53 protein-coding genes (1 of these 53 running past the window's edge) are annotated in these 57,142 nt (G+C 64.8%); 27 read left to right on the top strand and 26 right to left on the bottom strand.

All coding sequences use genetic code 11. The features are described 5' to 3' along the window. The first annotated feature begins 56 nt into the window (after nt 1-56). Complete coding sequence (locus PCK14_RS07155) at nt 57-1,367, top strand: uracil-xanthine permease family protein (protein ID WP_269937771.1); 1,311 nt, start codon at nt 57-59, stop codon at nt 1,365-1,367. On the opposite strand, the gene PCK14_RS07150 is transcribed toward PCK14_RS07155, so the two are convergent. From PCK14_RS07150 to PCK14_RS07130, 5 genes are all read right to left on the bottom strand, one after another. Continuing rightward, nucleotides 1,364-2,479 (bottom strand): glycerate kinase, encoded by a 1,116-nt coding sequence (locus tag PCK14_RS07150; RefSeq protein WP_269937770.1) that lies wholly within the window; start codon nt 2,477-2,479, stop codon nt 1,364-1,366. The two genes, PCK14_RS07155 and PCK14_RS07150, sit on opposite strands and share 4 nt — an antisense overlap. Nucleotides 2,480-2,518: 39 nt before the next feature. Then, nucleotides 2,519-3,298 carry a glycerophosphodiester phosphodiesterase gene (locus tag PCK14_RS07145; RefSeq protein WP_269937769.1) on the bottom strand — a complete coding sequence of 260 codons (780 nt, stop codon included), beginning with the start codon at nt 3,296-3,298 and terminating at the stop codon, nt 2,519-2,521. A gap of 19 nt (nt 3,299-3,317) precedes the next feature. Then, complete coding sequence (locus tag PCK14_RS07140) at nt 3,318-4,124, bottom strand: HAD-IIB family hydrolase (RefSeq protein WP_269937768.1); 807 nt, start codon at nt 4,122-4,124, stop codon at nt 3,318-3,320. A gap of 93 nt (nt 4,125-4,217) precedes the next feature. Continuing rightward, nucleotides 4,218-4,748, bottom strand: coding sequence for a YbhB/YbcL family Raf kinase inhibitor-like protein (locus PCK14_RS07135; RefSeq protein ID WP_269937767.1), 531 nt, complete (start codon nt 4,746-4,748; stop codon nt 4,218-4,220). Between the two features lie 45 nt (nt 4,749-4,793). Beyond that, nucleotides 4,794-5,732 (bottom strand): carbohydrate kinase family protein, encoded by a 939-nt coding sequence (locus PCK14_RS07130; protein ID WP_269937766.1) that lies wholly within the window; start codon nt 5,730-5,732, stop codon nt 4,794-4,796. Nucleotides 5,733-5,853: 121 nt separating this feature from the next. On the opposite strand from PCK14_RS07130, the gene PCK14_RS07125 reads away from it, so the two are divergent. Together PCK14_RS07125 and PCK14_RS07120 are read left to right on the top strand one after the other, a co-directional pair. Next, nucleotides 5,854-6,873 (top strand): LacI family DNA-binding transcriptional regulator, encoded by a 1,020-nt coding sequence (locus tag PCK14_RS07125; protein ID WP_333474349.1) that lies wholly within the window; start codon nt 5,854-5,856, stop codon nt 6,871-6,873. Nucleotides 6,874-6,958: 85 nt separating this feature from the next. After that, complete coding sequence (locus PCK14_RS07120; protein ID WP_269937765.1) at nt 6,959-8,062, top strand: GTP pyrophosphokinase; 1,104 nt, start codon at nt 6,959-6,961, stop codon at nt 8,060-8,062. 9 nt (nt 8,063-8,071) lie between these two features. Here the strand turns inward: PCK14_RS07120 and PCK14_RS07115 are convergent, their stop codons facing one another. The 10 genes from PCK14_RS07115 to PCK14_RS07070 all read right to left on the bottom strand — a co-directional run bounded on the left by PCK14_RS07115 (nt 8,072) and on the right by PCK14_RS07070 (nt 20,296). Further along, complete coding sequence (locus PCK14_RS07115) at nt 8,072-8,785, bottom strand: M48 family metallopeptidase (RefSeq protein ID WP_269937764.1); 714 nt, start codon at nt 8,783-8,785, stop codon at nt 8,072-8,074. Then, a complete protein-coding gene (locus PCK14_RS07110; RefSeq protein ID WP_269937864.1) occupies nt 8,782-12,024 on the bottom strand; it encodes a type I restriction endonuclease subunit R in 3,243 nt (1,080 codons plus the stop codon). Before PCK14_RS07110 ends, PCK14_RS07115 begins: the two co-directional genes overlap by 4 nt. Before the next feature lie 4 nt (nt 12,025-12,028). Continuing rightward, on the bottom strand, nt 12,029-13,264 hold the full coding sequence (locus PCK14_RS07105; RefSeq protein WP_269937763.1) for a restriction endonuclease subunit S: 1,236 nt from the start codon (nt 13,262-13,264) through the stop codon (nt 12,029-12,031). Continuing rightward, complete coding sequence (locus PCK14_RS07100) at nt 13,261-14,283, bottom strand: virulence RhuM family protein (RefSeq protein WP_269937762.1); 1,023 nt, start codon at nt 14,281-14,283, stop codon at nt 13,261-13,263. Before PCK14_RS07100 ends, PCK14_RS07105 begins: the two co-directional genes overlap by 4 nt. After that, on the bottom strand, nt 14,276-15,793 hold the full coding sequence (locus tag PCK14_RS07095) for a type I restriction-modification system subunit M (RefSeq protein WP_269937761.1): 1,518 nt from the start codon (nt 15,791-15,793) through the stop codon (nt 14,276-14,278). The genes PCK14_RS07100 and PCK14_RS07095 overlap by 8 nt, the downstream gene beginning before the upstream one ends. Nucleotides 15,794-15,808: 15 nt before the next feature. Continuing rightward, entirely contained in the window at nt 15,809-16,387 is a 579-nt protein-coding gene (locus PCK14_RS07090; RefSeq protein ID WP_269937760.1) for a restriction endonuclease subunit S, read from the bottom strand. A 149-nt stretch (nt 16,388-16,536) separates the two neighbouring features. Further along, a complete protein-coding gene (locus PCK14_RS07085; RefSeq protein WP_269937759.1) occupies nt 16,537-16,788 on the bottom strand; it encodes a hypothetical protein in 252 nt (83 codons plus the stop codon). 127 nt (nt 16,789-16,915) lie between these two features. Beyond that, nucleotides 16,916-17,581 carry a response regulator gene (locus PCK14_RS07080; RefSeq protein WP_269937758.1) on the bottom strand — a complete coding sequence of 222 codons (666 nt, stop codon included), beginning with the start codon at nt 17,579-17,581 and terminating at the stop codon, nt 16,916-16,918. 407 nt (nt 17,582-17,988) lie between these two features. Then, a complete protein-coding gene (locus tag PCK14_RS07075) occupies nt 17,989-19,233 on the bottom strand; it encodes a sensor histidine kinase (protein ID WP_269937757.1) in 1,245 nt (414 codons plus the stop codon). A gap of 43 nt (nt 19,234-19,276) precedes the next feature. Beyond that, entirely contained in the window at nt 19,277-20,296 is a 1,020-nt protein-coding gene (locus PCK14_RS07070; protein ID WP_269937756.1) for a proline racemase family protein, read from the bottom strand. 254 nt (nt 20,297-20,550) lie between these two features. Between PCK14_RS07070 and PCK14_RS07065 the strand changes: the two genes are divergently transcribed. Next, nucleotides 20,551-20,817: a WXG100 family type VII secretion target gene (locus tag PCK14_RS07065; protein ID WP_269937755.1), complete on the top strand. Its 267-nt coding sequence runs from the start codon at nt 20,551-20,553 to the stop codon at nt 20,815-20,817. Between the two features lie 89 nt (nt 20,818-20,906). Here PCK14_RS07065 and PCK14_RS07060 read toward each other — a convergent pair whose 3' ends face one another. Beyond that, nucleotides 20,907-21,710: a substrate-binding domain-containing protein gene (locus tag PCK14_RS07060; protein WP_269937754.1), complete on the bottom strand. Its 804-nt coding sequence runs from the start codon at nt 21,708-21,710 to the stop codon at nt 20,907-20,909. A gap of 89 nt (nt 21,711-21,799) precedes the next feature. Between PCK14_RS07060 and PCK14_RS07055 the strand changes: the two genes are divergently transcribed. Beyond that, on the top strand, nt 21,800-22,162 hold the full coding sequence (locus PCK14_RS07055; protein WP_269937863.1) for a DUF5997 family protein: 363 nt from the start codon (nt 21,800-21,802) through the stop codon (nt 22,160-22,162). A 110-nt stretch (nt 22,163-22,272) separates the two neighbouring features. Here PCK14_RS07055 and PCK14_RS07050 read toward each other — a convergent pair whose 3' ends face one another. The 3 genes from PCK14_RS07050 to PCK14_RS07040 all read right to left on the bottom strand — a co-directional run bounded on the left by PCK14_RS07050 (nt 22,273) and on the right by PCK14_RS07040 (nt 26,301). Then, the gene (locus PCK14_RS07050) at nt 22,273-23,790 is read right to left on the bottom strand and encodes an APC family permease (RefSeq protein ID WP_269937753.1); all 1,518 of its coding nucleotides are present in this window, start codon (nt 23,788-23,790) and stop codon (nt 22,273-22,275) included. After that, nucleotides 23,787-24,716: a universal stress protein gene (locus tag PCK14_RS07045; protein WP_269937752.1), complete on the bottom strand. Its 930-nt coding sequence runs from the start codon at nt 24,714-24,716 to the stop codon at nt 23,787-23,789. The genes PCK14_RS07050 and PCK14_RS07045 overlap by 4 nt, the downstream gene beginning before the upstream one ends. 202 nt (nt 24,717-24,918) lie before the next feature. Then, nucleotides 24,919-26,301, bottom strand: a complete 1,383-nt coding sequence (locus tag PCK14_RS07040) for a flavin monoamine oxidase family protein (protein WP_269937751.1) — start codon at nt 26,299-26,301, stop codon at nt 24,919-24,921. 142 nt (nt 26,302-26,443) lie between these two features. On the opposite strand from PCK14_RS07040, the gene PCK14_RS07035 reads away from it, so the two are divergent. Then, the gene (locus PCK14_RS07035) at nt 26,444-27,154 is read left to right on the top strand and encodes a TetR/AcrR family transcriptional regulator (RefSeq protein ID WP_269937750.1); all 711 of its coding nucleotides are present in this window, start codon (nt 26,444-26,446) and stop codon (nt 27,152-27,154) included. Nucleotides 27,155-27,237: 83 nt separating this feature from the next. Here the strand turns inward: PCK14_RS07035 and PCK14_RS07030 are convergent, their stop codons facing one another. Beyond that, the gene (locus PCK14_RS07030) at nt 27,238-28,773 is read right to left on the bottom strand and encodes a M28 family metallopeptidase (RefSeq protein ID WP_269937749.1); all 1,536 of its coding nucleotides are present in this window, start codon (nt 28,771-28,773) and stop codon (nt 27,238-27,240) included. Between the two features lie 252 nt (nt 28,774-29,025). Here PCK14_RS07030 and PCK14_RS07025 point away from each other — a divergent pair, with 252 nt between their 5' ends. The 3 genes from PCK14_RS07025 to PCK14_RS07015 all read left to right on the top strand — a co-directional run bounded on the left by PCK14_RS07025 (nt 29,026) and on the right by PCK14_RS07015 (nt 32,595). Next, nucleotides 29,026-29,448: a hypothetical protein gene (locus PCK14_RS07025; RefSeq protein WP_269937748.1), complete on the top strand. Its 423-nt coding sequence runs from the start codon at nt 29,026-29,028 to the stop codon at nt 29,446-29,448. A 137-nt stretch (nt 29,449-29,585) separates the two neighbouring features. Beyond that, a complete protein-coding gene (locus PCK14_RS07020; RefSeq protein ID WP_269937747.1) occupies nt 29,586-30,989 on the top strand; it encodes an FAD-binding oxidoreductase in 1,404 nt (467 codons plus the stop codon). Nucleotides 30,990-31,107: 118 nt separating this feature from the next. Beyond that, nucleotides 31,108-32,595 (top strand): stealth family protein, encoded by a 1,488-nt coding sequence (locus PCK14_RS07015; protein ID WP_269937862.1) that lies wholly within the window; start codon nt 31,108-31,110, stop codon nt 32,593-32,595. Between the two features lie 13 nt (nt 32,596-32,608). On the opposite strand, the gene PCK14_RS07010 is transcribed toward PCK14_RS07015, so the two are convergent. The 4 genes from PCK14_RS07010 to PCK14_RS06995 form a co-directional block, all read right to left on the bottom strand. Beyond that, entirely contained in the window at nt 32,609-33,118 is a 510-nt protein-coding gene (locus PCK14_RS07010) for a mycothiol transferase (protein ID WP_269937746.1), read from the bottom strand. A gap of 71 nt (nt 33,119-33,189) precedes the next feature. Then, nucleotides 33,190-33,825, bottom strand: coding sequence for a LutC/YkgG family protein (locus PCK14_RS07005; RefSeq protein ID WP_269937745.1), 636 nt, complete (start codon nt 33,823-33,825; stop codon nt 33,190-33,192). Beyond that, nucleotides 33,822-35,351 (bottom strand): LutB/LldF family L-lactate oxidation iron-sulfur protein, encoded by a 1,530-nt coding sequence (locus tag PCK14_RS07000; protein WP_269937744.1) that lies wholly within the window; start codon nt 35,349-35,351, stop codon nt 33,822-33,824. The genes PCK14_RS07005 and PCK14_RS07000 overlap by 4 nt, the downstream gene beginning before the upstream one ends. Next, the gene (locus PCK14_RS06995; RefSeq protein ID WP_269937743.1) at nt 35,348-36,145 is read right to left on the bottom strand and encodes a (Fe-S)-binding protein; all 798 of its coding nucleotides are present in this window, start codon (nt 36,143-36,145) and stop codon (nt 35,348-35,350) included. The genes PCK14_RS07000 and PCK14_RS06995 overlap by 4 nt, the downstream gene beginning before the upstream one ends. A 160-nt stretch (nt 36,146-36,305) precedes the next feature. Between PCK14_RS06995 and PCK14_RS06990 the strand changes: the two genes are divergently transcribed. The 6 genes from PCK14_RS06990 (at nt 36,306) to PCK14_RS06965 (ending at nt 44,191) form a co-directional block, all read left to right on the top strand. Beyond that, entirely contained in the window at nt 36,306-37,361 is a 1,056-nt protein-coding gene (locus tag PCK14_RS06990; protein WP_269937742.1) for a substrate-binding domain-containing protein, read from the top strand. Between the two features lie 116 nt (nt 37,362-37,477). Continuing rightward, nucleotides 37,478-38,773, top strand: a complete 1,296-nt coding sequence (locus PCK14_RS06985) for an ABC transporter substrate-binding protein (RefSeq protein ID WP_269937741.1) — start codon at nt 37,478-37,480, stop codon at nt 38,771-38,773. Between the two features lie 88 nt (nt 38,774-38,861). Continuing rightward, on the top strand, nt 38,862-39,788 hold the full coding sequence (locus PCK14_RS06980) for a carbohydrate ABC transporter permease (protein ID WP_269937740.1): 927 nt from the start codon (nt 38,862-38,864) through the stop codon (nt 39,786-39,788). Beyond that, entirely contained in the window at nt 39,785-40,702 is a 918-nt protein-coding gene (locus tag PCK14_RS06975) for a carbohydrate ABC transporter permease (protein WP_269937739.1), read from the top strand. Before PCK14_RS06980 ends, PCK14_RS06975 begins: the two co-directional genes overlap by 4 nt. Further along, entirely contained in the window at nt 40,703-41,707 is a 1,005-nt protein-coding gene (locus PCK14_RS06970) for a hydroxyacid dehydrogenase (RefSeq protein WP_269937738.1), read from the top strand. A 39-nt stretch (nt 41,708-41,746) separates the two neighbouring features. Next, entirely contained in the window at nt 41,747-44,191 is a 2,445-nt protein-coding gene (locus tag PCK14_RS06965) for a polysaccharide lyase 8 family protein (RefSeq protein ID WP_269937737.1), read from the top strand. Nucleotides 44,192-44,268: 77 nt separating this feature from the next. Here the strand turns inward: PCK14_RS06965 and PCK14_RS06960 are convergent, their stop codons facing one another. Next, nucleotides 44,269-44,724, bottom strand: coding sequence for an Lrp/AsnC family transcriptional regulator (locus tag PCK14_RS06960; RefSeq protein ID WP_269937736.1), 456 nt, complete (start codon nt 44,722-44,724; stop codon nt 44,269-44,271). A gap of 117 nt (nt 44,725-44,841) precedes the next feature. Here PCK14_RS06960 and PCK14_RS06955 point away from each other — a divergent pair, with 117 nt between their 5' ends. Further along, nucleotides 44,842-45,552, top strand: coding sequence for a LysE family translocator (locus tag PCK14_RS06955; RefSeq protein ID WP_269937735.1), 711 nt, complete (start codon nt 44,842-44,844; stop codon nt 45,550-45,552). Nucleotides 45,553-45,572: 20 nt separating this feature from the next. Here PCK14_RS06955 and PCK14_RS06950 read toward each other — a convergent pair whose 3' ends face one another. Further along, on the bottom strand, nt 45,573-46,721 hold the full coding sequence (locus tag PCK14_RS06950; RefSeq protein ID WP_269937734.1) for a type I restriction enzyme HsdR N-terminal domain-containing protein: 1,149 nt from the start codon (nt 46,719-46,721) through the stop codon (nt 45,573-45,575). A 389-nt stretch (nt 46,722-47,110) separates the two neighbouring features. Between PCK14_RS06950 and PCK14_RS06945 the strand changes: the two genes are divergently transcribed. From PCK14_RS06945 to PCK14_RS06895, 11 genes are all read left to right on the top strand, one after another. Beyond that, nucleotides 47,111-48,193 (top strand): DUF475 domain-containing protein, encoded by a 1,083-nt coding sequence (locus PCK14_RS06945; protein WP_333474351.1) that lies wholly within the window; start codon nt 47,111-47,113, stop codon nt 48,191-48,193. Nucleotides 48,194-48,236: 43 nt separating this feature from the next. Further along, on the top strand, nt 48,237-48,830 hold the full coding sequence (locus PCK14_RS06940; protein ID WP_269937732.1) for a TerD family protein: 594 nt from the start codon (nt 48,237-48,239) through the stop codon (nt 48,828-48,830). Between the two features lie 66 nt (nt 48,831-48,896). Then, nucleotides 48,897-49,478, top strand: a complete 582-nt coding sequence (locus PCK14_RS06935; RefSeq protein ID WP_269937731.1) for a TerD family protein — start codon at nt 48,897-48,899, stop codon at nt 49,476-49,478. Nucleotides 49,479-49,559: 81 nt separating this feature from the next. Beyond that, nucleotides 49,560-50,141 carry a TerD family protein gene (locus PCK14_RS06930; RefSeq protein ID WP_269937730.1) on the top strand — a complete coding sequence of 194 codons (582 nt, stop codon included), beginning with the start codon at nt 49,560-49,562 and terminating at the stop codon, nt 50,139-50,141. 56 nt (nt 50,142-50,197) lie between these two features. Beyond that, nucleotides 50,198-51,391 carry a toxic anion resistance protein gene (locus tag PCK14_RS06925; protein WP_269937729.1) on the top strand — a complete coding sequence of 398 codons (1,194 nt, stop codon included), beginning with the start codon at nt 50,198-50,200 and terminating at the stop codon, nt 51,389-51,391. A gap of 36 nt (nt 51,392-51,427) precedes the next feature. Further along, nucleotides 51,428-51,985 (top strand): hypothetical protein, encoded by a 558-nt coding sequence (locus PCK14_RS06920; RefSeq protein ID WP_269937728.1) that lies wholly within the window; start codon nt 51,428-51,430, stop codon nt 51,983-51,985. Further along, complete coding sequence (locus PCK14_RS06915) at nt 51,973-52,524, top strand: TerD family protein (protein ID WP_269937727.1); 552 nt, start codon at nt 51,973-51,975, stop codon at nt 52,522-52,524. The genes PCK14_RS06920 and PCK14_RS06915 overlap by 13 nt, the downstream gene beginning before the upstream one ends. 7 nt (nt 52,525-52,531) lie before the next feature. Continuing rightward, a complete protein-coding gene (locus PCK14_RS06910) occupies nt 52,532-53,428 on the top strand; it encodes a hypothetical protein (RefSeq protein ID WP_269937726.1) in 897 nt (298 codons plus the stop codon). A gap of 45 nt (nt 53,429-53,473) precedes the next feature. After that, complete coding sequence (locus PCK14_RS06905) at nt 53,474-54,655, top strand: HpcH/HpaI aldolase/citrate lyase family protein (RefSeq protein WP_269937725.1); 1,182 nt, start codon at nt 53,474-53,476, stop codon at nt 54,653-54,655. Further along, nucleotides 54,652-56,094 (top strand): phosphoribosyltransferase domain-containing protein, encoded by a 1,443-nt coding sequence (locus PCK14_RS06900; protein ID WP_269937724.1) that lies wholly within the window; start codon nt 54,652-54,654, stop codon nt 56,092-56,094. Before PCK14_RS06905 ends, PCK14_RS06900 begins: the two co-directional genes overlap by 4 nt. Continuing rightward, a protein-coding gene (locus tag PCK14_RS06895) for a cysteine protease StiP family protein (protein WP_269937723.1) crosses the window boundary here: on the top strand, nt 56,091-57,142 show its 5' portion. It continues 118 nt past the right edge of the window; the window shows 1,052 of its 1,170 coding nt (coding positions 1-1,052); the start codon lies at nt 56,091-56,093; its stop codon lies off the right edge, out of view. Before PCK14_RS06900 ends, PCK14_RS06895 begins: the two co-directional genes overlap by 4 nt.

Genomic DNA, 57,142 nt, shown 5'->3' with positions numbered 1-57,142 from the left:
GCGATATTCTGGTCTGCGGACTGCGCACAGGCGCGGGAAGAATATGGGAGACGCGGATGAACTTGCTGGGCACAAAATGGAGCGTTCACGGTGATGGCAGGACCATCGCACCGGGGCAGGTTGTCACCCCCGACGAGCGGCTGAGCTGGCCCCGGACCATCGGCATCGGCCTGCAGCACGTGGTGGCCATGTTCGGCGCCACGTTCCTGGTCCCCCTCATCACCGGCATGCCGCCAGCCACCACCTTGTTCTTCTCCGGCATCGGCACCCTGCTGTTCCTGGTCATGACGCGCGGTCGCGTGCCCAGCTACCTGGGCTCCAGCTTTGCCTTCATTGCCCCGATCATGGCCTCGCAGCAGCAGTTCGGCGTGGGCGGCGCGCTGGGCGGCGTGGTGGTTGCCGGTGTGACACTGGCCGTCCTGGGCCTGCTGGTGCAGAAGTTCGGCGCCTCCTGGATCAACCGGCTCATGCCGGCGCCTGTCACGGGCACCATTGTGGCCCTGATTGGCCTGAACCTGGCCCCCTCGGCCAAGGCAAACTTTGAAAAGGCGCCCATCACGGCCCTTGTCACGCTGCTGGTCATCATCCTGGTCAGCGTGCTCTTCCGCGGCATCCTGGGCCGCCTGGCCATCCTGGTCGGCGTGATTGTGGGCTACCTCGTGGCCGTGCTGCGCGACGAGGTTGACTTCTCCAAGATCAACGAGGCCGCCTGGCTGGGTCTGCCGCACTTCCAGACCCCCACATTCCACTTTGCCGTGCTGGGCCTGTTCATCCCCGTGGTGCTGGTCCTGGTGGCCGAGAACATTGGCCATGTGAAGTCCGTGGCACTCATGACCGGCGAAGACCTGGACCCCTACGCGGGCCGTGCCATCATTGCCGACGGCGTCGCCACCACCCTGGCCGGCCTCGGCGGCGGCTCCGGCACCACCACGTACGCGGAAAACATTGGCGTCATGGCCGCAACGAAGGTGTACTCCACCGCCGCCTACTGGGTGGCCGGCATCGCCGCCCTGCTGCTGAGCTTCTCCCCCAAGTTTGGCGAACTGATCGCCACCGTCCCGGTCGGCGTGCTGGGCGGTGCGGCCACCCTTCTCTACGGCATGATCGGCGTGCTGGGTGTGCGCATCTGGGTGCAGAACAAGGTGGACTTCTCCAACAACATCAACCTGACCACGGCCGCCGTGGCGCTGATTGTGGGCATCGCGAACTTCACCTGGGCCGCCGGCAGCCTCACCTTCGAGGGCATTGCCCTGGGCACGGCCGCCGCCCTGATCGCGTTCCACGGCATGACAGCGCTGGCCAAGTGGCGCGGCACGGCCCCGGACCCGCTGGCACCCGAGGCGGAACCCGCCCCCACCAAGGGCTAAATGCCGTTGAGGGCCTCGGAGGTGGCGAGCGTGGTGTACCGCGCGGCATCCGCCAGCGCCGCCTCCGGGGAGCCCGCAACATCTGTGGCACTGACGGCCGCCACCACCCCGTGCACGGCAAGCTGCTGCGGCGTCACGGTGATCCGTCCGGCAACCACGACGACGGGAATCCCCCGTGCGTGCGCGGCGTCGGCCACGCCGAGGGGCCCCTTGCCGGAGAGCGACTGCACGTCCAGTGAACCTTCGCCCGTGATGACCAGGTCGGCGTCGTCCAGGTGGGCCTCCAGCTCGATGAGGTCCGCCACCAGGTCAAAGCCGCGCTCGATAGCTGCGTCGGCGTAGGCCACAAACAAGGCCGGAAAACCGCCTGCCGCGCCGGCCCCGGGAATGTCAATGTCCACGCCTGTGGCCTCCCTGACCACCGAGGCCAGATTGCGCAGGCCGGCATCGAGAAGTTCCACGGCGTCAGGATCGGCGCCCTTTTGCGGTCCAAAAACATGGGCCGCGCCGTTGTAGCCGTAGAGCGTGTTGTCCACGTCGACGGCCATGCGCACCTTGGTGCCGGCCAGGCGCGGGTCAAGGCCCGTGGCGTCCACGGCAACAACATCGATGAGTGATCCGCCGCCCAGCGGGACCAGGTTTCCGGCGGCGTCCAGCAGCCGCAGCCCCAGGGCACGCAGGGCGCCCGTCCCGGCGTCGGTCATGGCCGAGCCGCCCAGGCCAATGATGATTTCGGTGGCGCCGGCATCCAGCGCCGCGGCAATGAGCTGGCCGGAGCCGTAGGAGTGCGCGCGCAGCGAGTTTTCCACCGTGGGCTCGCTCAGCAGGTAGCCGCTGGCCTGGGCCGTTTCAATGACGGCCACCCGGCTTTCCGTGTTGTAGCCCCAGACCGCCCCCACGGGCTTCAGGATGGGGCCCACCACGGCATTCAGGCGCTCCTGGAAGCCCGCCGCGACGGCGGCCTCCACGGTGCCCTCACCGCCGTCGGCAATGGGCAGTGACGTCACGACGGCGTCGGGGTAGACCCGCAGCGCGCCTTCCGCCATGGCGGCGGCGGCCTCGGGACCGGTCAGGGTCCCCTTGAACTTGTCCGGGGCAATGAGGATGCGCATCCCCCCATCCTGCCACCGGGCACCGACTTGGAAGAACAGTTACGTCCAGTAGCCGCGCTCGCGCATGACCCCGGCCAGCAGGTCGGCACGGTCGGTCATGATGCCGTCCACGCCCAGCTCGAAGAGCTCGTGCATTTCCGCGGGCTCGTCAATGGTCCACACATGCACCTTCAGGCCCAGCGAGTGGGCCCTGGCCACGGTCTTGGCCGTGACCAGCTCCAGCCGGTTGTGGCGGCGCGGTATCTGCAGCACGTTGACTCCGCGCATGAGGGCCCGGGTGAGTAACGCGGGCAGCCACGGCGAGAGGAAGAAATAGGCGGCCAGCAGGGACTTTCCCGGGGAACTGGCCACGGGGCGGCTGAGCCCGGCCAGCACCTTGCGCCGGCGCCGCTCCGAGAAGGAGGCCACGCAGATCCGCTCGTGGAGCCCTGCCTCCTCAATGACCCGCACCAACGGCTCAACCGAGCCTGCGTCCTTGACGTCAATGTTGAAGCGCGCCGCCGGCAGTGCGGCAACGAACTCGGGCAGCGTGGCGATGGGTTCGCGCCCGCCGATCCGGGCCTTTTCCACCTCCGCGTAGGGCAGCTCGGCAATGGCGCCGTCCCGGTCCGTGGTGCGGTCAAGGGTGGAGTCATGGAACACCATGGCCACGCCGTCCGCCGTGGCGTTCAGGTCCGTCTCAACATACTGGTACCCCAGGTCAAGGGCTGCCTGGAATGCCACGAGCGAGTTCTCCAGCCCGTCGCGGGAAAAGCCCCGGTGGGCAATGGCAAGCGGATGTGCCGAGTCCAGGTAGGGCAGGACCTTCTGTTGTGTCATGTCCGCAATGGTACGTCGCTCAGGCCGGCCGAAGCGCGGCAAGACGCGACTCAATCACCTGCGCCACGCCGTCGTCCTCGAAGGCGGGCGCCTGCAGGGCCGCGGCGGCGAGCGCCTCGGGGTGCCCGCTGGCCATGGCGTAGCCGTATCCGGCCCAGCCGAGCATCTCAATGTCGTTGGGCATGTCGCCGAAGGCCACCACGTCGGCGGCGTTGATGCCGCGGGCCGCCGCATAGCGGGCCAGCGTGACGGCCTTGTTGACGCCCAGCGGCCCCAGTTCCAGCAGGGCCAGCTCGGGCGCTGAGTGCGTGACGGCAATGAGCGGGCCGATCGCGGGCGCAACCAGGGCCATGAACTCGTCGGCGCTGCCGGAGTGGAGCACGGCCAGCATCTTCACGATGCCGCCGTCGGCCATGGAGGGGACCAGCTCACCCACGGGGAATTCGCCGCTGTCGGCGGCCCGCGTGCCGAAGAAGCCCTCCTCGACGTGGAAGCCATTGAGGGTTTCCAGGGCGAAACGCGGGTTGGGGGCCAGGCCGGTGATGATGCCGCGGACGCGCTCCACGGTGTCCCAGTCCAGGACGTGGGATTCGGTGACCTTTTCGGCCGCCAGGTCATACACCACGGCACCGTTGGAGCAGATGACAGTGCCGAGGTGGCCGATCTGCTCACGGATGGGGTCCAGCCAGCGCGGCGGCCGTCCGGTCACGAAGACCACATCCACGCCGGCGTCGGCGGCTGCGGCGAAGGCATCCACCGTGCGGGCACTGATCTTTCCGTCGTGGCCAAGGATGGTGCCGTCAATGTCGCTGGCAATTAATCGCATACCCAAGGCTATCCAACTTCACTCCCGCGGCCGGCCAGGGCCCGCTGGGCGGACGCGCAGCCGCTGGCCGGGGCCCGGGCCGCCCCGGCGCCGCTAGAGCTCGTACAGCCCCGTCAGCCGGGCGCGGCCCAGCGTGTGGAAATGCAAGTTGAATCCCAGCGTGGCGGGCGTGGCGTCGGCAGCCAGGCCCAGCGACTCCACATCCACTGCATGAACCACCACCAGGTACCGGTGGGGACCGTGGCCCGCAGGCGGCGCCGAGCCCATGTAGGCCGGGGAGCCGGCGTCGTTCCGCAGCGTCAGCGCAGCTGCCGGCAGCTGGAGCGAACCGGGGGTCCCGGCACCCTCGGCCAGTGACACCACCGACGCCGGCAAGTCCGCAACGGCCCAGTGCCAGTAGCCGCTTGCGGTGGGGGCGTCAGGATCGAACATGGTCACGGCAAAGCTGCGCGTGCCCTCCGGGAAGCCGCTCCAGGACAGCTGCGGGGACTTATCCCGGCCCTGCGGGTGGGCTCCGGCATTCACCTGGGCGGGGGAAAACACGGCACCGTCGGCGAATGATTCGCTGCGCAGCGTGAACTCCGGGACCGGGGCAAGGAAGGAATAGGGGTCGTAGTCGAACACGGTGCCGCCTTTCAGGGGGATGGGATTTTGCCGGCCGGGCGGCGGCTAGGCCTTGATTTCGGCGCGGCTGGGCGGGTTGGCGCCGGCGCGGGAGACGGTGACGGCTGCCGCCCGCGCCGCATAGCCGATCACCTCGGCCAGGGCTGCCGTGCCCAGTTCGCGCAGTTCCCCGCGGCGCTGGGCGCCGTCGAGTTCCCGGTCCACGAGCGCCGAAAGGAGTGCTGCCATGAAGGAGTCACCGGCACCGACCGTGTCCACCACGTCCACCTCGGGGACCGCGCAGGAGACCTCGCCGGCGGCGCACACAGCCCACGGGCCCGCACCGCCCTGTGTCACCACAACAACTGAGGGGCCCTGCGTGCCGCCCAGGGCAAGCCACCGCCGGGCCGACTCCTTGGGGTCAACGCCGGGGTAGAGCCATTGAAGGTCCTCGTCGGAAGCCTTGACGACGTCGGAGAGTCTGACAAACTTTTCGGCCTGTTCCCGGGCGTAGGCCACGTCCGCGATGATGCTGGGCCGGCAGTTGGGGTCATAGGCAATCGTGGCGGAAGGGTGCGCGGCCGTGACGGCGGCCAGGACCTGCTCCGCGCCGGGGGCCAGCATGGTCGCGATGGATCCTGTATGAAGAAGGGTTGTGGCGGCCAGCATGAAGCCGGGCGCGCCGTCGGGCCCTGTCAGCGCCGGCAGGGTCCAGTCCAGGGCGAACTCGTAGCTCGCGGCGCCGTTTGCATCGAGTTCCGCACGCGCCACCGAGGTGGGGAGGGAATCGGGCACCAGCGGGACCATGACGGAGTTGCTGCGCAGGTGGCCGGCCACCATGTCACCGTATGCGTCCTTGCCAATGCGGCCCAGGAACTGCACGGGGTGCCCCAGGCGGGCCAGGCCCACCGCCACGTTCATGGGGCTGCCGCCCACGTGCGGGACGGGGTCCTTCCCGGGGTGCACAACTTCATCAACAAGGGCCTCGCCAATTACTGTCAACATGGCACCAGCCTACGGCCCGGCGAGCCCTCTCCGGAGGAACCGCACGGGATAAGCTCATCAAGACAATCGGCAGGCAGCGCGGCGGCAGCGGCGCGAAGGATACGGAACGGCAGGCACGGCAGTGGGCAGTACGGCATCCCGAACCCCGGGCATTCGCGATGTGGCAGCACTGGCGGAAGTGTCACCGCAAACCGTCTCGAGGGTGCTCAACGGCCACCACAGCGTCAGGCCGGAAACACGCGAGCGGGTCCAGGCCGCCGTCGAGCGCCTGGGCTACCACCGCAACTACGCCGCACGCAGCCTGTCCACGGGGCGCACGCAGATCATCGGCCTGGTCACGTTCAGCACCGAACACTTTGCACGCTCCATTGTGGTGGGCAGCATCGAGCAGGCCGCCGCAGAGCTGGACCACTCCGTCATCACCGCCACGGTCGCGTCCATGGACGCCGGGACGGTGGAGCATGCCGTGCAGGCCCTCGTGGACCGCGGCGCCGACGGGATCATCCTTGCCGTCCCCATGATCGAGGCCGGCCCGCTGGTTTCCAAGATTGGGCTGACGACGCCGATCGTCACCCTGGACGGTTCCCGCACCGAGTCCAGTGTACTGCTCGTAATCGACCAGTCCCTCGTGGCCGAGCTGGCCACGGCGCACCTGCTGGACCTGGGACATGAAACGGTGTGGCACCTTGCCGGGCCGCAGGACTGGATCGAGGCGTACAACCGCAGCGAAGGATGGCGGACCACCCTTGAGCGGGCGGGGCGCCAGGTTCCGCCGGAGCTCGCGGGCGACTGGTCCCCCGAGTCGGGGTACCGCAACGGCTTGGTTGCCGCACGGATTCCTGAGCTGACGGCCATTTTTGTCTCCAGCGACGAGATGGCATTTGGCCTCATCCGTGCCCTGCACGAGAGCGGGAAGAGAATTCCGCAGGACATTTCCGTGGTGGGCGTGGACAATATTCCGCTCGCGGAATACAGCTCCCCTTCGCTGACCACGGTTGCCCAGCCATTCCGTGCCATTGGCAGGCTCGCCGTGCAGCGGTTGCTGCACAGGTTGCAGGGCGCCAATGAGCCGTTCCCGGCCTTCTCCCTGTTCCCGGAGCTTGTGGTGCGCAACAGCACCAGCTTCCCGCCGCGGGGCTAGCGGCACGCACTGTTTGGCAGGAATTTACGGCGTCTTTCGGCGCTGCCGCTCGCACGGGCGCGGCCCGGGCGTTTAGGCTCGAGGCATGAGCAGCAACTGGGAACGACTCGACGAATCTCTGCGCCCGGCGGTCAGCGCCTCCGTGGCCGAGTATGAACGGACCCGCCCCACGCTGGAAAAGGTCACGGCCGAGATGGAGTCGCTGATCCGTGGTGTCTTGGCGGAGGCCGACGATGTCCCGCTGTTCGTCACGAGCCGGACCAAGACGGTGGAATCATTCCGCGAAAAGGCCTCGCGCATGCTCACGGAGCCTGACACCGCCCCCGCATTGCAGTTCCCGGAGCCGCTGAAGAACCTCACCGACATGGTGGGCGTGCGCGTCATCACCACACTGCCGGGTGAAAACGCGCAGGCCGCGAACCTGATCAAGCGCCAGCGCAGCATTTTTGACTGCCGGGGCGACACCGAGAAGGACATCGGCTCCATCGAGTCCGGAACCTACGGCTACTCCAGCCGGCACTTGATCCTGCGGACCATCCAGAACGACGTGGTCCGCAACTACCAGGAGCTGCTGGACCCTGACACAAAGCCCAACGGCAGCTACTTCTTTGAATGCCAGATCCGTACCATCTTTGCCCACGCGTGGAGCGAAATTGAGCATGACATCCGCTTCAAGTCCCAGGACCCGCGCGCCTGGAGCCCCTACTTCGACCGGCAGTTCACGGCCACTGCGGCCATGCTGGAGACTGTGGAATCGGCCTTCTCGGAGCTGCACGACCGCTATGAAACAGTCACGAGCTACTGGGATGTGGACGGGGAGGGTGATGTCTCGCTGACCCCGAACCGGATCAAGGCGGTGTGGCAGACATTGCTGCCGCATGTGGACAGGAAGGCCGACGACGACTGGGGCTGGGCTGCGGAGCTCGTGGCCGCGCACGGCCTGGGCAAGACAGTGGACCTGGTGGCTCTCCTGCAGCCGGAGATCATCTCAAATGTGCGCAAGGCGCTGGACCACAGGTACTCCCCCGGCCCGGACAGGCTGCTGGATGACCTGCTGCTGTGGCAGTTCGGTGAGAGCCACATTGACCTGACGGCAGAGGATGCCGCGGCAGAACAGACTCCGCGGCGCGACAGCCTGATCCGGCGGCACCAGCAAATGGCCAGGTACCGGAAGCTGCAGGGGTTTTAGCGCAGCGGGTCAGGCCATGAACAGCTCCAGCCGATCCTTCCGCTTTTCCCAATCCGGCATGACCTTTGTCAACAGCTGGTAGAAGTCCCTGCTGTGGTTCGGTATCTCCAGGTGGCACAGCTCATGCGTGATGACGTAGTCAATCCCGTCCACGGGCGCGCGCACCAGGTGCGGGTGCAGCAGCAGCCGTCCGGAGGCTGACATCGATCCCCAGCGGGATTTCATGGCCTGGAGCTTAATGCTCGACGGCGTGAAGTCACCTTGGGCGGGAAAGCGCTCCCGGCACTGTTGCAGCCGCTTGCTGAATTGGATCCGGGCATGGTCCAGGTACCAGCCGTCCAGCAGGGTCTTGATGCGTTCCGCATCATAAAAATCAACGCCGGAGACTAGGAAGAAGCCGCGCACAGCCCGGACACGGGCCTCCGTTCCGGGTTCCATCCGCAGGCGGTAGCGCCGCCCCAGGTACAGGTGGGTTTCACCCGGCACATATTGCCGGGGCGGCGTGCGTGGGGTGAACTGCCGGAAGTAGGCCTGCTGCTGCAGAATCCAGCGCCCGCGGATACGGACCTTTTCCGCGATGGCTTCGAACCCAGCTTCCTGCGGCGCCGCCACGACCACATCGCCTGTTGGCTCCACGCTGATGGCCAAGGTTGCTCGGTCCCGGAACCCCACCCGGTAGTGAATCGTGCTGGTGCCAAACTGCAAAGTATGAAGTTCTGTCACCGGGGAAAGCGCGCCTTTGCCACGTTGATGACCTGGTGCGGCAGGGTGTCCAAGAGTTCGGCATCGACGTGCAACTGCAGGCCGTCGCCCAGTTCCTCGTAAATGTAGTCCTCCAAGGCCGTCCTCAGCTCGTTCTGCCTGTCGTGGTTGCTCCACATGCCCACAATGAGCAGCCCGTCCACGATGTGGATCAGGTCAACGGCCACCTTGGCAAATTCCTGTTGCGTCAGCGCTTCGCTTCCGCGCAGTTCCGTAATGACCTCATTCACCACCCCGTAGACGGCGATGGCGTCATTATTGCCGCGAATCAGCGCAGGAACGTGTTCCCCGTGGTCCTTGGCGGCGGTCTTGCCGGCCAGTTCCTTGGCCGTGAGCAAGTACTTCTCGGCATCCCGTGTCCTGCGGTATTCCTCGATGGCCTCCTGCAAGAGCGTGGAGAATTTCTTGTAGAACGCCGGGTCCTCTTCCATGCGCAGCTTGATGGTCTTCTTCAGCGCACTGACAATCCGGTCTGCCTTTGAGGCGGTCGTGGTCCCTTCTTCTTCAACAACGGCACGAAGGGCTGCGGGGTCGTTGATGTTCACCAGTTCCACGATGGTTTCGGCCGGCATAGCCGTTACATGGTCGTCCAGGAGGCGCTGGATCTTGGGCTCGTACTCCCGCAGGTCCACCACTTCCTGGTAGCGCAGCTGCACGGCACGGCGCAATGCCGTGAACTGCTTCCAGTCCGCCCGGTACTTCTCCACCTCATGCTCGGAGCAGACATCCAGCAGTTTGTCGCTTGACAGCGCAATGTGCAGGCACCGCCCAAACACGCGGAGCACCGCGTAGAACTCGGCACGGAGGTCCTCCGGCTCCAAAAATTGCTCCAGCGCCTCCATGTCCAGCTTGTTCGGCACCTTCCGGAAAAGGTCCCACACATCGGCCCAGCGCTGCGGCAACAGGCGGATCTGCTCCCGGACGTCGTGGACCGCCCCGGCGAGATCTTCGTCGTCGTACCCGCCCAGCGCGCTGTAGGTGCCCATGGCATCATCGAGGTTGCCCAGCAGGCCTTCGTAGTCGATGACGAAGCCGAATTCCTTTTCCTTCTTGGCCGTCTCATCCTCGAAAAGTCTATTCACCCGGGCTACAGCCTGCAGGAGCGAGTGGTCGCGCAGTGACTTGCACAGGTAGAGGACTGTGTTGCGCGGGGCATCAAATCCGGTGAGGAGCTTTGAGACCACAATGAGGATCTCGGGCCCGCCCGATTCCTTGAATGCGTCGATGATGGTTGAATTGTAGGCGGCTTCGCCACCGTACTTCTCCATCTGCCGGTCCCAAAACTCGCGGACAAGGCCTGTGGCCTCGGCGTCAACCTGTTCCACGCCCTCGTACTCGTTCGGGGCGGAGATCACCACCTCGCTGCTGACGTGGCCAATCTCGTCCATGACCTGCTTAAACCTGATGGCCGATGCCTTGTCCGGGGCCACCAGCTGCGCCTTGAACCCCGTGCCCTGCCAGAACTTACGGTAGTGCTCGGAGATGTCAAAGGCCTTGGCACGGATGGTCTGCCCGGTCTTGCCCAACACGTCGATGCGCGAGAACTTGCGCTTGAGGTCCATCCGCTGTTCGTCAGTGAGGCCTTCGCTGATCTTCTCGAACCACTTGTCTATGACGTTTTCAGCAATGTTCTGCTCAACCCAGCGGCCTTCATAGAGCAAAGGCACGACGGCGCCATCGGCCACCGCCTGATCGATGGTGTAGCGGTGGATCAGCCCTCCAAACGTGGCCGCTGTGCTCTTGTCGCCCTTCATGAGGGGCGTTCCGGTGAAGCCCATGTAGCAGGCGTTTGGGAGCAGACGCCGCATGGCGACGTGGAAGGAACCGTACCCGCCGCGTCGCCCTGTTTGGGTGCGGTGGCTTTCATCAACCAGCACAAAGATGTCCTTGGAGATGTCGGCGTCCCGGACCTTGGCCGCATTTTCAAACTTATTGATGATAGTGGTGATCAGCGGGGTTTTGTCCCTGATGAGCTCGGCCAGGTGGGTGCCCGTGGTGGCCCTCACCGGGGTGAGGTCGCAGGAGCGGAACGTGCCAGTGATTTGTTTGTCCAGGTCCTCCCTGTCCGTGACGATCATGATCCTGGGTGCGTTGAGCCGGGGTTCCAGGGCCAGGGCCTTGCCCAGTATGACCATGGTGAGGGACTTGCCCGAGCCCTGGGTGTGCCAAATGACGCCGCCGTTGCGCGGCTTGCCGTTGCTGGAGGCGGAACCATTCGGGCCTGCACCGCCTGCAACCACGCGGTCCAGGGTTTTCCGGACGGCAAAGAACTGTTGGTGGCGCGCGATCTTTCGCTTTCCACCGTCGAATACCGTGAAGCGGCGGACCAGGTCCAGAAGGCGTTCCGGCCGGCACAGCGCATAGATGAGCCGGTCCTGGGCGCTGGGAAGTCGGTCCCCTTCGGCAGTGAGCTCGTCAAAATAGCCGCAGGCAGAAGCCATGTCGCCGCTAAAGAGTCCCTGCTTTTGGGCCTCCGTCAACGGGGTATTGATGACTTCGCTGATGTCAGATTCGGAGTCTTCGTCGTCACGCCAGATGCTCCAAAACTTTTGCGGTGTGCCCACTGTGGCGTAAATGGCCTCCTGACGGTTCATGGCGATGAGCAGCTGGGCAAAGTGGAAAAGCTGTGGGATGTTGTCGGCATTTTGGTAGCTGATGAGCTGGCTGCCGGCTTTTTTGATGTTTTCCGTGGGCCGCTTGTTTTCAATGACAATGAAGGGGATGCCGTTGACATAGGCCACCACATCACACCTCTTGGTGGAGACAGATCCGGTGCGCTCTACCCTGAGCTCAGCCGTCACGTGGAAAACGTTGTTGCCCGGCTTGATCCAGTCAATGTAGTTGAAGTGGTGGCTTTTGGTGTCGCCGTCGATGGTTTTGGAAATGGCCGTGCCCAGAACCAATGTGTCGTATGTGTCCTGGCTGGTGGCGTTGAGGCCCTTGAGCTTGTCCGGCTCCGGGACCAGTTTGCGGATGGCCTCGTGGGCGTCCGCCACATCAAAGGGATATTCAGTACCGCGGAATGTGAAGCGGTTCAGCTTCAGCAACTGCTCCGCCAGGATGTTTTCAAGCAGCACGTTGCGCAGCCTTCCACCCCGTTGCCGGGCCACTTCATCCTGGCTCAGCGGTGTGAAACCCAGCTGCACCAGCAATTGCAGCGCGGGCACTTGCGATTGGTGTTTCTCCGCGGCATTGAACATTCCTTCAGACACTGGCGGCCTCCCCCTCGTCAACATTTACCCTGATCTTGCCCGTCAAGAGCTGCTGCATGAGCCCGCGTTTCTGCGTTTCCATTTGCGACAACAATGCCCTCGTATGGTTCAGTTCATCATCCATTGACGCGGCAATGTCAGAAATGCGCTTTTGTTCAGTCATTGGAGGAACCGGAAATGGCAGAGTTGAGAACTGCTTCCAGCGCAAGCTTCCTCGCCGATCCACCGTTGCACTCGTGCTGGCCCTGAACATCTCCGCGTAATGCTTGGACTTCAGGACAAGAATGGCAAACTTGGCGTAAATTCGTGCCTCATCAAAAGCAAACACCGTGTAAATCGGGCTGACTGCACCAGCATCCACGACATTCTGAAGGCCTATGGATCCTTCCTCAATGTGGTTGCTGGGAAAGCCAAACTCGTTTCGCAAGACAACCTTGTAGTTACTTAGATCTGCACTGTGGACGGTCCGACCAAAGTAGTCACTCGAGCGCAAGAAACCATGATGTTTGGAGCAGCTCAGTACGGCATCCGTTGAGAGATCCGCGTTGCGCACTGATCGTTCGGAGGCAACTTCGCCAATTCTCATGATGTTCCAGGCAGGGTTCGCTTTGACCCACCTCGTACCCTGGGGCGCTCCTTCGCCAAAGATCAGTCGAGCGACTATGGCACCGCGTCGTTCGACTTGCGCGGCAACGCTTCGCGACATCCAGTCGATCGCGTCATCCCAGGTGCGGAGGATTTCAGCGATCTTGCGCTGCTCCGGGAGCGGTGGGTATGTAACCGTGAGCCTTTTGAACAGTGGCAGACCGATCGTCTTGATCGTCGATCCAACGGCCATTCGCTCAAAGTACGATTTCTGAGATTGAAGCAGATAGTACAGAAACCATGGACTCATGCTCCCTTTGGATTCACAGTCCCACGCGATGAAATGCTGGCTAACTGCCATCGGCCGAGCCAGCACAGCGAGTTTTCCCACCCCAGCATCCCGAGACATTACGACGGTTTCCGCAGGGTGCAAAACAGCAGAGGAATGGCTAACGCCCAGCGAACTAATCCGTCTAGCGGTCGTGTTGATGTAACCAGCATCTAATTGCCCGCTGTCGGCCAAAGAGACCCACTCAATATCGCCATCCCAGTAGTCGGCTCGTCTCTGGTCAGGTGTATGCCCACTGCCACGGACCGCAACATCATCCAGCAGGCTCACGGTCCAGCCGCTTGGAACGGTCATCGTTTACCACCTTCGGGTCGGCTCAGTTTCTCAAGTTCTGCAATATCCGCATTGTCGGCGGCGAGCGCCTCGGAGCTGCGGCGGCCGGCATCGAACTTCTCGTAGCGGCCATACGCCAGGGCCTTCGCCACGGCAGCCTGGACACTGCCGGCGTTGCTCAGAACCTCTCGGTCATTGAACTGCAGGAAAGCGTCCAACTTGGTGGCCCACTTTTCCATGGTGACCTCTTTGCGCTGCTGGGCCTGGTCCTCTGCGTAGTCAAGGTACATGGTGACGATGCGGTTCAACTGCTCAACTTCCTCCTCGGAAAGGTAGTTCTTGGCAGTGTCGACGTCGCCCTTGCGCACGCGCGACCCCGCCCAAGTTGTGAGCCCCATGTTCGGGGCGTTCTCATCGCTGCGGGCCTTGATGATTTCCGCTGCTGTCTTGCCGGTCACCGCGTAGAGCATCTTGTTTTGGACCTTTTGGAAGAACAGCCTCGATGCCCCGGATTTGGGATCGTAGTCAACAGCAGTGGCGTACAGGTCCTTCACCTTTTGATAGAAGCGCTTCTCGCTTGCACGAATGTCACGGATCCGGGCAAGCCACTCGTCAAAGTAGTCCCACTGCTCAACACCCTTTAGCTTGTCGTCATCCATGACGAAGCCCTTGACCAAGTACTCATGCAAAGTAGTCGCCGCCCAGCGGCGGAACTGGCTCCCTCTCGGCGAGCGCACCCGGAACCCGACGGCAAGAATTATGTCAAGGTTGTAGTGCTTGAGGCTTCGCTGAACCTCCCGCCCACCCTCAAATCGAACTTGTGAGTAATCGTTACAAGTTGCCCCCTCATCAAGCTCACCATCCGCATAGATAGAGGCGACGTGCTTGGTGATCGCCTGCGGCGTGGTTTGAAACAACTCGGCAATTTGCGCCTGGGTCAGCCAAGCTGTGCCGTCAACGGCGCGCAACTGGATACGGGATTCGCCGTCGTCAGTTGTATAAAGTACGATTCCCCCTCCGGGGGTTGCCGACTCAGACATCGATGCCCAGCTCCTTTAGGTAGCCGCTCATCTTGGCACGGACTTCAACCAGTTCCGCCTCAATCTGGACAATTTCCTGCTGTACAGAGGCAATGTCGATCTCTTCCTCCGGCTCGAAGGTGTCAACATAGCGGGGAATGTTCAGGTTGAAATCGTTGTCGGCCAGCTCTTCCGGCATCGCCAGGTGGGAGTACTTATCCAGTTCCGAGCGGTCCCGGTAGGTGTCTACGATCTTGTCGATATGGGCTGCATCCAGGAGGTTCTGGGTCTTCACGGAAGTGAATTCACGGCTGGCGTCGATGAACAGAGTGTCTTTGCGAGCAGCATTCACTCCGCGCTGTTCACGTGAGCGGTCAAAGACCAAGATTGCGACTGGAATGCCCGTTGTGGTGAACAGGTTGGCCGGCAGCCCAATGACAGCGTCGAGCAGGTTTTCCTCAATCAGCGCACGGCGGATTTTGCCTTCAGAACCCCCGCGGAACAACACGCCGTGGGGGACGATGACGGCAATGCGCCCCTTGCCTGGTTGTGCTGTCTCAATCATGTGGCTGATGAACGCGTAGTCGCCCTTGCTCTTGGGCGGAACGCCGCGCCAGAACCGGCCAAAGGTGTCGGTTTCCGCATTCTCAGCCCCCCACTTGTCGAGAGAGAACGGCGGGTTCGCCACAACGACGTCGAACTTCCTCAACCTGTCATTTTCCAGCACGGTAGGGCCGTTGAGGGTGTCGCACCAGTCAATTCGAGCAGAATCGTTCGCGTGCATGAACATGTTCATGCGGGCCAGCGCCCAGGTTGCGCCGTTGACCTCCTGGCCAAAGAGCTGATAATCCTGTGAGCCAACTTCCTTGGCTGCCTCGATGAGAAGCGAACCTGAGCCACACGCAGGGTCAAAGATGGTGTTTCCCGCTGTGGGCCCGGCAATCTTGGCCAGCAGCGTGGACACGGAACTGGGCGTGTAGAACTCCCCCGCTTTCTTTCCCGCATCCGAGGCAAAGCGTGAGATCAGGTAAATGTAGGTCTCACCAATGATGTCTTCGCTGACCCTGGACGGGCGAAGGTTCATATCCGGCTTGGCAAAGTCCTCCAGCATATTCTTCAGGCGGCGGTTGCGGTCCTTGGTCTTGCCAAGGTTCGACTCAGAATTGAAGTCGATGTTGCGGAAAACGCCCTCAAGCTTGCCGCGATTGACGTACTCGATTTTTGCCAGGGCCTTGTTGATCAGTTCACCTAGGTTCGGGGCCTCACGTTGGCGGTAGAGGTCGCCGAAGCTAGCGCCTTCCGGCAGCGGGAAGCGTTCGCGCTGCATGCGACGACCAATTCGCTCTGCGTTGCCGGCAAACTGCTCGGCATACTGCTCGGCATGGTCTTCCCAAACATCTGAAATGTACTTAAGGAACAGCATGACAAGGATGTAGTCCTTGTACTGGGTGGCGTCCACGGCACCGCGGAAGGAATCACACGCTGCCCATGCCGCATTGTTGATGCGCTGCTGGGTGATCTGGTCTGTCATCGGGGTGATCCTGTTCTAGCGTGCGGTGTTGGGGGAATCTTGGGCGGCACTTTGCAGCTGCAAGTCTATTAATTGGTGCCGACATTGGAGCAGCCTGGCTTCCAATCGCTGCTGCTGCGCCGCGAGGGTTGCGGCTTTGGCAATCTGTTCTTGGCGGTCAAGGGGAGGCAACCTTAGCTCGACGTTTTCCAGGACTGACTTGGAGATCATCTGGATGGTTTGTCCCTGAGAGGATTGGCGGAAGTACTGCTGCGAGGCCCGCTGGTTGAGTACCCAAGCCAAATAGTGTGAATTCACCTTGACCCTGTTGGGGCGGATGACAAAGAGAGGCATGACCGCAATGGCAGGCTCCTTAATCTCTTCCGGGACCACCCACGCGGTGGTGAACTGCCCGCGGGATCGAAAGAGTATGTCCCCGTACGTCAGGACGTGCCGGGAGACTGCTTCATCGGTGCGGGCCAGGAATTCAACACCCGCGAAGCCTTCAGCCGTAAAGTCGCTTTGCTGGATAGCGAGAACTCCCCCCGTGGACCCTTGAACCCCGCCTCGAGCGGTGAAGCTGGACCGAACAATGGCGACATCCCCCAGCTTCACGACTTCAACTCTATATGTTCCATATTGACATACTATCACAAATTTCATCTATATTTTGGATATAGAAGATATTCTGCTTTCACCTCAACCCCGTATTTCACGCCTATGTTGCCCGGACCCGAAGGCCCGGGCAACAAGCGATCAGGAACCTAGCAGAGACGCAGGCCAAAAATGTTGCAGGGAATGAAGAACATCCCATAAGTGCTCGCGACGTTGCCGGAGCCAGCCAGTCCGGTGCCCCCGAGGCCGGCGCCTTCGGTGGTCGACGGGGTTTCCGCCACAACGGAAACGCTGGAATCTTCGGTGGCGCTGCTGGCCTGGGCCGGGGACAGTCCCGGGGCCAAAATGAGACCTGCGGCAAGGATGGCGGCTGCGCTTGCGGTGGCAAAACGTGATTTCATGGCGGTACCTTTCGAAGCAAAGTGGAATGGATCACCAAGGCATGGTGCTTTCCAGCTTAGGGGGTGCCAGGGACCAATCACACCTTCTCTGCGATTTTTCTTGCCCGCGTTAGACAGCTCTTGAAGGTCACACCAATCCGGAGCGCAAGGCGGTGATGACCAACTGCAGCCGGTCGCGGGTCTGAAACTTCCTGCCCAGGCGCACCAGGTGGTACTTCACGGTTGACTCCGAGAGGAACAGGGAAGCGGCAATTTCGCTGTTGCTGAGGCCTTCGCACAGGAGCTTGAGGACATTTTCCTCCCGTTCCGAGAGTTCAATGACGGCTTCGGCGCCGGAGGAGGGGCGGCTGCCGCGGAGGTCTTCCACGAGCAGGTGGGCCACGGCCGGGTCAATGGGGCAGTCGCCGGCGTCGACCTCCCTGACGGCGGCAACTATGCGACCGGGCTCGGCGTCCTTGACAACGTAGCCGCTGGCGCCGGCAATGAGGGCGGCCTTGAGGTAAATGTCGGAGACATGCCCGGTGACAACCAGGATGCGGATCTCGGGCATTTCCGCCACGATGTGCCGGATGGCGGCCACGCCGTCCATGACGGGCATCTGCACATCGATGATCAGGACGTCGGGACGGTGTTCCCTGACCAGGTCAATGGCTTCCTGGCCGTTCTCACCCTCTGCAACCACCACCACGTCCTGGGTCTGGGACAGGTAGGTGCGCAGGGCGCCGCGGACGAATTTTTCATCGTCGACGATCACGACATTGATTTGCTTGGTTTCTGCCACGCTCACACTCATGCTGACAGTCTACGTAACCGGGCTCTTGGCGCGGACACTTGCCTCGCGCGGATGGCGGCCGGGGCAGAGCCGGCCAGATGCGTCGACGATCAGCGTGCGGGTGTGGGGAAGGTGCCCGACGGCCAGATTCCCTCGGGGCACCGCTTGCCTGACTGGGCCGTGCGGCCTGCTGCTGGCATGTGCTTGGCGTTCATGATGATCTCCGTGATCGTGGGCCGGGCCTGTGAAGCTCCAGCCGAAAGGTAGTGAATGCAATGTTCCCCAACACCTTTGACGCTACGCAGCCGCAATGCGCCATTCAATGAACTTGGGCAGGGACTGTCCAAACGGATGACGCGTTTGGGCCCTATTTGCCAAGAATTGTCCACACGGCCAACTTCCCGGCTGCCCGTGCCAACGCGGTGGCGCTAGTGCAGGGTCTGGCGTTCCTTGAACGGCAGGACGGTCCGCACGCTCCACCAGCCGGCTTCGGGGCCGGCCTCGAGGGTGCCACCCAAACGGGAAGCGCGTTCCCGCAGCCCCGCCAGCCCGGTTCCCGAGACGGGAAGCCGCGGGCGGCCCGGGGTCATGAGGTTCTTGATGACAAGTTCGATGCGGTCCTCGCGGACGTCCATCAAGATTTCGCACCTGGTGCTGCTGTCGGAATGCTTGACCACATTGGTGGCGCTTTCCTGAAGAATCCGCAACACAGTGGAGCGGAGGCCATTGGGGGTCGAGTCCAGTTCCCCCGAGGTGGAGACCCGCGTGGGGCAGCCCAGGCCGTTGAGCCGCTTCTGGGATTCGGCGACACTCAAGGCCAGGTCAATCGTGGCCGGGCTGGGTTGCACACTTGTTTCCGACAACGGCTTGCCGGCCCCGGCGGCCTCGTCGGCGCGGATGGTTTTGAGCAGGCGGCGCAGATCATCCAGGGAGTTCCGCGCCATGGAGCCAATCTCATTCAGGGCGTGGCGCTGCGCGGCGCTGTCCGGGGTGATGGTGCCCAGGTTGGCCTGCACGGCAATCATGGTCAGGCCGTGTGTCACCACATCATGAAGCTCCCTGGCCAGGGCCATGCGCTGCTCCTGGGCGGCCTTGGCGGCTGTTTCCTCGGACAGCTTTTGGGCGCGCTCAACGTTGATGGCCCGCTCGCGCATGAGCTTGATGGCCAGCCCCGGCGTGGTGATGAGCAAGGTGACAGGGAAGTAGGCCCACAGTTGCAGCACCCCGAGCCCGGAGACGAACGGCACCCAGAGCAGCTGCCAGATCAGGAAGCTGCCCACCATGACAGCCAGGCTGCGGATCGAGACGCGGTAGGCTCCCAGCGCAATGGCGCCGAAGGCAAGCAGGAGGGGCCCGCCCAGCTCCACCTGCGGCAGCATTGTGGCCAGCATGACGAGAAAAAATGGCGCGACCAACTTTGGCCGGAATGCCAATGCCATCCACACAACCCAGTAAGCCACTGTGCAGCCAAGGGCCAGCCACGGGTACTTCAGGTTCTCATCGGGAAGAATGAACAGCCGGACGTCATCGAAGGCTGAAACCGTGATGATGACAGCGATGAGGAACGACACCCACAGCGTAAATGGCGAGTACCCCAGCTTCAGCAGGGCGACCGGGCCGGCATTCTGCCATGCCGCGGGTGTGGGTTGGAGGAGCACCCTGGATCTCTTCATTCAGCTATGTTCCCAGCTTTTTTGGCATTCCACGATCCAGGCGTTACCGCAGGACAAAGCCAAGCCCCAGCTCGTCGTCGGCATCAAGGGTGAACTTGCCCTCGCCGACAGGAAAAGCCCTTCCGCTGACCTCCACGACAAGTCCGCCGCCGGGATCGGAAACACTGTCCACCACGCGGGCGGCAAACCGTGAATCAATGATCGAGTAGTGTTCCAGCACCTCGCCGTCCGCCAGCTCCCCCGCATCGCTGAGCAGGGCCACCCGTGCCGCCGTGCCCGATCCGCTGGGCGACCGGGCCACCTGCCCGTCGGCAAAAACACTCACATTGCGCTGTGCCAGCCCGGGGCCGGCATGGGCCACAGGCTCGTGGAAGATGGTGCCAAACACGCCCTCGCGGCGGGGGTCGGCCGGGTGCTGGGCAGCCGGGTGGTCCGCCAGCGCCGTGGCCACCTGGTGCCCCGCGGCCACCACCTTGGCCAGGTTCGACGGCGTGACCTCCAGTCCCGCCGCTGCCGCCGGAAGCGAGGCGTACAGTGCGCCGCTCCAGGCCAGGTCAACGCGCAGCCGGCCAAAGTCGGCGGTCTTGACCTCAATGTCCCGCGCCACAACGTGGGACGGGACGTTGTGGAACGCCACCTCGCGCACTTTGCCCTCGGCCATGGTGACCCGGGCCGTGACGCGGCCCGAAGGAATGTCAATCACCACGTCAGTGTCGCCGTCGTCCGGGGCCCGCACGCGCCCGCTGCGGACCGCCCATGTGCCCAGGGCCATGGTGCCGTGCCCGCACACCGTGGAGAATCCCTCCCGGTGCCAGAAAAGAGCGCCAAAGTGGGCTCCCTGGTCGTTGGGCGGCACCACGAAGCCGCCGTACATGTCGGCGTGGCCGCGGGGTTCATTGACAAGAAGCCGGCGAATCCGGTTGGCGTCCCCTGTCATGGCGCGCTCACGCCGTTCCCGCACGGTGTCGCCCTCAATGGTGAAGGGAAGCTCCGGAACTATCCGGAAGGGCTCGCCTGCCGTGTGGTAGTCGTACGTTTCAATCTCCCACATTGCTGCTTTCACGTCTCGGCGCCCCTTGGGTAGGCAATCCGTCCCGGGCGGACCCGGGACGTTTTTGTCAATATGGCACGGCCCCCTTGGGGTGTCAATGACCGGGCAGCCCGGCGGAGGGGATGGGGAGAGCTGCATGGGGAGGCCAGCCCATCGACGGGGCTTGTCAGGCTGCGATAGATTCTTAGCAATCGCCCGGCCGGAACAACCCGGCAGGGGCGGAACAACTGCGGCAGGCCCGCAACTATTCACAAAGGATGTGCATCATGGCAGGTATGCTCGGCAGCGATCCCCAGGACATGGCGGAACTGATCTCCAAGCTGGGAACGGCAATTGACCAGATCCAGTCGGCCATGGGCACCCTGGATGGCAAGGTCAACTCCGTGAACTGGAAGGGCCCGGACGCGGAGCGCTTCAAGGGCACCCAGTGGCCCCAGTCCAAGCAGCAGCTCAACCGGGTCATCAACGACCTCAACGACGTCAAGACCCTGGTGAACCGCCAGAAGTCCGAGCAGGAACGCGCCTCGGCCTAAGCCCTTCGCACCCCGCACAAAGATCCGGCCCGCAGCAGACGCTGCGGGCCGGATCTTTGTGTTTAGTCAGGGGCGGTGCCGCGGGAAGCTTAGCGGCGGCCGCGCTTTTGCGCCCGGGCCTTGCCGCCGGGGCGTCCGCCACCGCGCAGGTTGGGTCCGGCCGTCTTGGCCTTGGCACCCTTGCCGCCTGCCGCCGTGCTGCTCTTGCCGGTCTTGGCGCCCTTCTTCGGCGCCGCATCCTGCTTGGCCTGGACGGAGGGCTGGCGGGAGCTGTTGGCGCTGCGGCCGCGGACCACACCGACGAACTCCTGAATGACGGCTTCCTCGTCCTCGGGCAGCTGGCCTTTCGTGTCCGGCCAGGCCAGGGCGATGCTGCTTTCCTGCACCCCGTGGAGGAGGCGGGAGCGCAGCGTCTTGCGGCTGAGCAGGCGGGCCACTGACATGGGCAGGATCAGGATGCCCAGGCCCGCCTCCACGAGGTCAAGGGCCTCGTCCACATTCGCCATGGGCGGCAGCGGCTTGCGTGTTCCGGCCGCGATCTCGCTGGAAATGTCACGCCATTCCGGGAAGTCGTCGGGGTCGGCGAGCAGGTATTCGTCGGCCAGCTCGGCAACGTCCAGTTCCTCGAACGCGGCAATCGGGTGGTCCTTGGGAGCAACCACCACGGAGAGTTCGCTGTACAGCGGAATGACGTGGAGCCCTGTCTTGTCCACGGGCATGCGCACGAACGCCATGTCGGCCTTGCCGGCCAAGACGGCGTCGAGCTGCCGCTCCTCGGAGACCGGCTTTGCGGCCAGTGGCACGTCCGGCATGCGCTCCTGCCAGCGGTGGAGCCACTTTCCGGGTGTGACACCCGGGACAAAGGTCACTGTAAGTTCGCGGGATTCAGGCACCTGCCAACACTAACGCACAGTTTTCCACTAAACTACCGCTCCGCCACCGGTACCCTTGATACATGAGCATCAAACCTTCCCCCCAAGCCATGAAATCCGCCACAGCGGCCAAGAAGCTGGGCATCCACCTGCCGGCTGCACCTGCAGAGTTCCAGGACAACGCAATCAGCCGCGAGGAATTCAAGGTTTTGCAGGACACCCCTCCGGAATGGCTGTCCGAGCTGCGCCGCACCGGACCGCACCCGCGCCCGGTCATTGCACAGAAGCTGAACATCTCCATTGGCGGCCTCAACCGCTCCAACATCACCGAGGCATTGACGACGGCGGAGATCACCTCGTTGCTGGCCGCTCCCCCGGCGTGGCTGGTTGAGGAACGCGCCGTGCATGCCAAGGCCCGCGCCGAGGCAAAGCTCGCCAAGGAGCGCGAGGCGGCCCGCCGCCCCAAGAGCTAGCTCCACCTGGCGTGCGGGTCACACCGCCGTCCACGAAAAATGACACCGATCCCCCTTTCTGAGCCCGGAATCCCAGGCTCAGAAAGGGGGATCGGTGTCATTTCCCCGCGTTACGGGTTGTAGACCTGGCTGGCGCGGCTCAGGACCTGGCCCTTGAAGAACTCCGGGTGGCGCCAGTACATGAACAACATGAGCACTGCGCCCAGCAGGATCACGCCCGCCCCGAGGATGAATACCAGGCCCAGTCCCCCAATGTTGGAGCCGGAGCCGTAGCTGGGGTCCATGGAGTCGTAGGCGGTCTTGAAGAACATGACCAGCAGGATCACGCCGCCCACCAGGGGTGCCAGGAACTTGAAGAAGAAGCTGCGGGCGCCACGGAAGGCTTCTGCCCGGAAGTACCAGACGCAGGCCAGTGCGGTGATGCCGTAGTAGAAGCAGATCATCATGCCCAAGGCCGTGATGGTGTCCCACAGCGCATTCTCGGAAAGTGTCCGGGTAATCACGTAGAACGCGGCTGCGGCAATGGCTGCCGCAATGGTGGCGTAGCTGGGCGACTTGTGGGTTGGGCTGATCTTGCTGAAACTCTTGGGCAGCGCCTTGTAGTGGCCCATGGACAGCAGCGTCCTTGCCGGGGACACGAACGTGGACTGCAGGGACGCGGCCGATGAGCTCAGGATGGCCAGCGACATCAGGATCGCGAACGGCCCCATGACGGGCCCGGCCAGCACGGCAAAGATGCTGCCCTGGTTCTCGGGGTTTCCGGCGCCCAGCCCCTCGGTGCCAATGCCGGCAAACGCCAGTGTGGCCAGTGAGACTGTCATGTAGATGACCATGATGACAACAACTGTTGCCGTGGCGGCCCGGCCCGGCGTCTTTTCCGGGTTCTTGGTCTCCTCGTTCATGGTCAGGGTGACGTCCCAGCCCCAGAAGATGAAGATCGAGAGGGAAACGCCGGCCGCGAACTGCGAGAACGATTCCACGGCGAAGGGGTTGAACCAGTCCGGCGTGATGGCCGTGGCATCAAAGGCCGTGCCGTTGGCCACGTGCGCGAACGCGGCGATGGCGAACCAGCCAAGGACCAGCAGCTGGAAGCCCACCAGCACGTATTGGAACGTCTTGGTGGTTTCCATGCCGCGGTACGAAATCCAGCAGGCCCCGGCTATGAACACCAACGTGGTGGCAATGTTCAGCGGCAATATGGTGGTCAGGTCCGCCAGCTCCGGGTTGGAGAAGATCTGCGCCAGCATGAGGTAGAAGAAGTCCACCGCCACCGCAGCCAGGTTGGACAGCACAATGATGGTGGCGGCAATCAGCCCCCACCCGCCCATCCAGCCGATCCATGGGCCGAAGGCGCGCGATGCCCACGTGAAGGAGGTGCCGGCGTCGGGCATGGCATTGTTCAGCTCCCGGTAGCCCAGGGCCACCAGCAGCATGGGGATGAAGCCCACCAGGAAGATGGCCGGCAGGTGCACGCCCACCTCCGAGACCGTGGGGCCCAGGGCGGCGGTCAGCGTGTAGGCGGGGGCGATGCAGGAGATGCCGATGACGACGGCGCCGATCAGGCCCACGGAACCGGCCTTCAGGCCCTTCTCGCTCAGGCCCCGTTCAACTGTTTTTGACGTGCTCATTGGGGTGCCTCCGGGGTTTCGGATTCAACGATGGGGACCTGTCCGGTGGAGAAGAGTGCCTCGGACTGCGGCACGTAGTTGCGCGGGACCACGATCATGGGCACCGGCAGCGCCCGCAGGATGCGGTTGGCCGTGGCGCCGAGGAAGATGGAGTTGTTTTGCGCCAGGCGGCTGGAGCCGATGAGCAGGATCTCGCCCTTCTTCCAGTCAAGCGCGTCCACGGCGTCCTCAATGGTGCGCCCGTGCCCCACCACGACGTCGACATCGAGTTTGTCGAATGCGTCGACGCCCACTCCCTGGCTGGCCTCGGCAACGGCACGCAGGTGGGCTTCTGCCTGCTCCACCGTGGCGCCGGAGCTGTCCGCGCCGAGGGCCACGAGCGAGACGAGCCGCAGGGGCAGCTCGCGGCGCTTGGCCATCGCGATGCCCGTGCGCAGCACGTCTTCGGCCCCGGCCCGGGTGCCAAGTGCGCAGGTCAGCCGGGTGATGGGCTTGGTGCGGCTGTACCCGGACGGCGCCAGGACCACGGGGAGCGTCGAGGCGTGCAGCAGTGAGCTGGCCACGGAGCCGATCGTGAAGCGCTTGAAGAGGCCTGTGCTGCTGGCCCCGATGACCAGCAGGGCGGCGCCCAGCTCCGTTGCGGCGGCGATGAGCGCCTCGGCCTCGGACTCGCCGCGGCGGATGTGCGCCTGCGCCGGAACGTCGTCGGGGATCAGGGCCAGGCCTTCGTCGAGCCACTGTGACACCTGCTCGGCCAGGATGTCGCCGAACCCGGCAACGGGCGGGTAGACGCCGTTGTAGGGCGAATCCTCGGGCATCACCATGACCAGGTCCAGGGAGGCGCCCTGCCGGCGGGCCAGTGCCACGGCCAGATTGACGGCATCGCCGCCACGGGCGTTGGCGGAATATCCAACTACATACCGCATAAGGGTCCTCCTCAGGACGAATGGGTCATGAAAAAACTAAGGGTGAATCCGCCAAAAGCTGAGCGCAGCCGACGGCGAATCCGGCGGCGCGTGAGCGGAATTGGGGGCTGGCGGCGTGGTGGGCGTCGCCGCGGACACACCGACGAAGTCGTGTGTGGCGCGGTGCGGGCACCAGCCCCCAATTCCGCGGAAGCGCCGCCGGTTACGCCAGTTCTGCGATCAGCTTGTTGGCGGTGAACTGGCCCATGCGGACCGCCCCGTCAACATGCTGGTAGCCTTCGGCGGCGAGGTCGGAGCAGGACCAGTGGATGGGGCCCACGGGTGCCAGCTGGTCGGGGCCGTAGCGGTGCAGGCCGCCGAGGTCGTAGCTGGCGGCGTAGGCGCCTCGGGTCCATTCCTCGGATCCCCAGTCGGACTCGTAGTAGACAACCGGTTCTGCTGCGGCGTCGCCCAGGAATTCGGCCAGCGAGGCCGTGATTTCCTTCTTGCGCTGCTCTGCGGAAAGGGTGAAGGCGTAGTCGGCCTTCTCGTCGGAGACAAAGCCGACAAGGGTTCCGCGGGGGTCCTCGTGGTTCGTGTTGTCGTACACTTCCTGGACCAGCGAGGAGGCGCTGAAGCCAGTGCCTGAGAGGCCGTCTTCGCGCCAGAACGGCGTTTCGTAGACGGCGTGGACCTTGATGACCAGGCCCAGCGACTGGTGCTGGTGCATCTGGTGCTGGCGGCGCGGCAGCGGCGGGTCGAAGGAGACGCGGCTGTAGAGGTTCGGCGGCACGGCCATGACAACGCGCTTGGCGGTGATGGTGGCGCCGTCGGCGATCACTGTGGCAAGGTAGCCGCCGTCGGTCTCTTCCCAGCGGACGGTGCGGGCCGGGGAGTTCAGGATGACGTCCTCGCCGAGCTCTGCGGCCATGGCGAGCGAGACGCCCTGCATGCCGCCCACCACGCGCTTGTCGAGGATGAAGTTGTCGTCCACCAGGTTGGAGAAGGAGCCGGCCGAGGAGGCCATGAACACTGCCTGCAGAGCGGAGAAGGCGTGGGCCGGCTTGGTGAGCATGCCGCCGGCGATGAACAGGCCAATGTTGTTGCAGGCCTCCTCGTCGCTGGACTGGGTGCGCAGCCAGTGGTGGAAGGAGATGATGTCCAGTTCGCGGGCCTGCGGGTGGTCCCACGGCTTTTCCGGGTCCATGAGGGCCGCGAGCGCGTCGAGGGTGTCGATGAGCTTGTTCATGGCCGCTTCGGTGTCCGGGGAGACGGGGAACATCTCGCCCGTGTAGCGGGTGCGGGTGCCGTCGGGGGCCACGTAGACGCTGTCGCCGTCGCGGTAGCGGGAGTAGGTGTCCAGGCCGAGTTCGCCGAGGAGCCCGATCAGCGCGGTCTGGTCCGGTGAGACCCACTGGCCGCCAATTTCCAGCCACGCGCCGTCAATGGTGTTGGACCAGGTGCGTCCGCCAACTCGGTCGCGGGCCTCGACGACGGCCACGCTCAGGCCGGCCTTTTTCAGCTCACGGGCTGCGGTGAGTCCTGACGGTCCGGCGCCGATGATGACGACGTCGCGGTCAATTGCCTGGTTTTCTGCGGATGCCATGTGTCCCTCTCCTGTGAGCTGTCCGGTGACGGGCTTCACTAAATGAATGCGGTTCATTTAGAATAGACTGTAACGGACGTCACCGATCCCCGTAAAGGGGCGCCAAGGATCTTTTTGCGCACGGTGGCGCCAAGGAGGGAACATGGATCCGGTGGAAATAGTGCAGAAGGAAGTACAGGAACGACGCCGGGCCGGCCGGCCCCCGCGGGCACTGCTCAGTTCGGCGCGGATCACCAGGGCTGCCCTGAAGCTGGTGACGAACGACGGCTACAAGGGGCTCACCATGGCCGCGTTGGCAAAGTCCCTCAATGTTGCCCCGTCGGCGCTGTACAACCATGTGAGCTCCAAGCAGGATGTGCTGCTGCTCGTTGAGGATCACCTCATGGGCAAGGTTGACGTGTCCGGCTTTGCCGGCCTGCCGTGGACCGAGGCCGTCACCCGGTGGGCGCGCTCCTACCGGGACGTTTTTGCCTCGCATTTGCCGCTGATCCCCGTCATCGCGCTGCTGCCAGTGACCAACGCACCGGCCACAATCACCATGTACGAGGCCGTGACCAGGGGCTTCCAGGGTGCGGGCTGGCCCGAGGAAACCATCATTGACGCCGTGGTTGCGCTGGAATCCTTCATTTATGGATCCGCCTATGACGTCAACGCCCCCGCGGACATCTTCGACGCCGGGGACCTGGCACCCACGGCACCGCGCTTCACTGCGGCCGTGGCCAGGCGCGGCGCCGGCGGCACCGGCAATGCGGAAATCCGCAACGACGCGGATGCCGCATTTGAGCTGGGCCTGCGGGCCATGGTGGCGGGCCTTGCGGCAACACTTGGCCCCTCCGCGGCACCGCGGCACTAGCCGCGTCTGGGCACGGCCTTGGCCCGGACCGCCGTTTTGGCGGCAGCCCGGGCCAAGGTCCCCATCAGCTCAAATCCGTCCTGTCAGCGGATCAGGTGGCTGCCCTTGTACATGAAGCCGTCGGCCGGGGCCACCTTCGGGGCCGCCCGCCGGCTGCCGTCCTCGAAGAAGCCGGACTTTGTGGTGGCCAGGGTCATCACGGCATGGGCCGCGGCGTCCCCGAGCTCATTGAGCGCCGCCGTGCTCAAGTTGTTAGTGGTGTCGCAGGCCTGGTGGTAGCACGCGTCGTAGGGTTCTCCGGCCGTGCCGCCATAGATGGCTGCCTCCTCCGCGGTCTTGAGGTCTTCGGCCCCGCTGAAGAGCCCGCCCGCAGGGATGCCCACGGCAATGAAGGGACCGTAGTCCGATCGGCCGTCGAAGGCCGTCGGTGAGGTTGCCAGGCCCTGGCCTGCGAAGTAGTCGGTGAAGACCGATTCAATCTGTGCCGAACCGGCCGGACCGCCAAGTCCTTCGGGATCGGCAGAGCCGTCCCCGTCATAGACGAACCGCACATAGTTGGGCGATCCGAGCATGTCGAAGTTCAGGTTTGCGTAGATGGTGGACAGTTGCGGGTCCGTAAGGCTGGCAACGTAGTGCTCGGAACCCAGCAGGCCGGACTCCTCCGCGCCCCAGAAGGCAAAACGCACCTGCTGGCGCGGCTTGATCTTCAATTTCTGCATCTGGATGGCCGTTTCAAGGACCACGCTGGTGCCGCTGCCATTGTCGTTGATTCCCGGGCCCTCCAGCACGGAGTCCAGGTGCGCACCCACCACAACTGTCTTGGCGGGATCGCCCTTGGGTGAATCGGCGATGATGTTGGAGGTGGTGCGGGTTTCATTGATGATGTTGGTGCCAACCTGAACACTCACGGGGCCCGCCTGGGTTGCGTTGTACAGCTCAACCCCGTCCGCGTAGCTGGCGCCCACCACGGGAATGGCTGCCGGTCCGCCCAGCGTGACACCGCTGAGAAGGTCGGTCCGGCCGGGGTTGCCTTCATTGAAGACCACGGCCGCGTCATATCCGGCGGCCACGGCATTGGCCACCTTCTCGGCGAAGGTGCATGTGCCGCGCTGGATGAGCGCCACCTGGGGCTCGGTCGCCGAGGCCGGCACGAAGTCCCCCGCGGCACATCCGGAGGATGAACTGGGCGCGGGCGTTGCCGGAATGACCGCGTTTACCGTGGCAACCAGGGTGCCGGTCACCGTTCCGCTGCCTGAGTACTGCAGGGATTCGGTCTCGTACGGCACCGTCGACGGCGAGACCTGGCTCAGGGTGGCCGGAGTGACCTCCTGGTAGTAGGGGAACTCAAACTGCTGCTCGGTGACCTTGTATCCGGCCTTCTTGAGTTCCTTCTTGACGTAGTCGACGGACGCCGCATAGCCCGGAGTTCCCGATGCCCGCGTGCCGTCGTTGTTGTTGGCGATTCTCTGCAGCGCCCGCTCGTGCGCCAGGATTCCGTTTACCGTTACAGACTTGCGCAACTTGTTCGTGTTGACGTCGTCGACGGCTGACGCGGCCGTTACCGGAACCAACATGGCGGCAACAACCGCCCCGGCTCCCAGCAATGCTCTTGCTCGCATGGTCTCTCCTTATTTAATTGCCTCCCGATCGGCAGGCAATGCACCCTGCCGAGATTTCCCTAAGTCAATAACTTCCGATAGATCCGTTATCATTTCGTTACCTTGGGTGCTGGCAGACAGTTGTTTGGGCTGCATTTGCCGCACCTTGCGTCATATCCACGTTCTGGCCGGCAAAGCTTCCACTAGCCACGTCCGGCGGCCCGCCATAGGCTGGCAAGAGCACGCCGTCCAGCCACACCACAGGAGCTTTCCATGGGATTCAGCATCAGCAACGCCGCACTGCGCCTCGTCTCCGGGGCCTTCATCCTCAATGCCGGAATAGGCAAGCTGGACCTGGCCCCGGAACATGCCGCCGGGCTGCAGGCCGCCGCCGGCGAGCTCATTCCCCAGGTGGCCGACCTGACGCCGGAGCGATTCGGGAAGTACCTCAGCTACTCCGAAATTGGCCTGGGCGCGTTCCTCCTGGCCCCGTTTGTCTCCAGCCGCCTGGCCGGCCTGGCCCTGGGCGCGTTTTCCGGTGGACTCGTCGCAACGTACCTGAAGTCCCCCGGCATGACCGAGCCTGACGGCATCCGCCCCACACCGGCAGGAACAGCCATGGCCAAGGATTTTTGGCTCGCAGGCATCGCCGTTGCCCTCCTGTTCAACCGCCGGCGCCCGACGAAATCCAGCTAACCCGGCCCGCGCCGTCGGGCCAAGGCAAGGTGCCAGGGAAAAATGCTGGCCAATGGGGCACCTGTGGTGGCAGGCTGAGAGGGCAAAGCTGACTGGGGGTTCTTGCGCCATGCAATGCCCGCGCACCGGAGGTCATCTTGGAAATTCCTGCCACGCTTGCACCCGAAAACACCCCCAACGCCGGATTTGACGCCCTGCGCCGAAATCTCTCCGGCCCCCTGCATGAGCCCGGCGAACCCGGATACGCCGAACTGGCCACCCCATGGAACCTGGCCGTTGCAACGAGCCCGGCCGCTGTGCTTGAGGCGGCCAATGCCCAGGACGTGTCGGAAGGGCTGAGATTTGCCGCCGCCAACGGCCTGCCCGTTGCTGTCCAGGCCACGGGCCACGGCATAGCCAGCGACCTGGCCGGCACGCTGTTGATCCACACCCGCTCACTCAACCGCTGCGAAGTGTCGCCAAACGGCAACGGCGGGTCGGCCTACACCGGGTCAGGGACCACCTGGACCAGCGTGCTGGAAGCCTGCGCCGACCCCGGCCTGGCCGGCCTGTGCGGCTCGGCCCCTGGCGTCAGCGTGGCCGGCTACACCAGCGGCGGCGGCATCGGCCCCATGGCGCGGACCTTCGGCGCGGCCTCGGACAGGGTCACCGCAATTGACGTTGTGACCGGCGACGGCGTGCTGCGCCGCGCCACCGCCGAGTCCGAGCCCGAGCTCTTCTGGGGCCTGCGCGGCGGAAAGGGCTCCCTGGGCATCATCACGGGCATGGAATTTGGCCTGCTCCCGCTGCCCATGGTCTATGGCGGCGCACTCTTCTTCGGCACAGACAGCGTGGAACGCGTCCTGCGCATCTGGGCCCAGTGGTGCCCCACCCTGCCCCGCGCGGCCACCACCTCCGTTGCCCTCATGCAACTGCCACCCATGCCCGGCGTCCCCGCACCTCTGGCCGGAAAATTCACCATTGCCGTCCGCTATGTCTACGCCGGAGACCCGGACGACGGCGGCAGCTGGCTTGCGCCGATGCGCGCGGCCGGTGAGCCGATCATGGATGCGGTGGGCCCCCTGCCCTCGTCCATGATCGGCATGGTCCACTCCGACCCCGAGGACAGCCTGCCCGCGGCGGAAGCTTCCGCGCTGCTGGCGGACTTCCCCGAGGCGGCGGCCGAGGCCCTCCTGGACTGCGCCGGCCCAGGCACCCATTCCCCGCAACTGATGGTGGAGATCCGCCAGTTTGGCGGTGCGCTCTCGGATGAACCGGACATTCCCAGCGCCCTGTGCCACCGGCAGGCGGGCTATGGCCTGTACACAGTGGGGGTGGCGGCACCGCCCGAGCTGGCACCCATCCGGTCCCATGCGGCAGGGCTGCTCCAAAGCATGTCCGGATGGGCATATGGCGGAACACTGCCCAACTTCTCGGCCGGCACCGGCGCCGCCGGCTTTAACGCAAGCTACACGGCGCAGACACTGGACCAGCTGAAGGAGCTGGCCGGCCGCTTTGACCCGGACCGGCTGTTCCGGGTGGGGCAGGTGCCAACGCGGTAGGCTCGGAACCGGCCAGCACGCCAGTCCCCAGGAGCCCCCATTGACCAGCCCGTCCCCAAAACGCGCCGCGGCAACACAGCCGGCAACCCCTGCGGAGCGGATGGCGGCCCAGCCGGGCATGGCCGTGCGCCGGGGCAGGCTCGCCCTCACCAACGGCTCCGCCGGCGGCCTCGGCCTGACCCCGCACCAGGCCATGGTGGCCGACCTTCTGGCCGTGCGCGCGGCCCTCGACGCGAACGGCATCGAATACCTGCTGGTGCGCGGCAACGACGAACGCCCGGTCCTGGCCATCGACCTGCTGCTGCGCGACCGTCTCGAGACGGCCCTGGCCGAAGCCTTCGCCAATGAACCGTTTTATGCGCGCAGCGTCGACACGAAAAAAGCCACGGTGCTCGTGGCCGACGGCGCCTTGGCGGCGGCGCCGGAAACCCGGATCATGCGGCTGTTCCGCCCCAGGGTCGAGCCTGCAGGCGGGTTGTTTTACGGCGCCGGCTGGGGCGTGCAAATTGAGCTGTGGGAGTTCTCCGCCAGCCACATCCGCCTGCCCGTGGAGAATTCGCTGACCAGGCGCATGGTTGAGCGCCGCGACGCCGCGCTGCACACGGTTCAGCTCCACGGCATGGAGTGGCCCACGATCGAGAACATGTTCATCGACCACGTCTTTGACATCCGCTTCGACATTGACATGGTGTTTTCCTGGGTGGACGGCAGCGATCCGGAATACCAGGCGGCCCGCCGCAGCCTTGAGGCAGGCGCGCAGCTGGGCGAGGGCGACGGGCACGAGTCGCGCTACCGCCAGGTTGACGAGCTCAAGTACGCCTTGCGCTCGGTTCACATGTTCGCCCCGTGGGTCCGGCGGATCTTCATCGCCACCGACTCCCCCGCCCCGGAATGGCTTGCAAGGCACCCCAAGGTGGCGCTGGTCCGCAGCCACGAGCACTTTGCCGACCCCTCCGTGCTGCCCACCCACAATTCCATGGCGGTGGAATCGCAGCTGCACCACATCGAGGGACTGTCGGAACACTTCCTGTATTCCAATGACGACATGTTTTTTGGCCGGCCCGTGTCCCCCGAATTGTTCTTCACCGCCGGGGGCATCACCCGCTTCATGCTGTCCCCCAACCGCATTGGGCTCGGTGGCAGCGAGGTGGGGCGCAGCGGCTTCGAGAACTCGGCCAGGGTCAACCGGCGCCTCCTGTGGGACCGGTTCGGGGCATTCACCACCCACCACCTGGAACACAGCGCCGCCCCGTTGCGCCGCTCGGTGATGGCAGAGCTTGAGGCCGAGTTCCCCGACGAGTTCCAGGCCACCGCGGCCAGCACGTTCCGGGCGGCGGAGAACATCTCGGTGACCAATTCGCTCTACCACCACTACGCGCTCCTGACAGGGCGTGCGGCCATGCACAGGGATGGCCGGGGCATCTACGTGGACACGGCTTCCTCCGCAGGGCTCGCCGAGCTGCCCCGGATCCTGGCCCAGCGAAACGCCGACTTCCTCTGCCTGAACGACGGCAGCACGGGCGACGCCACGCCGCATCAGCGCCGCGGGCTGGTCACGAACTTCCTGGAAAGGTACTTTCCGTTCAAGGCGCCGTGGGAGATTTAGGCCGGTTCGGAACTCACACCGTGCGCGGCAGGCCCTTGACGTAGGCGGCCTGTCCGCCGTGCTGGACGCAGTCGTCAATGATGCTGATGAGCCGCACGCCAAGGGTGACTGGCGGGTTCCATCGCTTGTCCACCACCCGGTCCAGGTCCGTCGCAGCCAGCCCCCGCACATAGGCGATGCTCTGCGCCAGGACGGCCTGGTGGTATTCGCGCAGCAACTGAAGTGATTCCACGTGCACAGCGTCCACCTGCGCCGACGAGTGCCCGTAGCCGTGGTCCCCGGGGTCCAGCGCAAATCCAAACCGGCCGGCGTATCCGTCCCGGCGCCAGACGGATTCGGTCCCGGCAACGTGGGCCAGCTGTTCATCCTGGGCGCGGCCAAGGTGCCACACGAGCCAGGTGATGGAGTTGCCCACTCCGCCTGGGCGCCAATTGGCGTGCTCCGGCTCCAGCCCGTCCAGGACACCGGAAACAATCGTGTCGATGCGGCTGAAGGCGTCTTCCAAAAGTCCAGAGATTTCCATGCTGGCCATGCTTCCACCGGAGGTGAGACGTGTCGAGGGCCAGGGATTTCGACAGGCTCAATCACCGGCGACTACGTCAGGATGATGACATCCAAGGTGCGGGGGCCGTGGACGCCCTCCACCCGCTCCAGCTCAATGTCGCTCGTGGCGCTGGGTCCGCTGATCCACGTCTGCGGACGGGTGGCTTCAAGGCGTGCAATGGCCTCCGGCAGCACTTCCACAATCTGCTCAGCGAGCAGGATGCATACGTGCCGGTCAGGGACCAGCGAGATGACGCGCCGGCCCTGGTCCTCGCTTCCGGCGAGCATGATGGTGCCCGTCTCCGACACCGCCACAGCCGCGGCCGTCACCACGGCATCCACGGCATCGAGTTCGGCGGTGGTGAGGCGCGCATCAGGTGCGTCGACGTGCACGGCCGGGGACCCGGCGTCGTTCTTCACCGCGGACAGCCAGGACTCCGGCAGGCCGTGCGGCACCACGATCGAGGTGCTGCCGGCCAGGAGTTCGGCGAGCTGTGCGGCGGCACCTTCGGCGGGCGTGACAAAAACGTTTGCCTTGTAGTCAACGAGCCGGTCCACGAGCTGTTCGAGCCGCTGCTCCGCGGTCATCTGCGAGCTGCGGCGGTAGGCCCGGGGAACCACGGGGGTTTCCGGCGCGTCCTGCAGGGCCGACTTGATGCGGTTCATGATGTCCTCGCGGGCGCTCATGCCTGGTCCCCTTCGGTGGTTGTGGATCCGGGCACGACGGCGGCCACGGGCTTGTGTTCCTTGGCCCACCACTGGCGGAACGACTGGGTCGGTGGCGCGGGGATGTCCCTGCTTTGCGTCCAGCCTGCGGCGATGCCGGGCAGCTTCTTGATCGTCTTGCTGCGGCCCGCCGCGAGCTTGCCCAGGGGCAGCCCCTTTTCCAGCAGGTTCAGGTGCGAGCCGCTGGAGAACGCCCATTCGGCGCCCTTCATCATGAGGTCCATCTGGGACGGGAGCCTGGTTTTGGAGCGCTTGGAATCGACGTCCTTGCCGCGCAGGTGGACCAGGATCTCGGGAATGTTGATCTTCACGGGGCAGGCGTCGTAGCAGGCGCCGCACAGTGAGGAGGCGTAGGGCAGGGAGTTGTTCTCCTCGCTCTTGATGCCTGTCATGAGCGGGGAAAGGATCGCGCCAATGGGTCCCGGGTAGGTGGATCCGTAGGCGTGCCCGCCGGTGCGTTCGTAGACGGGGCACACGTTCATGCAGGCGCTGCAGCGGATGCAGTTCAGTGCGGTGCGGCCCATCTCGTCGGCCAGGGCGGCCGTGCGGCCGTTGTCCAGCAGCACCAGGTGCACGTTCTGGGGTCCGTCGCCGGGGGTGACGCCCGTCCACAGGGAGGTGTACGGGTTCATCCGCTCGCCCGTGGAGGAACGCGGCAGCAGCTGCATGAACACCTCAAGGTCCTCCCACTTTGGGAGCAGCTTTTCAATGCCCATGACGGTGATGAGGGTTTCCGGCAGGGTCAGGCACATGCGGCCGTTCCCCTCGGATTCCACCACTGTGAGGGTTCCTGTGTCGGCCAGGCCAAAGTTGGCGCCGGACACCGCCACCTTGGCGGAGAGGAATTTCTTGCGCAGGTGCGCCCGGGCGGCCTCGGCCAGGCGGGCCGGCTCGTCCGTGAGGTTCGGGTCAACCACCGGCATTTCGCGCAGGAAGATCTCGCGGACCTGGCTGCGGTTCTTGTGGATGGCCGGGACCAGGATGTGGCTGGGCTTGTCATGGTCGAGCTGCACAATGAGCTCGGCAAGGTCGGTCTCGTAGGCGGCGATGCCCTGCTCTTCCAGGTACTCGTTGAGCCCGATTTCCTGGGTGGCCATGGACTTGACCTTGACCACCTCGGTTTCGCCGGTTTCCCGGATCAGCCCCGTGACAATCTCGTTGGCTTCCTGGGCGTCCCGGGCCCAGTGGATGGTGCCGCCGCGGGCCGTGAAGTTGGCCTCGAACTGCTCCAGCAGGGCCGGAAGGTTCGCCATGGTGCCATCCTTGATGGCGCTGCCGGCGTCGCGCATGTCCTCCCAGTCGGGAAGCTCGGCCACAACCTTCAGCCGCTTGTCGCGGATGGTGTGGGTGGCGTGGCCCAGGTTGGCACGCAGCTGGGCGTTGCCGAGTTCGCGCTGTGCGGCCTGGGGGAACGGCTCCGTGGCGTTGAGGTTGCCGTGGCCGTAGACCGGGAGCGAGGGCATGCCCAGGAAGGTGTTGTTGCTCATCGCTTGCCCCCTGCCAGCATGACCTCGCCGTTGACGGAGGCGGGTTCTTCCAGCGTGCTGGCCAGGATCTCGGCGAAATGCAGGGTCCCCACCTTGCTGCCCTGCCGGGACAGCCCGCCGCCAATGTGCAGCAGGCAGCTGGCGTCCCCGCCGGAGCAAAGGTCGGCGCCGGTGCCGCAAATGTTCGCGGCCTTGTCGTCCATCATTGCGCTGGAGACGTCCGCGTTTTTCATGGAGAAGGTGCCGCCAAAGCCGCAGCACTGGTCGGCCTCGGGCAGTTCCACCATTTCAATGCCGCCCACGCTCGCGAGCAGGTTCAGCTGGCGGTCCTGCAGGCGCAGCAGGCGCATGCCGTGGCAGCTGGGGTGGTAGGTGACCTTGTGGGGGAAGTGGGAGCCAAGCTGTTCCGCCGCGTTCGTGATGCCCAGAACGTCGGTCAACAGCTGGGAAAGTTCATACGTCTTCGCGCCGACGGCGGCCGCGCGGGCTTCCAGGGCCGCGTCGCCGCAGCGCCGGGCCACCAGCTCGTGCTGGTGCTTGACGCTGGCAACACAGGATCCCGAGGGCGCCACGGCGACGTCGTAGTCGTCCGTGTCGAAGGCCTCGACGTGGTTGGCCACAACAGCGTGGGCTTCCTTGAAGTAGCCGGAATTCACGTGCATCTGGCCGCAGCAGGCCTGGCCGGCCGGGAACACAACCTCGTGCCCGAGCCGTTCCAGGATTTTCACCGTGGCCTGTGCCGTGCGCGGATACATGGCATCGACGATGCAGGTGGCGAAGAGCGCAATTTTCATGATCCCCACTGTAGGACAAAAGCCGGTCGATGTGGACTGACCACACCCTAAGTTGCTCCGCCGGACGTAAATGAAGGACTTCATGGCGGATTTCCGGCCGAAATGATCATATGATCAAGTTCTTCGGCGTTTACCCCAAATCAGAGCTAAGGATGGACCCATGTCCAGAAGCGTGGCAGACCGGCGGGCGGCAATCCTTGAATTGGTGCGCAGCAATGGACCGCAAAAGGTGCGGGACCTGGCCGCCTCCCTGAACGTTTCGGCCGTGACGCTGCGCCGTGACATTGAAGAGCTGGCCGAACAGGGCATCCTGCTGCGCAAGCACGGCATGGCGTGCCCCCTGGACCCCACGGCGGCACCGCCGCGCCCCCAGGCCACTGTGGGCCTGGTGGTTCCGCACAGTGACTACTACTACGACGGCATCATCGCCGGCGCCAAGCGGGCATGCGCGGAGGCAGGGGCCCGCCTCATTCTGGGCGTGTCGGCGTACAACCAGGCAACCGAGCGGCAACAGGCCATGCGCCTGGTGGCCAACGGCGTGGACGGCCTGGTCATTGCCCCCACGCCCAACCAGGAGACAGGCATGCTCAGCGCCGAACAGGAAGAATGGCTCGCCGCCCTCACCGTGCCCACAGTGCTCATGGAACGGCCCGCTTCCCCCTCCGGGCCCGCGAGCCTGCTCGACTCGGTCACTTCCTCGCACCGCGTTGGGGCGGCAGTTGCGGTGCGCCACCTGGCCCAGCTCGGCCACCGCAACATTGCCTCCCTCATGATCCAGGGCCCCAACACGGCCCTGATCCTGGCCGGCTACGAGGAGACCGTGGCAGCGCTTGGGCTCAATTCAATAGGCGTCGTCTTCGAGGGCAGGCAAGGCTCCGACGACGCCGCCGAGGCGTTGCGCGGCCTCATCGACGGGGGGGCCACGGCGCTGTTCATCCACAACGACCAGCTGGCCATCCGCGCCCTGACCTGGCTGCAGGATGCCGGCACACGAGTGCCCGAGGATGTCTCCATCGTCGGCTACGACGACGTCATTGCCGCGTATGCGACCATTCCCCTGACCGCGGTCTCGCCCTTCCGCGCCAACGTGGGCCACCGCTCCGTCAGGCTCCTGCTCGAGCGAATTTGGGGTGCCGGCCCGCTGGCCGAAGCGGCCGAACACATTGCCCTTGTCCCGCAGCTGATCCCCCGTGAATCCACCTCGGCACTCAACTAATTCTTTCATTTCTTTCGAATCCTTTGCTATTTCCCTGATTTCTTTCGTTTGCCTTGACTATGCTTCGGGCGACCTTGCAAGATGTGACTACCCACACATCGACAAGGGAGTCATCTATGCGCAGTATCCGCAGGTCCACATTCTTGAGTGCCGCCGCCGGCATGATCGCTGTTGCAGTGCTGAGCGGCTGCGGCGGCGGCACGGCAGCCAGCACCCCGGAAGGCCCCGTGGAGATCACGTTCTCCTCTTGGTTGAAGGGTTCCAAGAACGTTGTCGACGCCTACAACGCCGCCCAGAGCGAAGTTCATGTCACCTTCAGCGAGGTGGCCACCTCCGCGGACAACTACCCGCAGCTGACCAACCAGGTCAAGGCGAAGACGGCCCCCGACGTGATCACGGTGGAGTACCCCCGGGTTTCGGAAATGGCCACGCAGGGCGTGCTGAAGGACATTTCAAAGGAGGCCGGCGAGCTGGTGTCCACGCAGTTCGCACCGTCCATCACGTCACTGGTGAACTTTGGCGGGGCAACATGGGGCGTCCCCCTGGATGCCGGTGTGCTGCAGATGTACTACCGCGCCGACTTGTTCGAAAAGTACGGCATCGAGGTGCCCAAGACCTGGGCGGAATACTCGGCGGCAGCCGCCAAGGTTGCGGCCGCCGACCCCAAGGTTCGCCTGGCCTCCAGCCCCGTTGGCGACCCCGCCATGTACGCGGCCCTGGCCTGGCAAAACGGCGCCAAGTGGGGCTCGTTGGACGGCGACTCCTGGAACGTTGACATTGACAGCGACGCCACAAAGGCTGCCCTCAAGGTCCAGCAGGACCTGGTCAGCGCCAAGCTGCTGTGGACCGAGGATGCCCCCGTCCTGGCACAAAAGCAGGCCGACGGCCAGCTTCTTTCCGTCATCAGCGGCTCCTGGTACGGCGCCAGCCTGAACACAGCCTTCGCCGACCAAAGCGGCAAGTGGCGTGTTGCACAGCTGCCCTCCATCACCGGGGAACCCTCGGCAGCCATGTACGGTGGCTCCAGCTTCGGCATCTCCAGCACCAGCGAGAAGGCCGAAGCCGGCATCAAGTTCATCAAGTGGATGACCACCACCCCCGAGGGCATCAAGGCCCGCATCTCCGGCAAGTCGACCGTGTTCCCCGTCAACGAGACGGCCCGCACGGCGGCAGCCGCAGCCTTCGACACCGCATACTTCGGCGGCCAGGACATCTACGAGGTTGCCGGCAAGGGCCTGGCGTCCATTCCCGAGGGATGGGTCTGGGGACCGGCAACCATCACCACGTTCACCACCTTGGTGGACGAGGCGACAAAGGTGAAGGCCGGCACCAGCACCCTCCAGGACGGATTGCCGGTTGCCCAGAAGGCAACTCTTGCCGACCTGAAAAACCGCGGAATTTCCGTCAAGTAACTCAGCCAATGCTGCCGCCGGCCACCCCCGGCGGCAGCAGCATGGTGCCGGGCCGTCCCCGGTGCGCTCACTCACCGAAGGGAACCCCATGGTTGGCGCCATCGCGAAGACCAGAACACCCACCAAGTCCGGCCACAGCCGCCGGCAGACCCGCATCGCCTGGGCATTCATTGCACCGTTCTTTGCCCTGTTCTTCGCCTTCACCATTGCCCCAATCGTCTATTCGGCGTACCTGAGCCTGTTCTCGGAGAAGTCCAGCGGATTGGGATTCGGCGGCATCAAGAAGACATTTGTTGGGGTGGAGAACTACCTGCGCGCCTTCCAGGATTCGGTTTTCCTCACCGGTTTTGTCAACGTGGCCATGTACTGCCTGATCTACATCCCCGTCATGATCATGCTGGCCTTGATCATCGCGCTTTTGCTGGACTCGGCCGTGGCGCGGGCCAAGTCGGTCTTCCGCGTGGTGTTCTACATGCCAACCATCGTCCCCGGCCTGATCGCGGCCATCATCTGGACGTACCTCTACACCCCCGGTGTCAGCCCGGTGGTGGACCTCTTTGAAATGACAGGGGCAGGCTGGGACATGGGCGGGCAGCTGGCAGCCCTGTTCTCGCTGTCCAACATCACCATCTGGCTGCACACCGGCTACAACGTGATCCTGTTTTACGCCGCGCTTCAGGCAGTGCCGCGGGAGGTGCTTGAGGCCGCCACCGTGGATGGGGCGGGCGCGATCCGCACGGCGTTCGCCATCAAGGCCCGCATGATTTCCGGCGCAGTGGGGCTGGCCGTCCTCTTCACCGTTGTCGGGGCCATGCAGCTCTTTGCCGAACCACTGCTGCTGCAGGGCAAGGCCACAGCCATCAACAGCACCTGGACGCCCAACATGTTCATCTACCAGACAGCGTTTGAGAAGCATGACTTTGGCTACGCGGCGGCGACCGCATTGATCTTCGCCTCCCTCATCGGACTGCTCTCCTGGGCAGTGACAAAGATCGGAAACAAGGCACAGGCATGAGTTCACCAACCATCACCCGGGCCCGCACCGGCACCCCGGCCCCGGAACTTCCCGCCAAGCGGCGGATCAAGAAGTCAGCGCCCGTGTGGTCCTCCAAGGCCGCCGTCAACATCATGCTGGTCCTGTTCTGCCTGTACACCCTGCTTCCGCTGACATGGCTGTTGGTGGCTTCCACCAAGGACACGAGCGATCTCTTCGGAACGCCCGGCTTCTCCTTTGCCGAGAACAATTTCTTCACCAACCTCACCGAGCTGTTTACCTGGGAGAACGGCACCTACCTGCGATGGCTGCTGAACACGGTTGGCTATGCCGTGTTTGGTTCCGTCTGCTCCGTTTTTGTCTCCTTCCTGGCCGGCTACGCCTTCGACAAGTTCGACTTCCCCGGCAAGGAACGCTGGTTCGGTTTCATCCTGGTGGGTGTCTTGATCCCGGCTGCCGTCACCACCATGCCCCTGTACCTGCTCGCAGCCAACGTAGGTCTGGTCAACACCTTCTGGGGTGTCTTCCTGCCCAGCATCGCCAGCCCGTTCGGCGTCTACCTGGCCCGGGTCTTTTGCAACGGCTATGTGCCCAAGGAACTGATCGAGGCGGCCCGCCTTGACGGGGCCGGTGAAATGCGAATCTTTGCAACCATCGCCGCACCGCTCATGAAACCAGGCATTGTCACCCTGCTGTTGATGGCCTTCAGCGCCAGCTGGAACAACATCTTCCTGCCGCTGGTCATGCTCACCGACAACCAGCTCTTCCCCATCGCGCTGGGCCTCTACTCCTGGAACGGCCGTTCCGAGGCCGAACCCGAATTTGCCCACCTGACCATCATCGGCTCCCTGATTGCCATCATTCCCGTGATCGTGCTGTTCATGTCCCTGCAGCGGTTCTGGAAGTCCGGCCTCGGCTCGGGAGCCTTGAAGTAAGTGAACACAGTGACCACCTCACCCCGCCGCCCCCAGGCCACCCTGGCCATGGAGCCCCACCTCGTCAACCGGCTGTTCACCCCCCAAGCCCTGCATCACTTGAAGTCCCTGGTTTCGCTCCAGGACACCGTCGTCAGCGATTCAGGCAGCACCGATGCCGAGCTCGGCAACACGGAGATCCTGATTGGCGGTTGGGGTTGCCCCGTCCTGGACACGGACATGCTGGCGCGCATGCCGCTGCTGCGAAGCGTGGTGTACACGGCCGGAACCGTCAAGGGCTTTGCCACGGATGAACTCTTTGCCCGCGGGGTGGACATCAGCTCCGGAGCCGACACCAACGCCCTGCCCGTTGCCGAATACACCTTGGCCACGATCCTGTTGGCCGGGAAGAGGGTCTTTGAGCTCGACGCCGGCTACCGCGCCACGGAAAACTACCGCCCCTTTGTGCGGACCCCCCGGCAGTGGGGAAACTACGGACTCACGGTTGGCATTGTCAGCGCCTCCCGGATCGGCCGCCGGGTCATCGAACTGCTGTCCCCGTTCGACGTCAACGTGCTGGTGTACGACCCGATCCACACGGTCGACGGCGTGCAGAACGTTGAATTGGACTACTTGCTGGAGCACAGCGATGTGGTCAGCCTGCACGCCCCCGAACTGCCCGAGACCCACCACTTGATGGACGCCCGGGCACTGTCGCTGATGGCGGACGGCGCAACGTTGATCAACACCGCCCGCGGCAGCCTGGTTGATGACGCCGCACTCTTGACAGAACTGCATTCACACCGCCTGCGTGCGGTCATCGACGTCACCGACCCCGATGTTCTTCCGCCCGGTTCGCCCTGGTTTGGTGCCCCGAACCTGACCCTGACCCCGCACATTGCCGGATCCCAGGGCAATGAGATGTTCCGGCTGGGCGATTCGGCGGTGCGCGAGGTTGAGCGGCTGGTTGCAGGGTTGCCCCTGAAACACCTTGTCCACCAGGCGGCACTGCACATCACGGCCTGAAATTTTCCTGCATGACCACCATATGAAAGGCACAAAGTAGTGACTATTTCTCATATTTCACGGCGTACCCTGTTCCGCGCGGCCGGCTCCGCAGCCGTGGCGGGGCTGCTCCTGGGCGGCGCGTCCACCCCCGGCTTCGCGGCCACCCCGGCGTCCTTGGTCGAGTTGATTGTCCGCCGCCGGGCAGTGCTCACCGGCGGCCTGGACGCCTCCGCCGTTCCCGAGCTCAGCGCGCAGCTGGCTGCGATCGTCACCAAAACAGCAGCAACATGGGAGTCCATGGACACCTCTGCCGGCCGGACCAGCCTGTGGGCGGACATCCCGCTGACAGGCATTGGCCAGTCGGCCACGGCCACCAGCAACATGGCGCTGCAGTTCAGCCGGCTCTTCGATTTGGCCATGGGATATGCGGTGCCCGGCACCGCCCAGACCGGCAATGCGCAGCTGGCGTCGGACATTGTCTCCGGCCTCCAACTGCTCTCCGACACTGCCTACAAGCCGGGCATGAAGGCCGCCGGAAACTGGTGGTTCTGGGAAATTGGAAACCCCCGCAAGGTGGTGGACATCCTGACACTCATGCACAGCGAAGTCCCCGCTCCCCTGCGCACATCCCTGCTGGCAGCCGCCCGCTGGTTTGCCCCCAACCCCAACTGGCGTGGCCGGGCCACAAGCTTCGCCGAAACCGGCGCCAACAGGGTGGACAAGGCCCTGGCCTGTGCCATGCGCGGCATCCTCGACGCCAACCCGGCTGAGATCGCCTTGAGCCGGGACGCCCTGAGCGACGTGGCGGGCTCGGGCAGGAACAGCCTGTTCAAGCTCGTGACCTCCGGCGACGGCTTTTACGCGGACGGCTCATTCATCCAACACGGCAAGCTGCCCTACGCGGGAACGTATGGCGTGGTTGCAATGGCCGGCGTCGCCGAAATCATCAACATGTTGGGCGGCAGCGACTGGGAGGTGGTTGACCCTGACCGGGCAACGCTCCTGGACTCGGTGGAGAACACGTTCGCCCCGTTCGTGTGGGACGGGCGTGTCATGGACACCATTCGTGGCCGCGCCGTTTCGCGTCAAAGCGCGCCGGACTATGCCGACGGATTTGCCCTGATCGGCGCAGTCCTGCTGCTGGCCCCGGGGGCCGGCGAACCATACACATCGCGTTTCCTGTCCTTGGCCAAGGGCTGGCTGCTGCGCTGCACCGACCAGTCCATGGTGGGCCACCCAACCCAGCGCCTGGCCCGGTCATTGCTGGCTCTCGACGTCTTGAACAATGCGTCCGTGCAGGCCGCACCCGCGCCGCTGTACACCCGCATGTTTGCCGACCAGGACCGCCTGGTGCACCACCGTCCGGCGTGGGGTTCCACTGTCAGCACCTCGTCGTCGCGAGTGGGCCGGTACGAGTGGGGCAACGATGAGAACAACCACGGCTGGTACCAGGGCGACGGCATGAGCTACGTCTACACGCGCACCGACCTGGCCCAGTTCAGCAGCGACTACTGGCCCACCGTTGACCCGTACCGCCTGCCCGGAACCACCGTGAACCTTGAGCCGCGGCCCAGCGGGTCTTCCGGGGCAGGCACCGGCATACCGGGGGCCTACCGGCCCTTTGCCGGTGGCCTGAGCATCAATGCCAACCGTGGCATCGTGGGCATGGACCACCTCAACCACAACAAGTCCCTGTCGGCCAGGAAGTCCTGGTTCTTCCTCGACGATGCCATGGTCTGCCTCGGCGCAGGCATCACGGGCACAGGCGGTTCCGAGGTGCTGACCACTTTGGAGAACCGCTCCTATGCCCCGGGACAGGTGCCGTCCCTGCGCCTCGACCACGCAATGGCAAAGCTGTCGGCGGGGGAAAGCCGACAGGTCACAGGCTCTGTGCACATTGACGGATACGGCGGAGTCGTTATGCTAGATGTGCCCAACGCAGCCACCGAGGCAACGGTGTCAGTTGTGGCCCGGACAGGGAACTGGCGCGCCATCAACTCCGGCGCGGACACCGGCGGCAGTGATGCCCCGGTCGCCCGCGACTACGTCACCATCACGGCAGCACACGGAAGCGACCCCGTGGATGCCGGCTACGCCTACATGGTCCTGCCGGCCGCCCGGCACTCGGACACCTTCAAGAACCAGGCAAACCCGGGCGTCCGGGTCCTGGCCAACGACTCCTCCAGCCAGCTGTTGGCAGTCACGGGCGAGTCGCTGACCCTTGGCAACTTCTTTGCCGCAGCATCCTCAGCCGGATTTACCGCATCCGGCTCCTGCTCGTTGGCAGTCCAGGACCATGGCAAGGAGTTGACGGTCACCGTGGCGGATCCTTCCCGGACCCAATCCACCGTCCGCCTCACAGTGCCGGACAGCGGCAGGAAATGGGACCGCGTGCTTGCCGCCGACACGGGTGCCAGCATTGTCTCCACCCAGCCGTTGACCCTCGAATTCGCAGTTGGCGGAAACCGCGGGCACCAGCTGAGCATCACGCTGGGGCGCTAAAGCCCAGGCAAGTGGGGCCCGTGGCCAGGATTCCTGGCCACGGGCCCCACTGCGTCCCAGTGGGCCGCAGCTCCGGACTACAGCGGCAGGCCCGCCCCGGGCTTGAGGTTTTTCATCACGAGCGTAGAGCGCAGGCGCAGCACTCCCGGAAGGCTCGTCAGTTCCGTGTCAAAGTACCGCTGATAGTCGTTGAGGTCCTCGGCCATGACCTTCAGGATGAAGTCGGGATCGCCGAACAGGCGCTGGGCCGAGGTGATGTGGACGTTCTGCGCCACCTTCGCCTCAAATTCATCAAGGGTTGCCCGGTCAACCTGTGCCAGCGTCACGAACACAAGCGCCTCAAAGCCCAGGCCCACAGCGGCAGGATCAATGACGGCCCGGTATCCGGTGATGGCGCCTGACGCCTCCAGGTCCTTGAGCCGTCGGTGGCACGGGGCCACTGTCAGACCCACCTCTGCGGCCAGCGCAGTGGCACTCATGCGGCCGTCATTTTGGAGCCTGCGCAAAATTTCCTTGTCAATGGCATCAATCACAGTAATATCTTATCGCCACCACGCCGAGAAGGGCCAAAAAAGGTAAGCACTTCTGCGAAACATTTCCCTAAACTTGCCCTATTCAGGCAACACTTGGGCATTATTGGCAGGAGCATCATGGAACCGCAGGCATTCTTTGGCTTCATGGTGGTTGCCCTGACGCTTGCCGCCACCCCCGGCCCGGACTGGGCCTTTGCCATAGCCGTCGGGCTGCGGGAGCGCAGTTTTGTTCCGGCCGTGGCCGGCATGTGCAGTGGATACGTCCTGCACACCATCTTGCTGGCGGCCGGAATCGCCGCCCTCATGACGGCCTTCCCGGCCCTGTTGCTGTGGCTGACAGTGGCCGGCGCCGTGTACCTGTTGTGGCTTGGCATCAAGACCACCAAGACCTGGCGAGGCGCCAGCCTCTCAGCCACGGGCGCCACAGCCATCGGACCCAGCGGCGAGCTCCCCGCCCCGGACGCCGCGCCCGCCACACCCTCGGGATCAGCCTGGGGCTCCTACCTGCAGGGTTTCGGCACCAGCTCCATCAACCCCAAGGGCATGCTGGTGTTCGTGGCGCTGACGCCGCAGTTCATCCGCCCCGACGCCGCGTTCTCCGTGCCGCTGCAATCGGTGATCCTGGGCATGACGTTTGTCGTTTCAACGGCGCTGGTTTATTCGCTCGTGGCGGGCGGGTCCCGGCGGCTGCTGCGGTCCCGGCCGGGCGCCGCCCGCGGCGTGACCCTGTCCAGCGGCATCATCATGTGCGCCTTGGGCGCAATCCTGCTCGTGGAACAGATCGGCCCCGTCACGGAAGCCGCCGGCCGGCTGGCTGCCCTGGGATAGGCCGCGGCCTGGCAGCCGGGTCAGTGTCGGGCCGAAAAATCGGCGCCATGGCCCCCGGGGTGCGATTTGTACATCTTGGCAATGAGTTTGGGATCCACAATTTCAGTGCGAATCACTTCGCTCAACGCAGCGGCCGTCGTGGTGATCCCAGTCTTCCGCCGCACTTCCTTGCGGAGCTCATCCAAAACCGACTCTGAAAGGATGAGGTCCAACAGGGCGCCCGGTTCCGTAGCGGCACGGTGGCGCCAGATTTCGTCGATGCGCCGACGCTTCAGGGCCTCCTTGTGCAGCAGGAACATTAGCTCCGTCTTCTCGGCCAAGGTGGCCGGCCCCAAGAGATCGACCTCGAACGCCAGGTCGACGACGACCGGCAGGCCGCCGGTCAAGTGGTACGCCTGCCACACGGCACCATTTGTCAGCACCATCCACTCGACACCTTCATTGACCGCATACATCAGCACTTGGCGCAGGTGGCGTTCATTGAGCTTCTGGCTGATCCTTTTGACCTCGATGAAGGCCACCATCTGCTTGTCGATCCGCACCCCGTAGTCGGCAAAGTCCTGCTTCACCATGTACTCCGTGGTCAGATCCTTGAACTTGTCGTAGTCCAGCCCTTCGCACAACATATCGGTGACGACCATGCGGGTGTCACCCTCATTGGCATCGCGGGCCCGCAGCGCCTCCAGGGGCTGAATGTACCGCTTGATGGCCTCCTGGACCTGTTCAATGGCAGCCAACTCCCACTTGGGGGTTCGGGACACCGGCACCGCCTGGACTTTGGGGGTGACCTTCGCAGGTTCAGGCTGCGCGGGCAGTTCAGCGACCGGAGCGACAGGCTCTTCCTGCGTGTCCACCACCGGCGCGCTGTCACTGACGGCGATGTCCTCTTGGCGGCTGCTTCCAACCGGAACCCGAAGCTCGTCGGGCAAGTGCAGCAGTGGATCTGCTACGCCGAAGGCCGCCTGCTTGAGCATCCAGTTGATCGTGGGTTCCCACATCTCCACCACGGCGGCGCCCGATCCCTCGACTGAAACCACCCTCGTGCAAGCGATCAACTCAAGGTGAGCAGGTTCCGGGACAGGATGGCCTGATTGGGCAGCGACTGCCGCCCACTGGACCAAGATGTTGAATCGGTTCTGTCCTTTGGCATCCAGCAAAATGTCATTCACAGGTCTCAAACTCCTCGCACATCAAATGTTGATCGTCCACAGCCCCCGTGCAGCGTTCAAGTCGAGGCCTCGCATTCCGCTTGGACAGCTTTCACGTTCTTGGCCCTGACCATACTGCTTGCCGACCCGGACGTCTCCAAGGCGCGGCTCTTGCCCGTAACAATCGCCGACCACCGCTTCTCAGAAGGCGGACTGCAGCCTGCCAAGGCCTCGCCACGGGAACTTTTCCGGCGCCCCAGCCATTAGGCATATGTATGGGGAATGGAGATAATTGTGTTTGAACGATCCACGCGTGAGCCGTCGGGCCGCGTGCGGCTGTACGTACATCAACCACAAACCCCCGGCGCCTTGTGCCGGGGACCACTTGAGGAGCTTGTCAGCGCGTGTTCATGAAGACTTTTGGCTGGTCCCTGGGGATCACCGTCGTCGCGCTGGCTGTTGCCTTTTTGTACGGCGGCGTCCAGGCTCTCATCCTGTGTGCCGTCCTGGGCGTGTTGGAAGTCAGCCTGAGCTTCGACAATGCCGTGGTCAACGCCCGCATCCTGGAAAAGATGAGCGCGTTCTGGCAAAAAATCTTCCTGACCGTGGGCATCCTCATTGCCGTGCTGGGCATGCGCGTGGCCTTCCCCCTGCTGATTGTGGGCATCACGGCCAACCTCAACCCGGTCCAGGCCGTCCAGCTTGCCCTGGAAAAGGGCAGCATTGAAACGCCCGGCAGCTACGCCTACCTCCTCCATGAGGCGCACCCCCAGATTGCCGCCTTTGGTGGCGTGTTCCTGCTGCTGCTGTTCCTTGACTTCATGTTCGAGGAGCGCGAACTTCGCTGGCTCGGCATCCTGGAAAAGCCGCTGGCCGTCACTGGCCGCCTGCCCGGGGCATCCACGGCCATTGCCCTGTTGATCCTGGTTGCCTCAGCCGCCATGGTCCGCCCCGGCAAGGAAGTTGACGTGCTCATTGCCGGCATACTCGGCATGGTCACCTACGTGCTGGTCAACGGCCTGGGCGGACTTTTCAACATTGAAGAGGACGACGACGCCCCCGCGCAGGCCTCCTCCGGCACCCGCGGCGTGGGCAAGGCGGTTGGCAAGGCCGCGTTCATGCTGTTCCTCTACCTTGAGCTGATCGACGCATCGTTCTCGTTCGACGGCGTGATCGGCGCCTTCGCGATCACCTCGGATCCCATCATCATCGCCCTGGGCCTGGGCCTGATCGGCGCCATCTTTGTCCGCTCACTCACCGTCTTCCTGGTCCGCGAAGGCACCTTGGACGAGTTTGAGTACCTGGACCACGGTGCCCACTGGGCCATCGGCGCCCTCGCCATCATCCTCCTGCTGACCATCAGCATCGACGTCAACGAAGTCGTTACAGGACTTATTGGCGTGGCCTTCATCGGCGCCGCCTTCCTGTCCTCCATTGTCCGCAACCGGCGCGCGGCCGCCCAACCTCCCAAGGTTGATACGCTGGCCAGTTAGCCCGCACCACCGTTTCCGCACCACCAACTAGGAGAAGAACGTTATGGGACTTAGTTTGCAAAAGGGCCAGGCCCTGTCACTGAAGAAGAACGACGGCGGCGCCCTCACCCGCGTGCGCATGGGCCTTGGCTGGGATTCAGCTGCCCCGGCCAAGCGCGGCCTCTTTGGCGGCCTGAAGAAGGGTGCAGAGGTGGACCTGGACGCTTCGGCCATCCTCTTTGACGCCACCGGCAACGCCCTGGACACCGTCTTCTTCAACCAGCTCAAGAGCAAGGACGGCTCCACCCAGCACACGGGCGACAACCTGACCGGCGAGGGCGACGGCGACGACGAAGTGATCCTGGTTGACCTGGCCAAGGTCTCCCCTGCCGTTGCCCAGATCGTGTTTGTCATCAGCAGCTACAGCCGCCAGACCTTTGACATGGTGGCCAACGCTTTCTGCCGCCTGGTGGATGAATCCACGCCCGGCTCCCCCGAGGTTGCCCGCTTCCAGCTCACGGATGCCGGAACACACACGGCCATGATCATGGCCAAGGTGTCCCGCGAAGGCGCCGGCTGGAAGTTCACGGCCATCGGTGAGCGTGCCAACGGCCGCACCGTCATGGACCTGGTCCAGCCCGCAGCCGCAGCCCTGTAGGGTGGCGCCAGGGGCCCAGCGCCCTTGTTGTCATCTTCTCTTCGCAATCAAAGGAGTTTAGTTCTCATGGCATCATTGACCCTTTCCAAGGGCAGCAACCTCTCCCTGACCAAGGCCGATCCGGGCCTGCAGTTGGCCATGGTGGGCCTGGGCTGGGATCCCCGCACCACCAGCGGCGACGCGTTTGACCTGGATGCCTCGGCCATCATGGTCACCGCCTCCGGCAAGGTCCGCAACAACGACGACTTCATCTTCTACAACCAGCTGGAGTCCAAGGACGGATCAGTTGTCCACCAGGGGGACAACCGCACGGGCCTGGGCGACGGCGACGACGAACAGATCCTGATCAACCTCGCCACGGTGTCCCCCGATATTGCGCGCGTGGTCATCGTGGTCTCGATCGACCAGGCCGAGGCCCGCCGCCAGAACTTTGGCCAGGTCCGCGACGCGTACTGCCGCGTGGTCAACCAGGAAAACGACGCGGAGATCGTCCGCTACGACCTCTCCGAAGACGCCGCCTCCGAGACCACCATGGTGTTCTGCGAAATTTACCGCAACGGCGCAGAATGGAAGTTCCGTGCTGTTGGCCAGGGCTATGCGAGCGGCCTGTACGGCATCGCGACCGACTACGGAATCGTTCTGGACTAGCTTTTTGCTTTATGGGTGCGCGGCCCCGGCGCCGCACACCCGCCCCCACAAAACTCCACTGAAGTAAGGACAAGAAATCTCATGGCTGGATTGACTCTTGCAAAGGGCAACAACCTCTCACTGACCAAGACCGACCCGGGCCTGCAGAAGGCCGTCGTTGGCCTGGGCTGGGACCCCCGCACCACCACGGGCGAGGCCTTCGACCTGGACGCCTCGGCACTGCTCGTGGCCGCCAACGGCAAGGTCCGCTCCGGCGACGACTTCATCTTCTACAACCAGCCCGCAGCCAAGGACGGCTCAGTCACCCACCTGGGCGACAACCGTTCAGGTGAAGGCGCCGGCGACGACGAGCAGATCCTGATCGACCTGGGCCTCGTGGCGGCCGACGTTGAGCGCGTGGTCATCGTGGTCTCCATTGACCAGGCCGATGTCCGCCGCCAGAACTTTGGCCAGGTCCGCGGCGCCTACTGCCGCGTGGTCAACCAGGCCAACGACGCGGAAATCGTGCGCTTCGACCTCTCCGAGGACGCAGCCCCCGAGACCTCCATGCTATTTGCGGAAATCTACCGCAACGGTGCGGAATGGAAGTTCAAGGCCGTGGGCCAGGGCTACGCAACCGGCCTGGCCGGCATCGCCACCGACTTCGGCGTCCCGCTGGGCTGACCAACCCCCTCCCGCCCGCGGCATCCACCTTCACAGCTCAGGAAAACTGGAAAACCATGACAACACCGCTGACCCCTCCCACCGAAACCGAGACCGCACTGGTCCTGAAGGCCCCGGACGCACCGGAAATCGTCGTGGCCGAACAGGCTCCCGGCATGGTTCCGGTCCCCGTTGAACGCCAGGCGGAGATCAACCGCCAGGCCAAGGAATTCATCGCCGAGATTGCCACGGTGGATGCCCGCAGCCCCGAGTTCACCACCAAGGTTGACGGCATTTCCAAGCTGGCCGGCTCGGAAATGACCAACTCCTCCGACGCCTCCAGCCGCATGCTGGAGCGCTCCTCCACCTCGGTGGCCGGGGCCAAGAAGAATGGCAACGGGGCCCAGGCGCAGGTCGCAGGCACCCTGAACGATCTCCGCTCCACGGTGGAAAGCCTCACCCCCAACAACGCCGACCTCGGCACGGGGCGCAAGATCCTCGGCTTCATCCCGGGCGGCAACAAGCTGGCCAAGTACTTCCAGAAGTACGAGTCCGCACAGACCCAGCTCGACGCCATCATCAAGTCGCTCATGGCCGGCCAGGACGAGCTCCTGAAAGACAACGCCTCGCTGGCAGGGGAAAAGGTCAAGCTGTGGGAGACCATGCAGAGCCTGAGCGAATACGCCGTGTTCGCCAAGGCCCTGGACGAGGCCTGTGTGGAGAAGATTGACGCCACCCGCGCCTCGGGACAGATCGAGCAGGCCCAGAAGCTCGAGGCCGACGTCCTGTTCCCGATCCGCCAGCGCCACCAGGACATCCTGACCCAGCTGGCTGTTTCGGTGCAGGGCTACCTGGCCATGGACCTGATCCGCAAGAACAACCTTGAACTGATCAAGGGTGTCGACCGGGCGCGCACCACCACCATTTCGGCGCTGCGCACAGCGGTCATCGTGGCCCAGGCCCTGGCCAACCAGAAGATGGTGCTGGACCAGATCGACGCCATCAACACCACCACGAACAACATGATCCTGAAGACTTCCGAGATGCTCAAGGACCAGACAGTGCGCATCCACCAGCAGGCGTCCACCTCGGGCGTGAGCGTGGAGACGCTGCAGAAGGCCTTCGACAACGTCTTTGAGACCATGGATGCCATCGACACCTTCCGCGCCTCGGCCGCGAAGAACATGGAAGGCACGGTGCACGCCCTGGAGGACGGGCTGGCCAAGGCCAAGCCTTACCTGGAGCGTTCACGCCAGTCTGAACGCGAGTAGGCTGAAAAGAACGTTCGTTCGAGACAAGGGAATGCGATGATTGGCCGTTTTGTGGGGGGCAGGTTTGGCGGCGGCGGGGCACCTCAGGTGCCCGACCGCCCCGCCGTTGACCCGATTGCGGAGGAGATCGCCCAGATGGGCGTCTCCGTGGACGCGCTGCGTGCGTCCGTGCGCCGTTCCGGCAGCCGCCTGCCCCCGCTGTTGTCGTCCCAGCTGCGACAGCTGGGCGACCTCATGCGCGACGCCGTCGCGGACATCGCCATCCGCGGCTGTTCCACGGAACAGCGCGTGCTGCTCAACGCCATGATCTGCAGCTACGTGCCCACGCCGCTGCAGGCCTACCTGGCGCTGCCGGAGGCACACCACGACGAGGAGGCCGCGGCGACCTTCCTGTTCGCGGAGCAGCTGGCCACCCTCGAACAGACCTTGGCGGACCTGCTCAACCAGATCCGCATCGGAGCCGTGGAGGAACTCTCCACGCACGGGCGCTTCCTGGCGGACAAGTTCTCCGCCCAGGACGCTGCCCTGCAACTTCAACAACCACCATCTGAAAGGGACCCATTGCGTTTGGAGGGCCAGTCTTGGCAACACTAGTGGCAGGGGCCAATGCCGCCCTGACCGCCGAGAACCCCGGCCTCGACCACGTGGTGGTGGGCATGGGCTGGGACATCATTCCCAGCAACGGCCCCCAGGCAGAGCTTGTCCCGTTCGCGGTGATGTGCGACGCCGGCGGCCAGGCCGTGTCTAATGAGCACCTGGTGTTCTTCAACCAGCTGGTCAGCGCCGACGCATCCGTGACCTTTGTGGGCGATGCCGACCAGGAACAAATTGACGTGGACCTGGCCCGTGTCCCGGCCGAAATTTCCAAGATCATCTTCCTGGCCTATGTGGACCCCGAGTTCCGCGGCCAGGGCACCTTTGGTTCCGTGCGCAGCGCACACATCCGCGTGGCCACGGCCGAGAACCGCGAGCTGGTCCGCTTCGACCTCGCCACCACAGGCCTGGAAGCTGTCACGGCCATGATCTTTGGCGAGCTGTACCGGCACCGGGACGACTGGAAGTTCCGCGCACTGGGCCAGGGCTACCGCACGGGTCTGGCCGGCGTGGCCAAGGACTACGGAATCAGCCTCTAGGCACCCCGTGAACCATTCCACCTCGCCCCGAACCGACCTGGTCTTTTTGCGCCGCCGCATCAAGCCCGGCAGCGCCCAGCCCGCCGCGGTGCAACCCTCCGCTGCACAGGCCCCTGCCGCTGCTTCGCCGGCCCCCTCGGCCGGCCTCAGCCTGGGCCGGCCGTCCGCCCCGACAACAGCCCCTGCCGCTGCACCTTCATCCGGGCTCACGCTGGGCCGCCCGGCCTCAGCCCAGCCCGCTGCCGCCATGCCACAATCACGCCCAAGCCAGGCGGCACCCACGGCGGGGCTCGTCCTGGGCGGCGGCGCCCCGGCGTCGTCAAGCAACCCCCGGGCCCGCATGCTGGCGGCCCAGCGCGAGAAATCCAAGCGCGAGGACCACGAGGTGGGACTGCTGTTCCCCGCCCCGCGGATCGAGGACGTCTACGAGCTGAACCTGGTGCAGCGCCTCCTGCGGCTGACACCGCTGCAGTCGGCCGTGGGCACGCTGGTGGTCAGCGGCAGCACGGCGGCAGCCTGGGAAAGTGTGCGGCGTGTGACCGGCGGCCAAACCGTGGACGGACACAAGGCCGGCACTCCCGTCATGACCAGCGGCAACCGCGAGCTGGTGGGCTACCACGGCCGGGATGCGCTCATCACACTGCGCCATGTGCGCGAGCTGCGGCGGGCCATCTTCATCAACCGCAGCAGCGCAGCCATGGGCGTGCGGCTGTTCTCCGGCGACACCGTGGCCCTGCCGCCGGCGGCCGACGGGGCGCAGATTGTCCTGCTGGTTCACCGGATCGGCAATGTCCTGGAGCTGCGTGCCGAACCCGTCCCGCGGGACTGGCAGGACCAGCAGATTTGGCAGGAGTTCGACTTCACCATGACCCACCAGGCGCCGTCGTCCGCCTACGGGCGCTAGGCGCCACCGTCCACACCACCCAGGCAGCACCATAAAAGAGGGCCCATGCGACACTTCCGTTCCCTGACTGCGGCCTCCTCCGCTGCACTCTTCCACCGCCTGCCCGCCGAACTGTCGGCAGCCAGTGCCCCCGAGCTGCAGGCCGTGGCGCTGGGTGGCACCCTGTACACGCCCGCCAACCGGCCGGACCTGGTCAAGGACGTGCTGCGCCAGCGTGACCTCGGCGCCGTGTCCATGGTCCTGTGCCTGGAGGATTCCATCCCCGACGCCGACGTTGCCACGGCCGAAGAGAACGTGGTCTCCGCCCTGGCAACGCTCGCGGAGCGCGGCGAGGACCTGCCGCTGCTCTTTGTCCGGGTCCGGACGCCGGGGCAGATGCTGTCGGTGGCCCGCCGTGCCGGGGACGCAACAGCCGTTTTGACTGGCTTTGTCATCCCGAAGTTCGACAACGAGAGCGGCACCGGCGCCGCATTCCTTGAGGCGCTGCACATGGTCCAGGCCGAGCTCGGCCTGGATGGCGCAACACCCGGGCGGCACAGGCTGCGCGTCATGCCCATCCTGGAATCCCCCGCCGTGATCCACGTGGAGACCCGCGCCGCCGCACTGACCAACATCCACACGCTGTTGGCCGCCAACCGCCAGGACATCCTGTCGGTGCGCATCGGCGCCACCGACATGTCCAGCGCCTTCGGCCTGCGCCGCTCCCGCGACCTCACCATCTACGACGTCAACGTGGTGGCCAACGTCATTGGCGACATCGTCAATGTCCTGGGCCGGCCCGAGGGCGGATTCGTGATTTCCGGACCCGTCTGGGAGCACTACTCCAACACCGAGCGTGTGCTGCGCCCGCAACTGCGCCTGACCCCGTTCGTGGGCCCGCACGAACAGGAATTGCGCCGGCGCATCATGACAGCCAACCTGGACACCCTGATCCGCGAGATTGAGCTGGACCTGGCCAACGGCCTGCTCGGCAAGACAGTCATCCACCCCACCCATGTGTCCCTGGTGCACGCCATGAGCGTGGTCAGCCACGAGGAGTACCTGGACGCACTGGCCATTGCCGGAAACGAGCACGGCGGTGCCGCGGCGTCGCCCTACGGCAACAAGATGAACGAGATGAAGCCGCACCAGGCCTGGGCCCGCCGCACCCTGCTGCGCGCCGAAGCCTATGGCGTGGCCGCCGCGGACGTCACCTTCGTGGACCTGCTGGAAGCGAACATGTCATGAGCACCTGGAACGGCAATTTTGTTTCGGAACGCCTGGGCGTTTCCATCCACAGCGACCCGGCGGCCTTTGTGCCTGTCGAGGACCTCGTTGGTCTGGCACTGCGCCGCAACCCCAAGCGAGCCCACCTGCTGGTCTCCACCGTGCTGGCCAAACACATCCCCACCGAGCCCGCCCTGGTCATCGCCGCCGGTGAGCTTCTCGGGGCAATAGTTGCCATGGAGCTCGCCGCCCTGGGGCACGACGCCGCTGCTGCCGCCCCCACTGCGGAGGCCGTCGCCGCCGCCGCGGCGCAGCTTGGCGAGGTCCTGCGGCGGCCAGTCGGCCAGCGCCGGGACGCCATTGACATCCTCGCCACGCAGGTGGCGGGGCTGCGCACCCAGGTGCCCGGCGCCGTCGTGATTGGCTATGCAGAGACGGCCACGGGCCTGGGCCGGCTCGTGGCCAATGCCCTGGGCGCCTGGTACATCCACTCGACCCGGCATGCCACGCCCGGTGTGGAACCGGTGGCGGGCTTCGAGGAGGGGCATTCGCACGCGACCTCGCACGCCATGGTGCCCACGGACCCGCATTGGCTCGACGGCGCCGGCCCCGTGGTGCTGGTGGACGACGAGTTCAGCACCGGGTCCACCGTCATCAACACCATCCGCGAGCTGCACGCGCTGTCGCCGCATCCGGTCTACATCGTGGCGGCACTGATCGACCTGCGCGGCGCAGCCGACCGGGCCCGCTTTGACGCCCTCGCCGAAGAACTCGGCTGCCGCATTGCGGTCACCGCCCTGGGAACAGGCCGGATCGAGCTCGGCGAAAGCATCCTGGACCGCGCCGCGGACCTCATCTCCGGGCTGCCCGATCATGTGGCCGATGCACCCCTGGCCGGCCGCCTGTCCGTGCTTGAGCTCTCCGCCGCGGACACGGCCCCCGTCCGCAGCGACCGTTTTGGCAACGCCTCACCGCCGGCCACCGCAGACGTTGCCGCCATTGCCTCCCACGTGGCCGCCCACCTGGGCTCACATGGCTGCCGGGGACCCGTGGCAGTGGTGGGCTGTGAGGAAAACATGTTCCTGCCGCTGGCCGTGGCCCGCGCGCTGGAAGACCTGCTCCCGGGCACGCCGGTGCTCTTCTCCACCACCACCCGCTCCCCCATCGTCCCGGTGGATGATTCGGGCTACGCGGTTGCCGGGGCCCTGCGCTTCGCCAGCCACGACGCCACCAACGACGGCCCGGGCATCCGCTTTGCCTACAACCTCAGCGGCGCAGGGCAGCGCCCCGGCACCATCCTGGTGTTCCCGGAACCGGGCACGGGCAGCAGCGACGTGACCACCAGCTCCGTCCCCGGGCTGGAGCCGCTGGCGGCGGCGATGGCCTCAGCGGCCGACGACGCCGTCGTGGTTTTGCTGCCGGCCAATGACCCCGCACGCCAAACAGAGGATGCCCGATGAGCCAGACAGCCCTGCCAACGCCCCTCACCGGGCCGGATTTCGGCTCCTATGCTGCCGGCGAGGTCACCTGGCTGCTCAAGGACCTGAGCCACCTTGCCCTGGAGGCGCCCACGGCCGAGCGGGAGCACGCCATCCAGTCGGGCGCTGCCAACTACGCCGAATCGCTGCCCATGGAGTACTCCCCCAGCGCCGAGTACCAGGAGCTGTACACGCAGGCGGTTGAGCGGGCGGGCCGGCGCATCGCCACGGCCGTCGGCGTGGTCACCGAGCTGGCACTGGCTGCCCGCAACAACCAGCCGGTCCTGGTGTCGCTGGCCCGTGCCGGAACCCCCATTGGCATTCTCATGCGGCGCTGGGCGCACCACGTGCACGGGATCGAGCTGCCCCACTTCACCATGAGCATTGTGCGCGGTGTGGGCTTGGACAAGACTGCGCTGCGGTACCTGGCGGAAAACTTTGACCCGGAGCGCATCCTGTTTGTGGACGGCTGGACCGGAAAGGGCGCCATCTCCCGCGAGCTGACCGCGGCCCTGGACGGCTTTGCCGCGGAGACCGGGATCCGCTTCCCGGACGAGCTCGCCGTGCTGGCCGACCCCGGGCACTGCGTGTCCATGTTCGGCACCCGGGAGGACTACCTGATCCCTTCGGCGTGCCTGAATTCCACGGTCTCGGGCCTTGTCTCACGCACTGTTTTCAACGTGGACCACATTGGCCCGGACGATTTCCACGGCGCCAAGTTCTACTCGGAGCTGGCCCCCAGCGACGTCTCCAACGAGTTCCTGGCAGCCATCGAGGGCCACTTTGATGACGTCCGCAGCGAGGTTGCACGCCAGGTGGCCGCGCACAACGCCGAAGCCCCGGAGCCCACCTGGGCCGGCTGGCAGGCCGTTGAGCGCATCAGCACCGGTTACGGCATCAACAACGTCAACCTGGTCAAGCCCGGCGTCGGCGAAACCACCCGGGTCCTGCTGCGCCGGGTCCCGTGGCGCATCCTGGTCAACCCCGACGCCATGGACGACGTGGCCCACGTGCTCCTGCTGGCCGAACA

It is taken from the genome of Arthrobacter sp. HY1533 (assembly GCF_027568515.1).
In the GTDB taxonomy this organism is placed as follows: domain Bacteria; phylum Actinomycetota; class Actinomycetes; order Actinomycetales; family Micrococcaceae; genus Specibacter.
Note: the sequence above shows the minus strand (reverse complement) of the source record. Positions and strands in the feature narration are given on the sequence as shown.

Bases quoted from the DNA above. Each gene is read 5' to 3' on its own strand.
- PCK14_RS07155 (WP_269937771.1), top strand. From the start codon at position 57: ATGAACTTGCTGGGCACAAAATGGAGCGTTCACGGTGATGGCAGGACC.
- PCK14_RS07150 (WP_269937770.1), bottom strand. From the start codon at position 2,479: ATGCGCATCCTCATTGCCCCGGACAAGTTCAAGGGGACCCTGACCGGT.
- PCK14_RS07145 (WP_269937769.1), bottom strand. From the start codon at position 3,298: ATGACACAACAGAAGGTCCTGCCCTACCTGGACTCGGCACATCCGCTT.
- PCK14_RS07140 (WP_269937768.1), bottom strand. From the start codon at position 4,124: ATGCGATTAATTGCCAGCGACATTGACGGCACCATCCTTGGCCACGAC.
- PCK14_RS07130 (WP_269937766.1), bottom strand. From the start codon at position 5,732: ATGTTGACAGTAATTGGCGAGGCCCTTGTTGATGAAGTTGTGCACCCC.
- PCK14_RS07120 (WP_269937765.1), top strand. From the start codon at position 6,959: ATGAGCAGCAACTGGGAACGACTCGACGAATCTCTGCGCCCGGCGGTC.
- PCK14_RS07110 (WP_269937864.1), bottom strand. From the start codon at position 12,024: ATGTTCAATGCCGCGGAGAAACACCAATCGCAAGTGCCCGCGCTGCAA.
- PCK14_RS07105 (WP_269937763.1), bottom strand. From the start codon at position 13,264: ATGACCGTTCCAAGCGGCTGGACCGTGAGCCTGCTGGATGATGTTGCG.
- PCK14_RS07100 (WP_269937762.1), bottom strand. From the start codon at position 14,283: ATGTCTGAGTCGGCAACCCCCGGAGGGGGAATCGTACTTTATACAACT.
- PCK14_RS07095 (WP_269937761.1), bottom strand. From the start codon at position 15,793: ATGACAGACCAGATCACCCAGCAGCGCATCAACAATGCGGCATGGGCA.
- PCK14_RS07085 (WP_269937759.1), bottom strand. From the start codon at position 16,788: ATGAAATCACGTTTTGCCACCGCAAGCGCAGCCGCCATCCTTGCCGCA.
- PCK14_RS07080 (WP_269937758.1), bottom strand. From the start codon at position 17,581: ATGAGTGTGAGCGTGGCAGAAACCAAGCAAATCAATGTCGTGATCGTC.
- PCK14_RS07075 (WP_269937757.1), bottom strand. From the start codon at position 19,233: ATGAAGAGATCCAGGGTGCTCCTCCAACCCACACCCGCGGCATGGCAG.
- PCK14_RS07065 (WP_269937755.1), top strand. From the start codon at position 20,551: ATGGCAGGTATGCTCGGCAGCGATCCCCAGGACATGGCGGAACTGATC.
- PCK14_RS07055 (WP_269937863.1), top strand. From the start codon at position 21,800: ATGAAATCCGCCACAGCGGCCAAGAAGCTGGGCATCCACCTGCCGGCT.
- PCK14_RS07050 (WP_269937753.1), bottom strand. From the start codon at position 23,790: ATGAGCACGTCAAAAACAGTTGAACGGGGCCTGAGCGAGAAGGGCCTG.
- PCK14_RS07045 (WP_269937752.1), bottom strand. From the start codon at position 24,716: ATGCGGTATGTAGTTGGATATTCCGCCAACGCCCGTGGCGGCGATGCC.
- PCK14_RS07040 (WP_269937751.1), bottom strand. From the start codon at position 26,301: ATGGCATCCGCAGAAAACCAGGCAATTGACCGCGACGTCGTCATCATC.
- PCK14_RS07035 (WP_269937750.1), top strand. From the start codon at position 26,444: ATGGATCCGGTGGAAATAGTGCAGAAGGAAGTACAGGAACGACGCCGG.
- PCK14_RS07030 (WP_269937749.1), bottom strand. From the start codon at position 28,773: ATGCGAGCAAGAGCATTGCTGGGAGCCGGGGCGGTTGTTGCCGCCATG.
- PCK14_RS07025 (WP_269937748.1), top strand. From the start codon at position 29,026: ATGGGATTCAGCATCAGCAACGCCGCACTGCGCCTCGTCTCCGGGGCC.
- PCK14_RS07015 (WP_269937862.1), top strand. From the start codon at position 31,108: ATGGCCGTGCGCCGGGGCAGGCTCGCCCTCACCAACGGCTCCGCCGGC.
- PCK14_RS07010 (WP_269937746.1), bottom strand. From the start codon at position 33,118: ATGGAAATCTCTGGACTTTTGGAAGACGCCTTCAGCCGCATCGACACG.
- PCK14_RS07005 (WP_269937745.1), bottom strand. From the start codon at position 33,825: ATGAGCGCCCGCGAGGACATCATGAACCGCATCAAGTCGGCCCTGCAG.
- PCK14_RS07000 (WP_269937744.1), bottom strand. From the start codon at position 35,351: ATGAGCAACAACACCTTCCTGGGCATGCCCTCGCTCCCGGTCTACGGC.
- PCK14_RS06995 (WP_269937743.1), bottom strand. From the start codon at position 36,145: ATGAAAATTGCGCTCTTCGCCACCTGCATCGTCGATGCCATGTATCCG.
- PCK14_RS06990 (WP_269937742.1), top strand. From the start codon at position 36,306: ATGTCCAGAAGCGTGGCAGACCGGCGGGCGGCAATCCTTGAATTGGTG.
- PCK14_RS06985 (WP_269937741.1), top strand. From the start codon at position 37,478: ATGCGCAGTATCCGCAGGTCCACATTCTTGAGTGCCGCCGCCGGCATG.
- PCK14_RS06980 (WP_269937740.1), top strand. From the start codon at position 38,862: ATGGTTGGCGCCATCGCGAAGACCAGAACACCCACCAAGTCCGGCCAC.
- PCK14_RS06975 (WP_269937739.1), top strand. From the start codon at position 39,785: ATGAGTTCACCAACCATCACCCGGGCCCGCACCGGCACCCCGGCCCCG.
- PCK14_RS06955 (WP_269937735.1), top strand. From the start codon at position 44,842: ATGGAACCGCAGGCATTCTTTGGCTTCATGGTGGTTGCCCTGACGCTT.
- PCK14_RS06945 (WP_333474351.1), top strand. From the start codon at position 47,111: ATGAAGACTTTTGGCTGGTCCCTGGGGATCACCGTCGTCGCGCTGGCT.
- PCK14_RS06940 (WP_269937732.1), top strand. From the start codon at position 48,237: ATGGGACTTAGTTTGCAAAAGGGCCAGGCCCTGTCACTGAAGAAGAAC.
- PCK14_RS06935 (WP_269937731.1), top strand. From the start codon at position 48,897: ATGGCATCATTGACCCTTTCCAAGGGCAGCAACCTCTCCCTGACCAAG.
- PCK14_RS06930 (WP_269937730.1), top strand. From the start codon at position 49,560: ATGGCTGGATTGACTCTTGCAAAGGGCAACAACCTCTCACTGACCAAG.
- PCK14_RS06925 (WP_269937729.1), top strand. From the start codon at position 50,198: ATGACAACACCGCTGACCCCTCCCACCGAAACCGAGACCGCACTGGTC.
- PCK14_RS06920 (WP_269937728.1), top strand. From the start codon at position 51,428: ATGATTGGCCGTTTTGTGGGGGGCAGGTTTGGCGGCGGCGGGGCACCT.
- PCK14_RS06905 (WP_269937725.1), top strand. From the start codon at position 53,474: ATGCGACACTTCCGTTCCCTGACTGCGGCCTCCTCCGCTGCACTCTTC.
- PCK14_RS06900 (WP_269937724.1), top strand. From the start codon at position 54,652: ATGAGCACCTGGAACGGCAATTTTGTTTCGGAACGCCTGGGCGTTTCC.